The organism is Mycobacterium sp. NGS66 (assembly GCF_059812225.1).
The window spans coordinates 1-56409 of the sequence record NZ_JCALCG010000021.1 but is presented as its reverse complement, the minus strand read 5'-3'; the positions used below and the strand labels follow the sequence as shown (position 1 = coordinate 56409).

Annotated in this window: 58 protein-coding genes; 38 read left to right on the top strand and 20 right to left on the bottom strand. The window is 66.7% G+C overall.

From position 1 onward, the window contains the following. Window positions 1-202: 202 nt before the first annotated feature. Window positions 203-1000, top strand: coding sequence for an IclR family transcriptional regulator (locus AC5Y2L_RS27320; RefSeq protein WP_499939364.1), 798 nt, complete (start codon window positions 203-205; stop codon window positions 998-1000). A 9-nt stretch (window positions 1001-1009) separates the two neighbouring features. On the opposite strand, the gene AC5Y2L_RS27315 is transcribed toward AC5Y2L_RS27320, so the two are convergent. From AC5Y2L_RS27315 to AC5Y2L_RS27290, 6 genes are all read right to left on the bottom strand, one after another. Beyond that, window positions 1010-1846, bottom strand: coding sequence for a polysaccharide deacetylase family protein (locus AC5Y2L_RS27315; RefSeq protein WP_499939454.1), 837 nt, complete (start codon window positions 1844-1846; stop codon window positions 1010-1012). Between the two features lie 135 nt (window positions 1847-1981). Next, window positions 1982-2707, bottom strand: a complete 726-nt coding sequence (gene phtC, locus AC5Y2L_RS27310) for a 3,4-dihydroxyphthalate decarboxylase (RefSeq protein ID WP_499939365.1) — start codon at window positions 2705-2707, stop codon at window positions 1982-1984. Then, window positions 2704-3504, bottom strand: coding sequence for a 3-(cis-5,6-dihydroxycyclohexa-1,3-dien-1-yl)propanoate dehydrogenase (gene hcaB / locus AC5Y2L_RS27305; protein ID WP_499939367.1), 801 nt, complete (start codon window positions 3502-3504; stop codon window positions 2704-2706). Before hcaB ends, phtC begins: the two co-directional genes overlap by 4 nt. Then, the gene (locus AC5Y2L_RS27300) at window positions 3501-3773 is read right to left on the bottom strand and encodes a dihydrodiol dehydrogenase (RefSeq protein WP_499939369.1); all 273 of its coding nucleotides are present in this window, start codon (window positions 3771-3773) and stop codon (window positions 3501-3503) included. Before AC5Y2L_RS27300 ends, hcaB begins: the two co-directional genes overlap by 4 nt. Continuing rightward, a complete protein-coding gene (locus tag AC5Y2L_RS27295) occupies window positions 3770-4303 on the bottom strand; it encodes a 3-phenylpropionate/cinnamic acid dioxygenase subunit beta (RefSeq protein WP_499939371.1) in 534 nt (177 codons plus the stop codon). Before AC5Y2L_RS27295 ends, AC5Y2L_RS27300 begins: the two co-directional genes overlap by 4 nt. Next, window positions 4300-5625 carry a Rieske 2Fe-2S domain-containing protein gene (locus AC5Y2L_RS27290; RefSeq protein WP_499939456.1) on the bottom strand — a complete coding sequence of 442 codons (1326 nt, stop codon included), beginning with the start codon at window positions 5623-5625 and terminating at the stop codon, window positions 4300-4302. Before AC5Y2L_RS27290 ends, AC5Y2L_RS27295 begins: the two co-directional genes overlap by 4 nt. 324 nt (window positions 5626-5949) lie before the next feature. On the opposite strand from AC5Y2L_RS27290, the gene AC5Y2L_RS27285 reads away from it, so the two are divergent. From AC5Y2L_RS27285 to AC5Y2L_RS27265, 5 genes are read left to right on the top strand one after another with little or no spacing between them, the layout of a single operon-like run. Next, window positions 5950-6915 carry a Rieske (2Fe-2S) protein gene (locus AC5Y2L_RS27285; RefSeq protein ID WP_499939372.1) on the top strand — a complete coding sequence of 322 codons (966 nt, stop codon included), beginning with the start codon at window positions 5950-5952 and terminating at the stop codon, window positions 6913-6915. Then, on the top strand, window positions 6912-7397 hold the full coding sequence (locus AC5Y2L_RS27280) for a hemerythrin domain-containing protein (protein ID WP_499939373.1): 486 nt from the start codon (window positions 6912-6914) through the stop codon (window positions 7395-7397). Before AC5Y2L_RS27285 ends, AC5Y2L_RS27280 begins: the two co-directional genes overlap by 4 nt. Before the next feature lie 46 nt (window positions 7398-7443). Further along, window positions 7444-8208, top strand: coding sequence for a protocatechuate 3,4-dioxygenase subunit beta (pcaH, locus tag AC5Y2L_RS27275; protein ID WP_499939375.1), 765 nt, complete (start codon window positions 7444-7446; stop codon window positions 8206-8208). Further along, window positions 8201-8752 (top strand): protocatechuate 3,4-dioxygenase subunit alpha, encoded by a 552-nt coding sequence (pcaG, locus tag AC5Y2L_RS27270; protein WP_499939376.1) that lies wholly within the window; start codon window positions 8201-8203, stop codon window positions 8750-8752. Before pcaH ends, pcaG begins: the two co-directional genes overlap by 8 nt. Next, entirely contained in the window at window positions 8749-9972 is a 1224-nt protein-coding gene (locus AC5Y2L_RS27265) for a lyase family protein (protein WP_499939378.1), read from the top strand. The genes pcaG and AC5Y2L_RS27265 overlap by 4 nt, the downstream gene beginning before the upstream one ends. Here the strand turns inward: AC5Y2L_RS27265 and AC5Y2L_RS27260 are convergent. Next, entirely contained in the window at window positions 9969-11543 is a 1575-nt protein-coding gene (locus AC5Y2L_RS27260) for an adenylate/guanylate cyclase domain-containing protein (RefSeq protein ID WP_499939379.1), read from the bottom strand. The genes AC5Y2L_RS27265 and AC5Y2L_RS27260 overlap by 4 nt on opposite strands. A gap of 136 nt (window positions 11544-11679) precedes the next feature. Beyond that, window positions 11680-11991, bottom strand: coding sequence for a DUF2249 domain-containing protein (locus AC5Y2L_RS27255; RefSeq protein ID WP_499939382.1), 312 nt, complete (start codon window positions 11989-11991; stop codon window positions 11680-11682). A gap of 235 nt (window positions 11992-12226) precedes the next feature. On the opposite strand from AC5Y2L_RS27255, the gene AC5Y2L_RS27250 reads away from it, so the two are divergent. From AC5Y2L_RS27250 to AC5Y2L_RS27235, 4 genes are read left to right on the top strand one after another with little or no spacing between them, the layout of a single operon-like run. Continuing rightward, window positions 12227-12901 carry a helix-turn-helix transcriptional regulator gene (locus AC5Y2L_RS27250; protein WP_499939384.1) on the top strand — a complete coding sequence of 225 codons (675 nt, stop codon included), beginning with the start codon at window positions 12227-12229 and terminating at the stop codon, window positions 12899-12901. A gap of 56 nt (window positions 12902-12957) precedes the next feature. Further along, entirely contained in the window at window positions 12958-13332 is a 375-nt protein-coding gene (locus tag AC5Y2L_RS27245) for a hypothetical protein (protein ID WP_499939458.1), read from the top strand. A 28-nt stretch (window positions 13333-13360) separates the two neighbouring features. After that, a complete protein-coding gene (locus AC5Y2L_RS27240; RefSeq protein ID WP_499939386.1) occupies window positions 13361-13708 on the top strand; it encodes a cupin domain-containing protein in 348 nt (115 codons plus the stop codon). Between the two features lie 59 nt (window positions 13709-13767). Next, a complete protein-coding gene (locus tag AC5Y2L_RS27235) occupies window positions 13768-14712 on the top strand; it encodes an NAD(P)H-dependent flavin oxidoreductase (RefSeq protein WP_499939459.1) in 945 nt (314 codons plus the stop codon). 36 nt (window positions 14713-14748) lie between these two features. Here AC5Y2L_RS27235 and AC5Y2L_RS27230 read toward each other — a convergent pair whose 3' ends face one another. After that, complete coding sequence (locus AC5Y2L_RS27230) at window positions 14749-15435, bottom strand: helix-turn-helix transcriptional regulator (RefSeq protein WP_499939387.1); 687 nt, start codon at window positions 15433-15435, stop codon at window positions 14749-14751. Window positions 15436-15532: 97 nt separating this feature from the next. Here AC5Y2L_RS27230 and AC5Y2L_RS27225 point away from each other — a divergent pair, with 97 nt between their 5' ends. Beyond that, complete coding sequence (locus AC5Y2L_RS27225; RefSeq protein WP_499939389.1) at window positions 15533-16000, top strand: Rv2617c family stress response/phage resistance protein; 468 nt, start codon at window positions 15533-15535, stop codon at window positions 15998-16000. Here AC5Y2L_RS27225 and AC5Y2L_RS27220 read toward each other — a convergent pair. Next, entirely contained in the window at window positions 15969-16472 is a 504-nt protein-coding gene (locus AC5Y2L_RS27220) for a DUF1990 domain-containing protein (RefSeq protein WP_499939391.1), read from the bottom strand. The two genes, AC5Y2L_RS27225 and AC5Y2L_RS27220, sit on opposite strands and share 32 nt — an antisense overlap. On the opposite strand from AC5Y2L_RS27220, the gene AC5Y2L_RS27215 reads away from it, so the two are divergent. Beyond that, the gene (locus AC5Y2L_RS27215) at window positions 16436-17368 is read left to right on the top strand and encodes an aldo/keto reductase (RefSeq protein ID WP_499939393.1); all 933 of its coding nucleotides are present in this window, start codon (window positions 16436-16438) and stop codon (window positions 17366-17368) included. The genes AC5Y2L_RS27220 and AC5Y2L_RS27215 overlap by 37 nt on opposite strands. Window positions 17369-17524: 156 nt before the next feature. Here AC5Y2L_RS27215 and AC5Y2L_RS27210 read toward each other — a convergent pair whose 3' ends face one another. Next, a complete protein-coding gene (locus tag AC5Y2L_RS27210) occupies window positions 17525-18598 on the bottom strand; it encodes a M42 family metallopeptidase (RefSeq protein WP_499939394.1) in 1074 nt (357 codons plus the stop codon). Window positions 18599-18687: 89 nt separating this feature from the next. Here AC5Y2L_RS27210 and AC5Y2L_RS27205 point away from each other — a divergent pair, with 89 nt between their 5' ends. From AC5Y2L_RS27205 to AC5Y2L_RS27150, 12 genes are all read left to right on the top strand, one after another. Next, window positions 18688-19314 carry a PaaI family thioesterase gene (locus AC5Y2L_RS27205; protein ID WP_499939461.1) on the top strand — a complete coding sequence of 209 codons (627 nt, stop codon included), beginning with the start codon at window positions 18688-18690 and terminating at the stop codon, window positions 19312-19314. 137 nt (window positions 19315-19451) lie between these two features. Further along, the gene (gene thrS, locus AC5Y2L_RS27200; RefSeq protein WP_499939396.1) at window positions 19452-21566 is read left to right on the top strand and encodes a threonine--tRNA ligase; all 2115 of its coding nucleotides are present in this window, start codon (window positions 19452-19454) and stop codon (window positions 21564-21566) included. Beyond that, window positions 21563-22144 carry an ATP adenylyltransferase gene (locus AC5Y2L_RS27195; RefSeq protein ID WP_499939398.1) on the top strand — a complete coding sequence of 194 codons (582 nt, stop codon included), beginning with the start codon at window positions 21563-21565 and terminating at the stop codon, window positions 22142-22144. The genes thrS and AC5Y2L_RS27195 overlap by 4 nt, the downstream gene beginning before the upstream one ends. Then, window positions 22141-22806 carry a phosphatidylinositol phosphate synthase gene (gene pgsA / locus AC5Y2L_RS27190; protein WP_499939400.1) on the top strand — a complete coding sequence of 222 codons (666 nt, stop codon included), beginning with the start codon at window positions 22141-22143 and terminating at the stop codon, window positions 22804-22806. The genes AC5Y2L_RS27195 and pgsA overlap by 4 nt, the downstream gene beginning before the upstream one ends. Then, window positions 22803-23801 carry a phosphatidylinositol mannoside acyltransferase gene (locus tag AC5Y2L_RS27185; RefSeq protein WP_499939402.1) on the top strand — a complete coding sequence of 333 codons (999 nt, stop codon included), beginning with the start codon at window positions 22803-22805 and terminating at the stop codon, window positions 23799-23801. Before pgsA ends, AC5Y2L_RS27185 begins: the two co-directional genes overlap by 4 nt. Then, on the top strand, window positions 23801-24925 hold the full coding sequence (locus tag AC5Y2L_RS27180; RefSeq protein WP_499939404.1) for a glycosyltransferase family 4 protein: 1125 nt from the start codon (window positions 23801-23803) through the stop codon (window positions 24923-24925). The genes AC5Y2L_RS27185 and AC5Y2L_RS27180 overlap by 1 nt, the downstream gene beginning before the upstream one ends. Before the next feature lie 8 nt (window positions 24926-24933). Further along, window positions 24934-25986: an NUDIX hydrolase gene (locus AC5Y2L_RS27175; RefSeq protein ID WP_499939463.1), complete on the top strand. Its 1053-nt coding sequence runs from the start codon at window positions 24934-24936 to the stop codon at window positions 25984-25986. A gap of 145 nt (window positions 25987-26131) precedes the next feature. Further along, on the top strand, window positions 26132-27040 hold the full coding sequence (pdxS, locus tag AC5Y2L_RS27170; protein WP_499939406.1) for a pyridoxal 5'-phosphate synthase lyase subunit PdxS: 909 nt from the start codon (window positions 26132-26134) through the stop codon (window positions 27038-27040). A gap of 9 nt (window positions 27041-27049) precedes the next feature. Further along, window positions 27050-27886 carry an acyl-CoA thioesterase II gene (gene tesB, locus AC5Y2L_RS27165; RefSeq protein WP_499939408.1) on the top strand — a complete coding sequence of 279 codons (837 nt, stop codon included), beginning with the start codon at window positions 27050-27052 and terminating at the stop codon, window positions 27884-27886. Further along, window positions 27883-28479, top strand: a complete 597-nt coding sequence (gene pdxT / locus AC5Y2L_RS27160) for a pyridoxal 5'-phosphate synthase glutaminase subunit PdxT (RefSeq protein WP_499939409.1) — start codon at window positions 27883-27885, stop codon at window positions 28477-28479. The genes tesB and pdxT overlap by 4 nt, the downstream gene beginning before the upstream one ends. A 184-nt stretch (window positions 28480-28663) precedes the next feature. Continuing rightward, window positions 28664-30022: an ABC1 kinase family protein gene (locus AC5Y2L_RS27155; RefSeq protein WP_499939411.1), complete on the top strand. Its 1359-nt coding sequence runs from the start codon at window positions 28664-28666 to the stop codon at window positions 30020-30022. A gap of 55 nt (window positions 30023-30077) precedes the next feature. After that, window positions 30078-30833, top strand: coding sequence for a YebC/PmpR family DNA-binding transcriptional regulator (locus tag AC5Y2L_RS27150; protein WP_499939413.1), 756 nt, complete (start codon window positions 30078-30080; stop codon window positions 30831-30833). Window positions 30834-30845: 12 nt separating this feature from the next. On the opposite strand, the gene AC5Y2L_RS27145 is transcribed toward AC5Y2L_RS27150, so the two are convergent. Genes AC5Y2L_RS27145 through AC5Y2L_RS27135 form a run of 3 tightly spaced genes read right to left on the bottom strand, consistent with a single transcriptional unit; the run spans window position 30846 to window position 32043 of the window. Continuing rightward, complete coding sequence (locus AC5Y2L_RS27145; RefSeq protein WP_499939415.1) at window positions 30846-31352, bottom strand: DUF2617 family protein; 507 nt, start codon at window positions 31350-31352, stop codon at window positions 30846-30848. Window positions 31353-31396: 44 nt separating this feature from the next. Continuing rightward, window positions 31397-31801: a type II toxin-antitoxin system VapC family toxin gene (locus AC5Y2L_RS27140; protein ID WP_499939417.1), complete on the bottom strand. Its 405-nt coding sequence runs from the start codon at window positions 31799-31801 to the stop codon at window positions 31397-31399. Next, window positions 31798-32043 (bottom strand): AbrB/MazE/SpoVT family DNA-binding domain-containing protein, encoded by a 246-nt coding sequence (locus tag AC5Y2L_RS27135; RefSeq protein ID WP_499939419.1) that lies wholly within the window; start codon window positions 32041-32043, stop codon window positions 31798-31800. Before AC5Y2L_RS27135 ends, AC5Y2L_RS27140 begins: the two co-directional genes overlap by 4 nt. 129 nt (window positions 32044-32172) lie before the next feature. Between AC5Y2L_RS27135 and ruvC the strand changes: the two genes are divergently transcribed. The 5 genes from ruvC to AC5Y2L_RS27110 all read left to right on the top strand — a co-directional run bounded on the left by ruvC (window position 32173) and on the right by AC5Y2L_RS27110 (window position 35579). Then, complete coding sequence (gene ruvC / locus AC5Y2L_RS27130) at window positions 32173-32727, top strand: crossover junction endodeoxyribonuclease RuvC (protein ID WP_499939464.1); 555 nt, start codon at window positions 32173-32175, stop codon at window positions 32725-32727. Further along, window positions 32724-33311: a Holliday junction branch migration protein RuvA gene (gene ruvA, locus AC5Y2L_RS27125; protein WP_499939421.1), complete on the top strand. Its 588-nt coding sequence runs from the start codon at window positions 32724-32726 to the stop codon at window positions 33309-33311. The genes ruvC and ruvA overlap by 4 nt, the downstream gene beginning before the upstream one ends. Then, window positions 33308-34378, top strand: coding sequence for a Holliday junction branch migration DNA helicase RuvB (ruvB, locus tag AC5Y2L_RS27120; RefSeq protein WP_499939423.1), 1071 nt, complete (start codon window positions 33308-33310; stop codon window positions 34376-34378). The genes ruvA and ruvB overlap by 4 nt, the downstream gene beginning before the upstream one ends. A gap of 9 nt (window positions 34379-34387) precedes the next feature. After that, the gene (locus AC5Y2L_RS27115; protein WP_499939424.1) at window positions 34388-34774 is read left to right on the top strand and encodes a DUF1304 domain-containing protein; all 387 of its coding nucleotides are present in this window, start codon (window positions 34388-34390) and stop codon (window positions 34772-34774) included. Window positions 34775-34898: 124 nt separating this feature from the next. After that, entirely contained in the window at window positions 34899-35579 is a 681-nt protein-coding gene (locus tag AC5Y2L_RS27110; protein WP_499939426.1) for a hypothetical protein, read from the top strand. Window positions 35580-35643: 64 nt separating this feature from the next. On the opposite strand, the gene car is transcribed toward AC5Y2L_RS27110, so the two are convergent. Then, on the bottom strand, window positions 35644-39153 hold the full coding sequence (gene car, locus AC5Y2L_RS27105; RefSeq protein WP_499939428.1) for a carboxylic acid reductase: 3510 nt from the start codon (window positions 39151-39153) through the stop codon (window positions 35644-35646). A gap of 160 nt (window positions 39154-39313) precedes the next feature. Continuing rightward, window positions 39314-40654: a 4-aminobutyrate--2-oxoglutarate transaminase gene (gene gabT / locus AC5Y2L_RS27100; protein WP_499939430.1), complete on the bottom strand. Its 1341-nt coding sequence runs from the start codon at window positions 40652-40654 to the stop codon at window positions 39314-39316. Between the two features lie 176 nt (window positions 40655-40830). Here gabT and yajC point away from each other — a divergent pair, with 176 nt between their 5' ends. From yajC to AC5Y2L_RS27070, 6 genes are all read left to right on the top strand, one after another. Further along, complete coding sequence (yajC, locus tag AC5Y2L_RS27095) at window positions 40831-41214, top strand: preprotein translocase subunit YajC (protein ID WP_499939431.1); 384 nt, start codon at window positions 40831-40833, stop codon at window positions 41212-41214. 111 nt (window positions 41215-41325) lie between these two features. After that, on the top strand, window positions 41326-43137 hold the full coding sequence (gene secD / locus AC5Y2L_RS27090; RefSeq protein ID WP_499939432.1) for a protein translocase subunit SecD: 1812 nt from the start codon (window positions 41326-41328) through the stop codon (window positions 43135-43137). Between the two features lie 4 nt (window positions 43138-43141). Beyond that, window positions 43142-44605, top strand: a complete 1464-nt coding sequence (gene secF / locus AC5Y2L_RS27085) for a protein translocase subunit SecF (protein ID WP_499939434.1) — start codon at window positions 43142-43144, stop codon at window positions 44603-44605. Between the two features lie 4 nt (window positions 44606-44609). Further along, the gene (locus AC5Y2L_RS27080) at window positions 44610-46250 is read left to right on the top strand and encodes an ABC transporter substrate-binding protein (protein ID WP_499939436.1); all 1641 of its coding nucleotides are present in this window, start codon (window positions 44610-44612) and stop codon (window positions 46248-46250) included. Then, window positions 46232-46777 carry an adenine phosphoribosyltransferase gene (locus AC5Y2L_RS27075; protein ID WP_499939437.1) on the top strand — a complete coding sequence of 182 codons (546 nt, stop codon included), beginning with the start codon at window positions 46232-46234 and terminating at the stop codon, window positions 46775-46777. The genes AC5Y2L_RS27080 and AC5Y2L_RS27075 overlap by 19 nt, the downstream gene beginning before the upstream one ends. Window positions 46778-46858: 81 nt before the next feature. Beyond that, the gene (locus AC5Y2L_RS27070; RefSeq protein ID WP_499939438.1) at window positions 46859-49249 is read left to right on the top strand and encodes a RelA/SpoT family protein; all 2391 of its coding nucleotides are present in this window, start codon (window positions 46859-46861) and stop codon (window positions 49247-49249) included. A 131-nt stretch (window positions 49250-49380) separates the two neighbouring features. Here AC5Y2L_RS27070 and AC5Y2L_RS27065 read toward each other — a convergent pair whose 3' ends face one another. Next, window positions 49381-51069 (bottom strand): protein kinase domain-containing protein, encoded by a 1689-nt coding sequence (locus tag AC5Y2L_RS27065; protein ID WP_499939440.1) that lies wholly within the window; start codon window positions 51067-51069, stop codon window positions 49381-49383. Window positions 51070-51115: 46 nt separating this feature from the next. Next, complete coding sequence (locus AC5Y2L_RS27060; RefSeq protein ID WP_499939441.1) at window positions 51116-51994, bottom strand: peptidylprolyl isomerase; 879 nt, start codon at window positions 51992-51994, stop codon at window positions 51116-51118. 74 nt (window positions 51995-52068) lie between these two features. Between AC5Y2L_RS27060 and AC5Y2L_RS27055 the strand changes: the two genes are divergently transcribed. Together AC5Y2L_RS27055 and hisS are read left to right on the top strand one after the other, a co-directional pair. Further along, complete coding sequence (locus tag AC5Y2L_RS27055; RefSeq protein WP_499939443.1) at window positions 52069-52737, top strand: MBL fold metallo-hydrolase; 669 nt, start codon at window positions 52069-52071, stop codon at window positions 52735-52737. A 3-nt stretch (window positions 52738-52740) separates the two neighbouring features. Then, window positions 52741-54003 carry a histidine--tRNA ligase gene (gene hisS, locus AC5Y2L_RS27050; RefSeq protein WP_499939444.1) on the top strand — a complete coding sequence of 421 codons (1263 nt, stop codon included), beginning with the start codon at window positions 52741-52743 and terminating at the stop codon, window positions 54001-54003. 43 nt (window positions 54004-54046) lie between these two features. Here hisS and AC5Y2L_RS27045 read toward each other — a convergent pair whose 3' ends face one another. Further along, on the bottom strand, window positions 54047-54484 hold the full coding sequence (locus tag AC5Y2L_RS27045; RefSeq protein WP_499939446.1) for a VOC family protein: 438 nt from the start codon (window positions 54482-54484) through the stop codon (window positions 54047-54049). A 205-nt stretch (window positions 54485-54689) separates the two neighbouring features. Between AC5Y2L_RS27045 and AC5Y2L_RS27040 the strand changes: the two genes are divergently transcribed. Further along, on the top strand, window positions 54690-56060 hold the full coding sequence (locus AC5Y2L_RS27040; protein WP_499939448.1) for an HNH endonuclease signature motif containing protein: 1371 nt from the start codon (window positions 54690-54692) through the stop codon (window positions 56058-56060). Window positions 56061-56078: 18 nt separating this feature from the next. Here the strand turns inward: AC5Y2L_RS27040 and AC5Y2L_RS27035 are convergent. Next, on the bottom strand, window positions 56079-56409 hold a 331-nt coding region (locus tag AC5Y2L_RS27035), incomplete at its 5' end, for an alpha/beta fold hydrolase family protein (protein ID WP_499939450.1).

Here is a 56409-nt window from a genome sequence, read left to right as displayed (position 1 = left end):
ATTCGACTGTGAATCGAGGGCGGGATTTCTGCGCCGATCCCGCCCTACGCTCACACGCAAAGCCATGTATTCACTTCCGTCGCCGTGAGTTCACACCCAATGTCGCAAGCGATGCGCTCAGCGCATTCCCGATGATGCGTACGACGAGGTCGGGTCGGCCGAATACAACCGGTGACGGCCCCATCGCAGGTAGCCTCACGTCATGGCGAAGAAGGGGCCGCGGGCTGCACACGCAGCGGCTTCCTCTGCGCCGCAGTATCCGATCGAGTCCGTCGACAATGCCCTGAAGTTGCTGTTGCTGTTGGGCGAGCAGCCGCAGATCCGGTTGAGCGAGGCGACCGCCTACCTGGGTGTGGCGTCGTCCACTGCGCACCGACTGCTGGCGATGCTGACCTATCGCGGTTTCGTCCGGCAAGACCCGGTGTCCAAGGCGTACCTCCCCGGGCCGGCGCTGACCAGTGTGGCGTTTGCGATCTTCGGTCGCATCGATGTTCCGGCCACCGCCGCGCCGATCTTGCGCAATCTCAGCGAGCGGCTACGCGAAACGGTTCACCTGGGCATGCTCGACGGCGCCGGCGTCCGTTTCGTCGCCGCCGTCGAAGGCCCGACGGCGGTTCGGGTTGCCTCCCGGCTCGGCCGCACGATGCCGGCGCACTGCACGTCGACAGGCAAGGTGATGCTGGCCCAGTTGTCCAAATCCGAACTGCGACAATTACTTCCACATGAAGAACTGGAGCGGATCACTACGCGCTCGATCGGTAGCCGCAGTGAGTTGGAGGCCGAGCTTGCGCGGGTCCGCGAATGTGGCTACGCGGTCAACCGCGAGGAGAGCGAGGAAGGTGTTGCCTCGGTCGCGGTTGCGGTGCCGACTCGGGCTCCGGGGTTACGTTTTGCGCTCAACGCGGCTGCCCCGCAGAACCGGTTGGCGCCCAAGCAGTATGCCGCGGTTGCCGCCGAGCTTGGCAAGGCAGCCCAGGAGATTGGCGATCAGCTGGGCTGAGGCCGCGTATCAGCCGCTGAATCCCGTTGTCCGATACGGGATTTCCGGTCGCAGGAAAACGTCGTTGAGTGTCACCGTGCGTAGCCTGCGGGCCCGGATGATGTCCACCAGTTGCCGGTAGACATGTGTGATGGGGGCATGGTTGAGGTGGCCGATCACGATGGTCTGCGGGTTGAACGACTGGTGCGCCAGCTTGACGATTTGGTCTTCGGCCATCACCGCCGAGTCCCGGAGGTCGCCACTCCACAGCGTGGGAACGTGGTATCCCAGATCGGCGGCGACCGCGTCGACCGCGGCGTTGTGGTGACCGTATGGCGGGCGGTAATACGGCGCCGCATCCACGCCATACATATTGCGCAGGAACACGTCCGTGCTTTTCAACTCGTTGGCAATTTGACCCGGCGACAGTCGGGTCAGGTCCGGATGTGTCCAGGTGTGGTTAGCCAGCTGAATCTGCCCGGATTCGACGAGCGGTCGGAGCAAGGCGGAATTGTCCGTCCAGGACCGATAGACGCCGGTGACGAAATACGTGAGCCGCACGCCGGTGTCCCTGGCGAATTGGGTGTACAGCCGCACCACGTCGGTGTCAACGCCGTCGTCGACCGTCCACGCCAAGAGATCGCCGTTGCCGGGCAGCTTGCTGAGTACCGCGCCGCCCGGCAACACGACACGCGACCCCCGGCTCGGCGGCGGCAACACCCTGGGGGGCTCCGGAGAGACCGGAGTGGGCGCGGATCCCAGTACATCGCCACGCGCCACGGTCTCCTTGGGCCCGCCCGAGTACCAGGAGAGCCCGGTCACTGCTACCGTCGCGGCCACGGCGACCAAGAACCGCCGCCGGTCCAGTTCGCCCACGTGTGTACTCCTGTGTTCGCCGTCGCAAGGGCAGACAGTCGGAGAGCGTAAGCGCAATACCGCCGGCAACCACGGCGTATCCGGCGAGTGTCGCGCGCCGATATCAATCCGCAACCTGTGCGAGCGCTAGTCGGGCAGCCGTGCCACCTCGTGCCGCCAGGCGGCCCCGGCGTTGAACGCAGCACCCAGATCCGGCAGGTCGTCCCAGTCGGCGTCGTCAATATCGCGCAGGGTGCCGCCGGCCGCGCGCACCCGCAACGACATTCGGGCCAGCTCGTCCACGCTCATCGCCTGCAACACCGCCTGCGGCACAGTGGCTGCGGCACTGGTGATTCCGTGTCCGCGACAGATCACCACCGGCCCGCCACGCATGGCCGCCACCATTTCCCTACCCAGCGGCGAATTTCGGATGAGCACGGCGCGTTGGTAGACCGGCACCCCGCCGCGCGCGAGACGGGCGCCCGGAATGTCGTAGGCGCCGTAGATCGGCCGGATCGTGATGCCGGCCAGATCGGCGGCGACGACGGCGGGTGGATGCAGATGTGCAACGGCCAGATGCGAACTCGCGAGCATGGTCTCGACATGGATGGGCAGCTCATTGGGCACCCGGTAGCCGTCGAGTTCGCCGTCGGCGCCCGGGCTGCCGTCGAATCGGATGAGGCGGATGTCGGCGGGCTGGGTGAAGGCCAGGCCGGTGTCGGTGTCACTTCGGCAGCGGATGAGGAGGTGCTCGTCGTCGACCCGCAGACTGATATGACCGAGGATGCCGTCGACCAGTCCGCGGGCCGCGGCCACCCGGCAGCCCTGGGCGACCAAAGCTCGCTGCTGGTCGAGTGATTCGGCGAGCGTCATGTCGACTTGGCTTGGCCCATGCGAAACCCGCCGTCCGGGTGGATGGTCTCGCCGGTGATCCCGCGGGAGCGATCAGAGGCCAAGAACACAAAGCTCCAGGCGTGGTCCTCCGCCGACATCGCGATGTTCAGGGGAGTCCGCGCGGCCAGGTCGCGGGCGCGGTCGGGGGTGTCGTCGAGGCGAATACCGTTCAGGCCCAAGCTGGTTAGGCCACGCAGGTCGGTGTTCAGCGTGCCGCCCGGGGCCACCCCGTTCACCCGGATTCCGGGTGCCAGCTCGTGGGCGAGCGCAGCCACCAGCCCGCGGACAGCGAACTTCGACGAGACGTACAGCACGCCACCGCGCCCGGGGCAGAACGACGACGTGGATTCGGTGAGCACGATCGAGGGTCCGTCCCCGGCGCGCAGCCACGCCACCGCAGCCTTGACCGACTGCAGATGGCTGAGCACATTGGTGCCAAACATTTCGTCGAAGGCGCCGGACAGGTCGTCGGCGTCGATGTCGCCTATGCCCTTGTAGAAGTCGAACACGCCGACGCAATTCACCAGGGTGTCCAGGCCGCCATAAGTATTCACCGCCATTTCGACGGCGTGCTCGTTGGCCTGCCGGGTCACGGCGTCGCCTTCGATTACCGGCACTTCGGGCAGTTGCTCGCGCAGCGTTTCGCATTTGTCTCGATCTAGTTCCAGCACAGCGATTTTCGCGTCCTCGGCGAGGAATGCGTCGGCGACGGCGCGGCCGATTCCGGATCCGCCGCCCACGATCAGCGCCCGCTTGCCGCGCAGCCAACCGGTCATGGTTGCTCCGGCTCGTCTGGTTCGTCCGGCAGCAGCGGCGCATAGGAATTGCCCACCATCGCGGCCAGGGTGCGGGTGTTCTGCCAGGTCAGCGCCTCGACTTCGAGTGCGTCCAGCGTGATCCACTGTCCGGTCTTGGGCGCGGTGATCAACAGCCGCGACCCGTTGCGGGTATCCACCCGGCGTACCACGACTTCGGTGAATTCGTTTGCGACGGTGAGTGGTTCGCCAACGGCTCGTTCCAGCAGCATCGCCAACTCGGGGTTCATAGGAACACCGCCAGGTTCTGCATTCGCAACACCGATTCGTCGACAAGGATTTTCCGGCGGGCCAGTTTCCAGGCCTGGGTGTCGGCATACCAGCGCAACAGATCCTCCCGCGCGCAGGAGACCAACGCGCTCTCGTTGACATCGCCTCGGCTGCGGAACAGCAGTTCGGCCGACTCGACCCAAAGATGGCCCGGGTCCTCGCATTCGAAACAGCGAACGTTCGTGATGAAGTGGCGCATTCGCGACGGCGGGTCCTCGGTCCACGCATGCTCGGTTTCCAGCCGGGCGACGCGTTGGCTCAGCGAGAACTTGTCCTCGTCGAAATGGGCCATTCCCGGCGAGGTGTCGAAGCCGGAGCCACGTGCGGTCGTGATGCGGACGGGCATCACATAGTGGATGTCGTAGGTCAGCGTGTCCAGCCACAGCCGGTACTGCTGAGTATCGAGTAGGTAGGCTTCGTCGACCAGGAACTGGTGTGCCTGCAGGTGCCGCGGGTCATTGAATGGCAGCGACGCGAACGCTTTTCTCATCCGCGCACCGCCGCCTCCAGTTGCTGGGCCCATAACTTGAGCAGTTCCCGTTGGTTGTACTCGTTATAGCCCACCTGGGCGCGTCCTGGGCCGTGAAACGCCTCGGCGGGCAATGCCTCGATGACCGGGCGGTCGTCGGCAAGCAGGCCCATCCGGCTGTTCAGCAGCAGCCTTCGAGCCATCGAGCCGCCCGCGGTGGTGGTCAGCGACACCCAGTTCTCCACGTCGTCCTGCTCGAACATGCCCGTCGACCCGAAGCACATCAAATAGGCCTTGTACGAGTCCTTTTTGAAGTCGGCGGGCGCCGCGGAATCCACCGCGAACCATGAGCACACCTCGGTTTCGTTCTCGCTGATCGGCTGCCAGAGCCGGATGGAGATGAACGGCAGCACTTCGCTTTTCTGGCCGGCGGGTTCGGATTCGCGTGGCGCGTCTCGCACCTTGGGCCAGTTGTGCACGAAGCTCAGGTTCGGAAAGCAGGTGGCGGCCGAGATCATGAAACCGTCTTCGCCGACCATCCGCTGCTGTGCGGGCGACCAGACCTCCTTGATCCTGCTGATCATCTCGTCGGGGTAGCCGACGTACCGCATCCGCTCGTCGAAGCCGCCAGGCGGCAGTTTGTAGGTCGTCCCGCCGCCGCGCTGAGCCCAGTAGGTGGCACCGTCCTTGCGCTTCTGGGCTTTTGGCTCGCGGAACAGGCCGATATCGACGATCGAGGCGTGCGTGTGCGGCGTGTGGTACATGTCGCCGGAGAAGTTCTCCGCGCCGATCTTCCAGTTCGCCTTGATCCGCCAACGCTGCGGCCCGTGTAGCTCGAGCCCGCCGGTGCTCTGCTTGGTATAGAAATCCAGGTAGAACCTGAAGTCGCCGAGGAACTCCTGCAGCGGCTGCGCGTCGCGGTCCAGATTGATGAACAGCAGGCCGTTGTAGCTGGCGAAATTCGGTGCGGCCAAAAGGCTTTGACCCGTCTTGACGAACCCATCGTCACCTCCGTAGGCCTCTTTGTGGAACGGCAACCCCGTGAGCCGGCCGTCGTTGCGGTAACTCCAGCCGTGATACGGGCAGCGGAAATTGGAGGCGTTTCCCAGCTCCGCGCGGCACACCTGCATGCCGCGGTGCAGGCACATATTGAACATCGCCCGAACATCCCCTTGCGAATCCCGCGTGATGATGAACGAGTCGTCGAGGACCCTGCGCACGACGTAATCGCCCTCGTGCGGAATCTCCGACTCGTGCGCCACGAAGATCCAGGCGCGGCTGAACAGTCGCTCCTTTTCCAACGCGAACAACTCTTTGTCGTTGTAGATGTGAGCGGGGACCATGCCGCGCCGGATGTTCTCGCAAACTGCGTCGACGTTCACCTGCACCAACTCGATTGTCTGCTATCCAGAAATACACTCTGTAATGTAGACAATCTCGCGAACGTGGGCCCGAGTCAACGTTGACGGTTGCGGCGGCTTCTCATTCAGCCTTGGGCAAACTCACAGCTAGCTCACAAGTCACAGCTCCGCTCTGGCATGGAAACCGAAGCTACGGTGGTGACGGCGATTTCGTTGAGTGCGCAAGAGCGAATCAGTATGGCGATATGCTCCGATGTTGCGTACAGCAGCAGCGATCTAATCCGTATCTGAGGAAGGACTGATGTCATGGTCGATCGGTCTCGGGGCGCCGACGGTCGATTGCAGAAATTCGGGTCGCGGGTATTGACAGCTATCGGTCGGCAAGACTGGCTGGATCGGCCCAGCTACCGGTTGGAGCACGCGCTCAGCTTCGCCTACAACGCGCTGGGGGGTGCGCGTGATCGCGTCACCAACGCGCTGCACGGCGTCTGGCTCGGGCATCCGGTCCATCCGCCGCTGGCGTCGCTGACCAGCGGGGCGCTGGGCACCACCGTCGCCCTGGATGCCCTCAGCCTGCTACCGGGCCGGCCCACCACCGAGGTGCTGGACGCGTCCAGGTTCGCCGCCCGTTCCCTGGGCCTGGGGATCCTGGCGAGCATCGGTTCGGCGGTCACCGGCGTCACCGACTGGCAGCACACCCATGAGGCGGACCGTCGGGTTGGGCTGGTCCACGGCCTGGTGAACCTGGCCGCCACCGCGCTGTACGCCATGTCCTGGTGGGACCGGCGCCAAGGCCGACACCACCGCGGCATCGCGCTGACCGCGCTGGGTTATGTCGTCACCGCCGGCGGCAGCTACCTGGGCGGGGCGCTGGTGTTCTCGTCCGGCATCGGAATCGACCAGTCGGGTCAGCGGTTGCGCACCAGAGAATGGACACCCGTGCTGCCCGCGAGCTCGTTGAACGGGAAGCCGGTGCGTGTCGAGGTCGACGGCGTCGGGCTGGTGGTATGCCAGACCAAACCCGGTGAGGTCAGGGCTTTCGGGGAGTTCTGCCCGCACCTGGCGGCGCCGATGGCCGACGGCTGGGTCGACCGGGGCCGCGTCGTATGTCCCTGGCACGGTTCGCGGTTCGAGGCGGACTCGGGCGAGGTGGCGCGTGGCCCGGCGGCGGCTCCGCTGCCGTATTACGAAGCCCGGTTGGTAGACGGAATGATCGAGGTCCGCGGCGGGGAACAGCCCGCTTTGCGCGCAGGGGAGGGAATATCCAAGTGAACGCCTACGACGTCTTGAAAGAACATCACGTCGTGCTAAAAGGGCTGGGCCGCAAGGTAAGTGAGGCGCCGATCGACAGCGAGGAGCGCCACGCGCTTTTCGACGAGATGCTTATCGAGCTCGACATTCACTTCCGCATCGAAGACGACCTGTATTACCCGGCGCTGGCGGCCGCCAGCAAGCTCATCGCAATCGCCCATGCCGAGCATCGCCAGGTGATCGACCAGCTTTCCGTCGTGCTGAGGACGCCGCAGAGCGCGCCCGGCTACCCCGACGAGTGGAACTCCTTCAAGACCGTCTTGGAAGCTCATGCCGACGAGGAGGAGCGCGACATGATTCCCGCTCCGCCTCCGGTGCAGATCAGCGACGAGGAGCTCGAGGAGCTGGGCAACAAGATGGCCGCCGCGATCGAGCGGTACCGCGGCTCCGCACTGCACAAGCTGCGGACGAAAGGCCGGGCCGCGCTGGTACGCGCGTTGTAGGCCGTGCGTCGGATTTCGGCGACGCCGCGAGGTAACCTCAGCTTCCGTGGAGGCCGCGTCGGACCCCGTTGCGTCGCAAGCCGACATCAGCGCGGAGATCGCCCGGATCGCAGCCGCACACCGGCGCACCGGACAAACCCAGTTGCTGGACTACCCGCCGTATCGCAGCAGCACGCTGCGCCACCCGAAAAATCCGCTACTGGCCGTCGATCCCGAGGAGCTCGAACGTTGGGGGCCGTGCTTCGGGCCGGAGGACGTCGACGCGCTGGACGCGGACCTGACGGCCGGTCATGCGGGCGAGCCGATCGGGGAGCGGATCGTCGTCACCGGGCGGGTGCTCGACGGGTCGGGCACGCCGGTGGCGGGCCAGCTCGTCGAGATCTGGCAGGCCAACGCCGCCGGTCGCTACCACCATGAACGCGACCAGCACCCGGCTCCGCTCGACCCCAACTTCACCGGCGCCGGCCGATGTCTGACCGGGCCGGACGGCAGCTACCGGTTTGTGACCGTCAAGCCCGGACCCTATCCATGGCGCAACCATCACAACGCGTGGCGGCCGGCGCACATCCACTTCTCGGTCTTTGGTACCGCTTTCACCCAACGTCTGGTCACCCAGATGTACTTTCCGGGCGACCCGTTGTGCGATTTGGATCCGATCTTTCAATCGATCGTCCATCCTTTTGCGCGCCAACGGCTTATCGCCGCGTACGACCACAGCGTCACCGAGCCCGAGTTCGCGACCGGCTACCGGTGGGACATCGTGCTGTGCGGTAGTCGCCAGACCTGGACCGAAAGCCCGCACGGTGACTGAATTGGCTTGTACCCCAGGGCAAACGGTCGGCCCGTTTTTCGGGCTGGCATTGCCGTATCGCGGCGGCAGTTCCCTGGTCGGCGAGACGCACCCGGACGCCGTCGCATTGCACGGAACGGTTTACGACGGCGCGGGTCAGGCTGTTCCTGACGCGCTGGTCGAACTGTGGCAGCGCGACAGCGCGGGTCACCTTGCGCGACAAGCCGGTTCGCTGCGCCGCGACGGTTGCGGGTTCACCGGCTGGGGCCGCGCCGCCACCGACAGCGACGGCCGCTACGCCTTCACCACGGTGCCCCCAGCTCGCCAGGGAGCATTCTTCGCGATCACCGTATTCGCGCGAGGATTGCTGAACCGATTGTTCACCCGCGCTTACCTGCCCGACGCTGATGTGGACGCCGATCCGCTGTTGTCCAGCGTCGACCCGAGGCGACGGGCCACCCTACTGTGCGTCGCCGAAAGCGGTTACCGTTTCGATATTCATTTGCAGGGGCCACGCGAGACCGTATTTCTGACGTTCCATGACGTTGCAGACGATCCGCGATGACCAACCTGTTGTGGCCCGGCGACGAGCGGGCGGGCGGGCTCATGACGGATCAGTCATTGCTGCACTCCATGGTCGCGGTGGAATCGGCCTGGCTGGGCTCGCTGGCCACCGCCGGTCTGGCGCCCGCCGACTGCGCCGGCGCCGACCTGCGGCACCTGCTGGGCCCACGAGACTGCGAACTGCTCGCGGTCACCGCCGAGGACGGCGGCAACCCGGTCATCGGCCTGGTCTCGCTGCTGCGCGAACGGGCGACCCCCGCGATCGCGTCGTGGATACACCGCGGACTCACCAGTCAGGATGTCATGGACACCAGCCTCATGCTGGGCCTGCGTGACGTCGCCGATCGCTTGGTATCCACTCTGGCAGAGCAGGTTTCGACGCTGTCGGCACTCGTGTCGGCCCACCGGTCCACACCCATGGTGGCCCGCACCCTGACCCAGCATGCGGCTCCCACCACGTTCGGCGCCAAGGCTGCCGGCTGGCTCAACGGTGTCGTCGACGTGTATCGGCAGATCAACACGCTGGCCACCCCTGCGCAGTTCGGCGGAGCTGTGGGAACCTGGGCTGCCACAACCGAATTGGCCACACTCCTGACTGGGGCCGCCGACCCGGCGGCGGTTGCCGAGAACGTAGCCCGAAGCGCCGCGGCAACTCTGGGGTTGGACTTCCGCGCGCCATGGCACACCACCCGGACGCCGATCACCGCGGCCGCCAACGCGCTCGTCGGGTGCACCGACTGCTGGGGCCGCATTGCTTCGGATGTCGTCATCCTGGCCCGTCCGGAGATCGCCGAGTTGAGCGAGCCCGTCGCCGAAAAGCGGGGCGGCTCATCGTCAATGCCGCACAAGCGCAATCCCGTGCTGTCCATTTTGATTCGCCGCGCCGCCATCTCGGCACCCCAATTGGCCGCGACCCTGCACAGCGCGGCCGCGCTGGCCCACGACGAACGCCCGGACGGGTCCTGGCATGCGGAATGGGACACCCTGCGGACATTGGCCCGACGCGCGGTAGTGGCCGGCTCCCAGTGTGTCGAGCTCCTGGCCGGGCTGCAGGTACATGCCCACAAGATGGCCGAGAACCTCAGCGGCACAGATGTTCTCGGTGAGCAACGTGCCATCGCCGACCTGGCCGACAGTGCCCCGTCGCCAACCTATTTCGGTGCCGTCGACCGGCTGATCGACGCGAGTCTCCAGGGCGCCCGACGGGCCCTCGGCGGTTAACGATCGATTCTGCGCAGGACTTCCGTTCTGACAGCAGCGATCTTGTCGCCGAGCACCTCGTATACCTGCAGCGGCTCCGCCTTGCCCTTGACCTGCATCCGTGGCAGCTCGCGCACCGTGAAGACCTTGCCGGTGGCCTCGTAACACTCTCGGGTGATCAGCACGTTGGTGCTCATCTTCTGATTCAGCGACTCGACCCGGTTCGCCACGTTCACGGTGTCCCCGATCACGGTGTACTCCATCTTGCGGTCCGAACCGATGTTGCCGGCGATGAGCGTGCCAGTGTGCAAGCCGACGCCGACGTCCACTTCGACGCCGCCGTGCCTGCGCTGCTGCTCGTTGAAGCGCGAGACCTCCTCGATCATCCGCAACGCGGCACGAACGGCGCGGGCGGCGTCATCGGGCTTGGGCACCGGCGCACCGAAAACGGCCATCACGGAGTCGCCGATGAACTTGTCCACGATGCCGCCCTCGTCGAACACGATGTCGACCATGCGCTGCAGGTAGTCGTTGAGAAAGCCGACCACCTCCTCGGGGAGCAGTCGCTCGCTGATCGAGGTGAAGCCTCGAATGTCGCTGAAAAGCACTGTGGCGGTGAGCTTTGCGCTCAGCCGTCCGCCGTCCCTGATGTTCAGCGCTTCCCGCACCACGTCGGCCGGCACATACTTCTGAAAGATTTGGCGCACCCGCTTCTCGGCCTCACGCGACTCGGCGACCTCGTCGAACAGCCGGGCGTTCTCGATGGCTATGGCCGCCTGATCGGCAAAGGCGTGCAACAGGTTCTGCGACTCTTCGTTGAATTTCGTCTCGGTGAACTTGCTGTCCACGTACAGCGCGCCCAGGATGCGCTCCTTCAGCCGCAGCGGCACACAGATCAGCGAGCGCACTTCCAAAGCCATGATGGACTTCGACCCGCGCAGCGAGGTCTGAGCATCGGTGGTCAACACCGGCTCGCCGGTCTCCGTCACGCTGTCCAGCACCGAACGTGAGATCAGCTTCGAGGGGTCATCGATGTCGGTCCGGTCGCGCTTGCGAGCGACTTTGAAGTCGAGTGCCCCGTCGTGCATCAGGATCAGGAACCCGCGCTCGGCCTTGATCAGCTCGATGCCTTTGTCGACGATCGTTTCCAGCACCTTCGCCATGTCTAGTTCGCTGTTAAGCGCTTTGGTGGTTTCGATGAGAGCGGTGATGTCGCGCAGTTTCTGGCTGGTGATCCGCTGAGATTCCTTGCTCTCGGCCAGCGCGGCTTTGGAAGTGGGGGCCGTGGCCGCCACGCCACCCAAGCCCTCGTCGGGCACAAAGTAGAGCACCGTGGACGCCAGCTGGATGCGGTCTCCGGCACGCAGCGTGTGCTGGGTGACCGCCAGGTTGTTCACGAATGTGCCGTTGAAGCTGCCGAGGTCGCGTAGTACCCAGTGCCGGCCGCTGCGGCGGAACTCACAATGGCGTCGGGACAGGCCCGGGTCGTCCAGCCAGAAGGTGTTGTCCGGCGCGCGACCGACGCTGGTCGTGTGGTCGCTCAGCTCGAAGACGTCATCCTGGTCTCCGCGCAGGACGATCAGCTTGGCCAACCGAGTTCTTCAGATACTGCGGGAGCGTCCGACATAATCCGAGATTAGAGCGTGCCCAACAACCCTGTTGGGTATTCAGCGACCCGCTGCGAGCGTCCGTCGTTTCCGCGTCATCCTCGCTCGTCCAACGTGGGCGCTATGGACGAAAAGTTATCGGGATGCGTACAAATCCCCCACGTTCGACGATCCGCCGCCATGCTGAGGTTGGGCACGGGGTGGATGCGAGCTTGGTGATCCGAATTCGCCAGACCTGGGGACCTCTGTCGAGATACTCCCAGTCGTAGCTGCCGGGGTGATCGGACTCGAACTCGTCCCGCAGGTGCTTGGGGTCGTGGTTGTTCACCAGCACGAACGACTCGCCGACCGGCAGTGCCGTGTAGGTGGCGAAGATCGTGGGGTGCTTGTCCGGCTTGCGCAGCTGCCGGACGTCAAGTTCGTTGTCTGCCATGGAGTCTCCGCTGGGTAGTTTCTACAAATATACTTGTGTAAACTCTAGTCCATGATGCGCGCGATCCGAAAGCGGTGCGTCGATGTGCTGGACCGGGCGGACCAAGGCGGCCGGACCATCCAAGCGAATCTGTGGACTGTCACTCATGTGAGCCCGCGCGCCGGGCTGATGCGATTTACTACGAAGACGACCTGCTTGAGTAGTTGCAACCCAGGCCGGCCGACGCACGAGGAGCGTGAGCGACATTAGGCCAAACGACGAGAATGTGGGTCGCCGCCGCGCGGTGCTGCGGACCTTGCGGGCATCGACCGCTCCGATGAGCATCATCGACATCGCCGACGTGCTCGGTGTGCATCCCAACACCGTGCGCTTCCACCTCGACAGCCTGGTCGGCGACGGCCAAGTGGAGCAGGTGGAGCCTGGCCGCAAAGGCCCGGGGCGCCCGCCGCTGATGTTCCAGGCCGTCCGGCAGATGGATCGCGGCGGCACCCGTCATTACAAGCTGCTTGCCGAGATACTCAGCCTGGGGCTGGCCGCCGACGATGATCCGACCGCCAAGGCGCTGGCCGCCGGCCGAGCCTGGGGACGCAAAGCCGACTCGGGAGCGGGCGCCGAAGAACCCGTCGCGAGCGTCGAGGAATCGATCGAACGCCTGGTCGACGTGCTCGACGAGCTGGGATTCGCTCCCGAGTTGCGCACCTCCGACGGCGAGAAGCAGGTCGGCCTGCGGCACTGCCCGTTCCTGGAGCTGGCCGAAACCGGCAGCAACGTGGTCTGTCCGGTCCACCTCGGACTTATGCAGGGAGCTTTGGAGACCTGGTCGGCGCCGGTCACCGTCGACCGGCTCGAACCCTTCGCCGAACCGGATCTGTGTCTGGCCCACCTGAAGTTGGTGGGTGCCGCCAGGTGACAAGCCACACCGCCGGACCCGCCATTGCTGTCGCGGTGACCTTCGTCTGGCTTGGCATGGTGCTGGCCATCTCCTTCCTCGAAGCGCCGCTGAAGTTCCGGGCGCCCAACGTGACGCTGCAGATCGGACTGGGCATCGGGCGGCTGGTGTTTCGTGCGCTCAACACCGTCGAGGTGGCGTTCGCCCTGGTCATTCTGGCGATCGTGGTGGCCGGACCGACGCCGGTTCGGATCACCGTCGCGTTTGGCGTGGCGTTCGCCGCGCTGGCCGTCCAACTGATCGTCGTGCGTCCGCGGTTGAGCCGTCGTTCCGAGCAGGTGCTGGCCGGCTCGGAAGGGCCTCGCTCCCGCGGTCACTGGGCCTATGTCGGGTTGGAGGCGGTCAAGGTGGTCGCCCTGCTCGCGGCGGGGATACTGCTACTGACCAGCTGAGAGACAACGACTGATAAGGACTATCCCGATGGAATCCATTTCGCTGACCGGTTTGGCGTCCGAAAAGCTGGCCGAGGCGCGAAAGTCGCACAGTGGGCGCGCCGCGCACACCATCCACGGCGGTCACACCCACGAGCTTCGGCAGACGGTGCTCGCGCTGCTCGCCGGTCACGATCTATCCGAACACGAGAGTCCCGGCGAGGCGACGCTGCAGGTGCTGCAGGGCCACGTGCGCCTCACCGCCGGTGATGACTCCTGGGACGGCAAGGCCGGCGACTACGTGGCGATCCCGGCGCAGCGGCATGCCCTGCACGCCGTGGAGGATTCGGTGGTGATCCTGACCGTGCTGAAGTCCCAACCCGGCGCCGCGCACTAACGGTGGCGATCGCGAGCGCGGCGGAGCCGGGCGAGGCGGGTCGTCACTATCAGGGCGCGGTGCTCGCCACCCCCTGGTCGCGCGGCTTCGGCCTGAAAGTGCCGGTCGTCAATGCGCCGATGGGTGGGGTCGCCGGTGGCCGGCTGGCCGCCGCGGTGACCGCCGCCGGCGGGCTGGGCATGGTCGGGATGGGCAGCGTGGCGACGCGCGAGGCGCTGGCCGCCGAGCTGCGGCAGGTGAGCGGCAGGTTCGGCATCGGGCTGGTGGACTGGGTGATGTGCAAGCAGCCGGGCCTGTTCGAGGATGCTCTGGCCGCGCGGCCCGCGCTGCTGTCCGTGAGCTTCGGCACCGACTGGGCCTGGGTCGCCAAGGCGCACGACGCCGGAATCGCCACGGCCACACAGGTTTACGACGCTGATGGAGCGTGTGCGGCGGCTGACGCCGGAGTCGACATCCTGGTTGCGCGCGGCGCCGAGGGCGGTGGTCACGGGGAAGTGCGCCTGTCCACGCTGCCGCTGCTGGACGCCGTGTTGGATGCCGTTTCGGTGCCGGTCCTGGCGGGCGGCGGGATCGCCTCGCCGCGCAGCCTGGCTGCGGTGCTGGCCGCCGGTGCCAGCGGGGCCTGGGTAGGCACCCGGCTGGCGGCCTGTCCGGAAGCGCTCACCGGCGCCGCCAGCCGTCGGGCCCTGATCGCGGCCGGCGGGACCGACACGCGCGTCACTCGGGTCTTCGACGTGGCTTACGGGCTGCCCTGGCCGGCCCGGTTCCCTTCCCGCGTGCTGGCCAACGACTTCGTCGAGCACTGGCTGGGACGGGAGGAGACGCTGGCGTCCGATCGGTCGGCGGGCGCGGAGCTGGCAGCCGCGACCGCTGCCGACGACCGGCGGATCGCGCCCGTCGACGCCGGCCAGGGCGTCGGCATGGTCGATGGCGAGGCGACGGTGGCTGAGGTCATCGAGACCATGTGCGCAGGCGCAGAACGTCTGCTCAGCGCTTGGACCTGACGCCGAGCGTTGCCCTGACGTGACGCTCGGCGGGACTCAGTTGCCGCGCTTCAACACGACGCAACACCGGTTGGCGCCGGGGCACAACCGGGCCTCGGGGCTGTGCGGCGCCTGCGCCTCGGTTACGCCGGTGACCAGCGCGTGGTTCATGTTGCAGGCCAACTCCGTCTGTTCCTGGGCCAACGCATGGAACGGGCAGTTGGCCAGGTGGACTTCGCCGTCGGCCGGCCGGGGTTCGTAGCCGTACCGGCGCAGCACATCGACCACCAGCCGCAAAGCCGTCGCCGCATCAGGCGGGGGTTCGCCCGCCGCCGCACCGATCGTTTTGCCGTGATCGCGGGCGACCCGGTTGAGCACCTCGAGCACCGGCTCGCCGGTGGTAGCCGACCGGGCGATGGCGGTCGCCATCAGCCGTCCGGCCAGCTCGTACTCGCGTTGGGGCAAGCTGACCGCGATGTCGCGGCCGGCCCGGCGATACAGCTTGGCGGTCCGGCCGGCGCCGGGGCCGGACCGTCCGGTCAGCCGCGCATAGTCGGTTTCCAGCAGGCCCTCGGCGGTAAGCCGGTCCAGGTGGAACTTGGCCTGGTGATGCGGGATCCCGACGGCGTCGGCGGCCTGCTCGCGGCTGACCGGCGCGGGTTGTGCGCACACGAACTGGTAGAGCCGGTGGCGCACCGGATCGGCAAGCGCGCCGATGCCGGCAGCGTCACGCTCCAAGGTCATGCAGGCGCCTCATTTCTAACAGACAAAACTCTTGACGTTACAGTCCGGCGGGTTCTAACGTTCACATTATTACCTGTTAGAACCTCGGGAGGAAGTCATGACCACCAAGCAAGCCAACGTGCCAGCCCTGGCGGACCAGGTCAAAGACCCCGCTTACTCGGCGTACCTGCTGCTTCGCATGGTGTTCACGATCGCGCCGATCGTGTTCGGGCTGGACAAGTTCTTCAACCTGCTCACGCACCCGCATCACTGGAGCATGTACCTGGCGAGTTGGATCGACGACATCGTTCCGGGTACCGCCGACCAGTGCATGTATGTGGTCGGGGTGATCGAGATCGTCGCCGGTGTCGTTGTCGCGGTTGCGCCGCGCTTCGGTGCCTGGCTGGTTGCCGCGTGGCTGTGCGGCATCATCATCAACCTGGTCACCGGGCCTGGCTTCTACGACATCGCGTTGCGCGATTTCGGTCTGTTGGTCGGCGTGCTTGCGCTGGGCCGGCTGGCCCAAGGTGTGCACACCGGGAGCATCCGGCCCGTCACACCGCGCGCAGGTAGCGCTGGGCAATGACGCGCTGCGCCAGCGTCACCATTGGCCCGCCGGCCTTGCTCCACCAGGTACCCGGCCGGGAGAATGCCGTCACCTCCGCGAACACCGCGGAGGTGTTCGGGTCCCGGCGGACCGCGAACCGTTCCTCGCCGGACTCCGGATGGCCCGGCAGTGTGCCGTAAGCGAAGCCGCGCACGTCGGGTTCGTCGATGACGTACACCACCCGGCATGGCGCGCGCAGCAAGCCCAGCATCTTCACCACCACCACCGCGGAGACCACGACGACGTCCGAGCTGGCCTGCACCCGCAGGCCGGCGCCGCGCTGCATACCCCAGTGCATGACGGCATCGGCGGCCTGCTCGAAACGCTGGTCGCCGGTGCCAATCTGTGCCGACGCGCGTAGGTGGTGGTATCCGGGGGGGAGCTGGGCCGACACGGTGGCGCCTACTTCCTGGTATGTCAGCGGCTGATCGGCGAGTGCGTCCAAGTCCACCAGGCCAGCTTGCCACGCGTACGGTCGTAGACGTGACCGCTCAAGCATCTGGAACTTTCACCCTCGGCGGCGATTTGACCGTCAACCGACTGGGATTCGGCGCGATGCGCCTGACCGGGAAGGGCGTGTGGGGCCCGCCGGCCGACCGTGACGAATGCGTGCGGGTTTTGCGCCGTGCCGTCGACCTCGGCGTGAACTTCATCGACACGGCGGACTCCTACGGCCCGTACATCTCCGAGGAGATCATCCGCGAGGCGCTGCATCCCTATTCCGGCGTGGTGATCGCGACCAAGGCGGGGCTACTGCGGACCGGCCCGGACGTGTGGATCCCGTTGGGCAATCCGAGTTACCTGCGTCAGGAACTCGAGATGAGCCTGCGCCGCCTCGGCGTGGACACCATCGACCTGTTCCAGCTGCACCGCATCGACACGAACTTCCCGCTGGCCGACCAGGTGGGCGAGCTGGCCACGTTGAAGGAGGAGGGCAAGATCCGCCATATCGGTCTGTCCGAAATAGACGTCGACCAACTCAAGGCGGCCCAGCAGGTCACTGAGATCGTGTCCGTGCAGAACATGTACAACCTGGCGGCCCGTAACGCCGAGCCACTGCTGGATGCCGTGAGCAGTCAGGGCATCGGCTTTATCCCGTGGTTCCCGCTGGCCGCCGGGCCGCTGGCCGCGCCTGACGGCCCGCTGCAGCGCATCGCCGCCGACCACGATGCGACGCCGTCGCAGCTGGCGCTGGCCTGGCTGCTGAAACGCTCGCCGGTGATGCTGCCGATCCCCGGGACGTCGAAGGTTAAACACCTGGAGGAAAACGTCGCCGCTGCGGAGATCACCCTGACCGACGAGGAGTTCGAGACCCTGGCCGCGGCGGGGGCTCAGCAAAGCGACTAGGCGCGCTCACTGGTGTGAAACGTTGGCGCCGGGTGTGAAAGGAGGGCGGGAAAATCGCCCAGATCCCTGTCTATCTTCACTTTGAAAGCCCTGCATTCACGCTCAAGGCCGTGAGTTCACGCTGAAGGCCCTGCATTCACGCTCAAGGCCGTGAGTTCACGCCGAAGATCCGTCGCGCCCAAGGAAGGCGACCAGAACGTCGGCGATCGCCGGAATCGCTCCGCGGGTGATGACCTCATAGCCGTGAGTGCTCAGGGTCGGCAGGCATAGCAGGCCCGCTCGTGGTGCGAAACCGTCAGCCTTGGAGTGTGAAGCGTCGGACTCAAAGGCGCCCAGCACCGCTGCCTGCGGCGACAGTCCCAGCTTCGAGGCCACGTCCATCAAAGCGTCGGCGACCTCCTTGTCGTATACGCACAGCGCGTCGCTGTAGGCCACGATCGGGCCGCCGCCGACCGTCGTGCCGTACTCCGCCTCGGTCGGCCCAACCTCCACCGCGATGGTCAGCTCTCCGGGTAGGTGGCGACTCGCATAAGTACCGCCGACTCCACCGATTTCCTCGTTGGTGGTGAAGACGAAATAGACGTCGGCCGCCGGCGGGCTGCCCGCCTGCGACAACCGTCGCGCCGCCACCAGCAGCGCAGCAATCGCTGCCCGGTCGTCCATGAAGTAGCAGCCAAGGTAATTGCCGAACTCGATCAACGCCCGCTTGCTTCGATGCACGCACACGCGGGTGCCGGGACCGATACCGCTGCGGGCCAGCTCTTCAGGTGTGTGACCGGTGAAGACGTAGACGTGCGTCCAATCCAGCGCCTTGTCGCCATGGTCCGGCTTGGTCTCCCAAATGCGCTGACTCTCTTGAGTGGTGTGCTCCGAACCGAGGGTCAGTACCCCGCACAACGTCTCGTCGCCGAGTATCGCGACCGGGCCGAGCCCGAAATTGCCGGGGTACATCGTCCCCAACTGGGTGACATGCAGGGTGCCGTCGGATTCGACGCGCTTGACCAGCATCGACAGCTCGTCCATGTGCGCCATGACCCGGATCGCCGGGGCGTCGCCGCCGCGGATCAATCCGATGAGGTTCCCGGCGGCATCGACCCAGGTCTCCTCGACGAGTGGCTCGAGCTCGCGGCGGCAGATATCCCGGACGGCGTTCTCCTGTCCGCACGGGCCATACGCGCTGAGGAGTTCTTGCAGCAGGTCGCGGTTGAACTCGTCGTCGTCGTTGCCCACCAGATCCCCTCCGTCTCGACTCCAGCCGGTCGCAATCAGGAGTACCCACGATCGGGTCCGACGCGTAGCAGCCGTTTGACTACGGTGTTCTGGTGTCCGGCAAGCATCAGCATCACCCCGGCGGCGGATTCAATCCGCCCGTTCCCACCACCAAGGGTGGCCCTGACTACGGCCGGTTCATCGACGCGGTGCGCAAGCTGCAGGACCACGCCCGTGCGGTCGACGCACCCGACGAGGTGATCACCGAGGCCGCCGACACCCTGGAAAAGCTGTCCAAGATGCTGGCGCCTTTCGACGCCGACGAATGGGAGTCGCCGTCGCGACGCCGGATGGACCTGCCGGTGCGCGGCAACATCCTGACCATCCCGATGTCTGCCCATAAGACCGACGATGGGCGCATCCGCGGCTGGGCCCGCTTCGCCCGGTTCCACCTGGGACGCAACGGCGCCGTGCACGGCGGGGCGCTGGGGATGCTGTTCGACACCGTGCTCGGGCTGACCACCTCAGTCCTCACCGGCAGCCCCCGCCAGCGCACCGCCTACCTGAAGATCGACTACCGCCACATCGTGCCGATCGAAAAGAAGCTGCAGATCGAGGCCGGAATAGACCAGGTGGACGGACGCAAGATCTTCGTCTCGGGGCGGTTGAGCGACGGGGAGACGTTGCTGACCGAAGCCGAAGCGTTGTTTGTGCGGCTCAAGCCCGGGCAGCCCTAAAAGATTGAGGGCGTTCGTTCGTCGCGTTCGGCCCCGGCGAGCCGTAACAGCCCCCCGATAACATTGCTAGGGCCGGCTAGGGCTGGCGAGGTCCATTAGTGGCCATCAAACACGCACAAACCTGGAGACCAACCGCGATGAGCGCCCCCGCACAACCCGTCTCGGGAGCCGACGGCGGCGACCCGCGGTACCCGCCGGGCGCACCGATACGGGTCCCCGCTGGGACTACCGCCGCGGCGGCGGTCGCCGAGGCGGGCTTGCCGAGGCGGGGCACGCCCGACGCGGTCGTGGTCGTCCGCGACGCCGACGGCAAGCTGCGCGATCTGAGCTGGACGCCGAACGCCGACGCCGAGGTCGTCCCGGTGGCGGCCAACACCGACGAAGGCCGCAGCGTCATCCGGCACTCGACCGCCCACGTGCTGGCCCAGGCCGTTCAGGATCTGTTCCCGCACGCCAAACTGGGCATCGGGCCGCCCATCACCGACGGGTTCTACTACGACTTCGACGTGGCCGAGCCCTTCACCCCGGAGGACCTGGCCGCGCTGGAAAAGCGCATGCGGCAGATCGTCAAGGAAGGACAGCTGTTCGACAGGCGCGTCTACGAGTCCAAGGACCAGGCGCGTGCGGAGCTGGCCGACGAGCCCTACAAGCTCGAACTCGTCGACGACAAGTCGGGCGATCCGGACGTGATGGAGGTCGGCGGTGACGAGCTGACCGCCTATGACAACCTCAATCCCCGTACCCGTCAACGGGTCTGGGGCGACCTGTGCCGCGGCCCGCACATCCCGACCACCAAGCACATCCCGGCGTTCAAGCTGACCAGGAGCTCCGCCGCCTATTGGCGGGGCGATCAGAACAACGCGAGCCTGCAGCGCATCTACGGCACCGCATGGGAGTCGCAGGAAGCCCTGGACCGTCATCTCGAACTCATCGAGGAAGCTCAGCGCCGCGACCACCGCAAGCTCGGCGTGGAGCTTGACCTGTTCAGCTTCCCCGACGAAATCGGCTCCGGCCTGCCCGTTTTCCACCCGAAGGGCGGGATCGTGCGTGCCGAGCTGGAGGACTACTCGCGGCGCAAGCACATCGAGGCGGGCTACCAGTTCGTCAATACCCCGCACATCACTAAGGAGCAGCTGTACATCACGTCGGGCCACTTGGAGTGGTACGCCGACGGCATGTTCCCGCCGATGCACATCGACGCGGAATTCAACGAGGACGGCACGGTACGCAAGCCCGGGCAGGACTACTACCTCAAGCCGATGAACTGCCCGATGCACCATCTGATCTACCGGTCCCGCGGACGGTCGTATCGCGAACTTCCGTTGCGGCTCTTCGAGTTCGGCAGCGTGTACCGCTACGAGATGTCCGGCGTGGTGCATGGCCTGACCCGGGTGCGCGGCATGACCCAGGACGACGCGCATATCTATTGCACGCGCGAGCAGATGCGCGACGAGCTGGCCTCATTGCTGCGCTTCGTGCTCGACCTGCTGGCCGACTACGGCCTCGACGAGTATTACCTGGAGCTCTCCACCAAAGACCCGGACAAATACGTCGGCTCCGCGGAGGTGTGGGACGAGGCCACCGAAGTGCTGCGTGAGGTCGGCGAGGCCTCCGGTCTGCACTTGGCTCCCGATCCCGGCGGCGCGGCGTTCTACGGCCCCAAGATCTCGGTGCAGGTCAAGGATGCGCTGGGACGCAACTGGCAGATGTCGACGATTCAGCTGGACTTCAACATGCCGGAGCGGTTCGACCTCGAGTACACCGCCAGCGATGGCTCGCGGCAGCGGCCGGTGCTGATCCACCGCGCGCTGTTCGGGTCGATCGAGCGGTTCTTCGGCGTCCTCACCGAGCATTACGCCGGCGCCTTCCCGGCCTGGCTGGCGCCCGTCCAGGTGGTGGGCATCCCGGTCGCCGACGAGCACATCGCATATCTGAAAGACGTTGCGGCCCAGTTGAAGTCACTCGGAGTACGGGTCGAGGTGGACGACAGCGACGATCGGATGGCCAAGAAGATCGTGCACCACACCAATCAAAAGGTGCCGTTCATGCTGCTGGCCGGGGACCGCGACGTGCAGGCCGGAGCGGTGAGCTTCCGGTTCGGTGACCGCACCCAACTCAACGGCGTACCCCGGGACGCGGCGGTGGCAGCCATCACGAGTTGGATCGCCGATCGCCAAAATGCCGCTCCCACAGCAGAACTGGTAAAAATGCCGCCCCCGGAGGAGCCCGGAGCGCTCGGAGAAAAACAGTGAGTGACCCGGAGCGTTCAGCGGGCGCGGATCGCGGCGACGACACCATCTTCGACACCGGCGTCGGCGAGCGTGACCAGCTGCAGCGGCTGTGGACGCCGTACCGGATGAACTACCTCGCCGAAGCGCCGATGAAGCGCGACGACGACAGCCATGCCCAACCTTTTAGTGAGATCCCGCTCCTGTCCGACGAAGAAGGTCTGGTGGTCGCCCGCGGCGAACTCGTCTACGCCGTGCTCAACCTCTACCCCTACAACCCCGGGCACCTGATGGTGGTGCCGTATCGACGGGTTTCCGAGCTGGAGGATCTCACCGAGCCGGAGAGCGCGGAGCTGATGGCGTTCACCCAGAAGGCGATTCGCGTCATCAAGAAGGTGTCCCGGCCGCACGGCTTCAACGTCGGCCTCAACCTCGGCACGTCCGCCGGCGGGTCGCTGGCCGAGCACCTGCACGTGCACGTGGTGCCGCGGTGGGGCGGCGACGCGAACTTCATCACCATCATCGGCGGCTCCAAGGTGATCCCGCAGTTGCTGCGCGACACGCGCCGGCTGCTCGCCACGGAATGGGCCAGGCAATCATGAGCAAGCTGCCCTTCCTGTCCCGGGCGGCGTTCGCACGGATCACCAACCCGGTTGCCCGGGCGGCGCTGCGGATCGGCCTCACTCCGGACAGCGTCACCGTCCTGGGCACCGCCGCGTCGGTGGCCGCGTCGCTGACGCTGTTCCCGACGGGCAAGCTGTTCGCCGGCGTGTTCGTGGTCTGGTTCTTCGTGATGTTCGACATGCTCGACGGGGCGATGGCACGAGAGCGCGGCGGAGGCACCCGATTTGGCGCGGTGTTGGACGCGACCTGCGACCGGATCAGCGATGGCGCGGTGTTCTGTGGTCTGTTGTGGTGGATCGCGTTCCACCGGCACGACACCCTGCTGGCGGTGGCGACGCTGATCTGCCTGGTCACCTCGCAGGTCATCTCGTACATCAAGGCCCGGGCCGAAGCCAGCGGGCTGCGCGGCGACGGCGGGTTCATCGAACGTCCCGAGCGGCTGATCATCGTGCTCACCGGCGCCGGGGTGTCCGACCTGCCGACCATCCCGTGGCCGCCGGCCCTGGCCATCGCCATGTGGGGGCTGGCGGTGGCCAGCCTGATCACCTGTGTGCAGCGGTTGCACACCGTGTGGACGTCGCCCGGGGCTACCGATCGCATGACCGGACCCGCCGTCGGGCAGGGGAAGAGCGGGCCATGACGTCCACTCCATTCGGTACCCGTTTCGGCTCTCGACTGGGCCTGGGAGTCATTGGGGCGCAACGGCGTTTGGCCCGCAGCCTGGTCACCGATGCCGCGACCGACTGGGCGTACGCCACCGGCTGGATGGCGGTGCGCGCCATGCCGGAATTCGCCGCGCGCACCGCCTTCGACACCGGGGCGCGCTACGCCGCGCGCCGCGGCGGCCCCGAGCAACTGCGCAAGAACCTGGCCCGGGTCATCGGGGTGCCGCCCCACGACGTCCCCGACGCGCTGATGCGCGCCTCGCTGGCGTCCTACGCCCGCTACTGGCGCGAGGCGTTCCGGCTGCCGACGATGGACCATCGAGCGCTGGCCCAGGAGCTCGACGAATCATTCCGCGGCACCGACAACCTGGACGCCGGGATAGCCGCCGGCCGCGGGGTCGTGCTGGCCTTGCCGCACAGCGGCAACTGGGACATGGCCGGGGTGTGGTTGGTGCAAACGCGCGGGCCCTTCACCACCGTCGCCGAGCGCCTCAAGCCGGAGTCGTTATACCGGCGCTTCATCGACTACCGCCAGAGCCTCGGCTTCGAGGTGTTGCCGCTGTCCGGCGATGACCGGGCGTCGTTTCGGCCCCCCTTCGAGGTGCTCTGCGAGCGACTGGCCGACAACCGGGTGGTGTGCCTGATGGCCGAGCGCGACCTCACCCGCACCGGCGTCGAAGTGAATTTCTTCGGCGAACCCACCCGGATGCCGGCCGGGCCGGCGAAACTGGCGATCGAGACCGGGGCGGCGCTGGTGCCGGTGCATTGCTGGTTCGAAGGTGACGGCTGGGGGTTCTCGGTCCACGAGCCGCTGGACTGCAGCAGCGCAGACGTCGCCGTCGTCACCCAGGCGCTGGCCGACCGGTTCGCCACCAACATCGCGGCCCATCCCGCCGATTGGCACATGATGCAGCCCCAGTGGCTGGCCGATCTGTCGGATGCCAGACAGGCGTGGTTGAAGGAATCCTGATGCGGATCGGGATGGTGTGTCCCTACTCGTTCGATGTCCCGGGCGGGGTGCAGTCGCATGTGCTGCAACTGGCCGAGGTGATGCGCGCCCGCGGCAACGAAGTCAGCGTGCTCGCACCCGCATCGCCCGACGTGTCTCTGCCCGACTACGTCGTCTCCGCCGGCCGCGCGATCCCGATTCCGTACAACGGCTCGGTGGCGCGGTTGCAGTTCAGTCCGGCGGTACACGGCCGGGTCCGGCGCTGGCTGGCCGAGGGTGACTTCGATGTATTGCACCTGCACGAACCGAATGCGCCCAGCTTGTCGATGTGGGCGTTGCGGGTTGCCGAGGGCCCGATCGTAGCGACCTTCCACACGTCGACCACCAAGTCGCTGACGCTGACCGTGTTTCAGGGCGTGCTGCGGCCCTGGCACGAGAAGATCGTCGGCCGGATCGCGGTATCGGACCTGGCGCGCCGCTGGCAGATGGAGGCGCTGGGCTCCGACGCGGTCGAGATCCCCAACGGGGTCGACGTCGCATCGCTGGCGTCGGCGCCGCTGTTGGACGGCTATCCGCGGCCGGGCAAGACGGTGCTGTTCCTGGGCCGTTACGACGAGCCCCGCAAGGGCATCGCGGTGCTGCTCGACGCGCTGCCTAAGGTGGTGGAGCGCTTCAGCGATGTGCAACTGCTGGTGGTCGGCCGCGGCGACGAGGACCAATTGCGTTCTCAGGCAGGCGAATTCGCGAAGCACCTGTATTTTCTCGGTCAGGTGGACGACGACGTGAAGGCCTCGGCGATGCGTAGTGCCGACGTCTACTGCGCGCCCAACCTCGGCGGCGAGAGTTTCGGCATCGTCCTGGTCGAGGCGATGGCCGCCGGCACCCCGGTGGTGGCCAGTGACCTGGACGCGTTCCGGCGTGTCCTGCGCGGCGGCGAGGTGGGCTACCTGGTGCCCGTCGGTGACGGCGGCGCGCTGGCCGATGCGCTGATCGAGGTGCTGGAAAACGACGGGCTGCGGAAACAGTACGTGGCCGCGGGGTCGCAGGCGGTCGCCCGCTACGACTGGTCGGTGGTGGCCAGCCAGATCATGCGGGTATACGAGACGGTCGCCGGGGCGGGCACCAAAGTCCAGGTGGCCAGCTGATGACGTCGCTGACGATCGTGGTCATCGCGCTGGCGGCGCTGCTCTTTGTGCTGCTGGCCGTGTTCGGCGCCTGGGGGTATCAGCGGGCCAACCGGCTGGACCGGTTGAACGTGCGCTACGACCTGTCCTGGCAGGCGCTGGACAGTGCGCTGGCGCGGCGCGCGGTGGTGGCCCGTGCCGTGGCGATCGACGCCTACGGCGACTCGCCCGAAGGCCGGCGGCTGACAGCGCTGGCCGACGCCGCCGAGCGCGCGCCGCGCCAGCAGCGCGAAGCGTGCGAAAACGAGCTGTCGGCCGCACTGGCCATGGTTGATCCGGCGTTGCTGCCTGCTGGCCTGGTCGCCGAGCTCGCCGACGCCGAAGCCCGGGTATTGCTGGCCCGCCGATTCCACAACGACGCGGTCCGCGACACGCTGGTGCTGGCCGAGCGGCGCATGGTCCGGTTATTCCGGCTGGGCGGAAGAGCGCCGCTGCCAACGTATTTCGAGATCGCCGAGCGGCCGCATGCGTTGGCGCACAGCGACGTGGGCGCGTCGGGCGTGGTCAACCACCGCACGTCGGCGCGGGTGGTGCTGCTCGACGAGATCGGCGCGGTGCTATTGCTGTGCGGTTCCGATCCGGCGCGCGACACCCCGGCAGGCGGAGCGCCGCGGTGGTGGTTCACCATCGGCGGCGAAGTGCAGCCCGGTGAGCGCCTGGCCGAAGCCGCCGCGCGGGAGCTCACCGAAGAGACCGGCTTGCAGGTCAAGCCGAGCGACATGATCGGACCCGTCTGGCGACGTGACGAGGTCTTCGAGTTCAACGACGCGCTGATCGACAGCGAGGAATTCTTCTTCGTCTACCGCACTCAGCGGTTCGAGCCGTCGCTTACGGGACGCACCGAGCTGGAACGCCGGTACATCCACGGCCACCGCTGGTGTACCGCCGACGAGATCGCCGAGCTGGCGGCGGCCGGCGAAACCGTGTACCCCCTGCAACTGGCCGAACGGCTCGCCGATGCGGCCGCGATGGCCGACGCTCGCAGCACCGATCGCCCCCGCCAGTTGGAGTCGATCCGATAGTCGTCGCGAGGGTGCGCAAATGTACGCCAAAGCGGCGAAATCCCGTACATATGCGCACGCTCGCGGACAGGAAATGCGTCTGCTCGCGCTGGCTACGGTGACCCCTCATTAGACTGGGCGGACATCCAATTGAAGGAGATCAGCAGTGGGCAGCGCCCCTTCGAACGGTAGCGGCCAAACCGGGACCGCCCGGGTCAAGCGCGGCATGGCCGAGATGCTCAAGGGCGGCGTCATCATGGACGTCGTCACCCCCGAGCAGGCCAAGATCGCCGAAGGCGCCGGCGCCGTCGCGGTGATGGCACTGGAACGGGTGCCCGCCGACATTCGCGCGCAGGGCGGGGTGTCGCGGATGAGCGACCCGGACATGATCGAGGGCATCATCGCCGCGGTCACCATTCCGGTGATGGCCAAGGCGCGCATCGGACATTTTGTCGAGGCACAGATCCTGCAGAGCCTCGGAGTGGACTACATCGACGAGTCCGAGGTGCTGACTCCCGCCGACTACACCCACCACATCGACAAGTGGAAGTTCACCGTCCCCTTCGTGTGCGGGGCCACCAACCTCGGCGAGGCGCTGCGCCGCATCAGCGAGGGCGCGGCGATGATCCGCTCCAAGGGCGAAGCCGGCACCGGCGACGTCTCCAACGCGACCACTCACATGCGCGCCATCGGCGGCGAGATCCGCCGGCTGACGTCGTTGTCCGAGGACGAATTGTACGTCGCGGCAAAGGAATTGCGGGCCCCGTACGAGCTCGTCGTCGAGGTGGCTCGGGCCGGCAAGCTGCCCGTCACGCTATTCACCGCGGGCGGCATCGCCACCCCGGCCGACGCGGCGATGATGATGCAGCTCGGCGCCGAGGGCGTGTTCGTCGGCTCGGGAATTTTCAAGTCGGGCGATCCGGCGCAGCGCGCCGCCGCGATCGTCAAGGCCACCACGTTCTACGACGACCCCGACGTGCTGGCCAAGGTGTCGCGCGGGCTGGGCGAGCCGATGGTGGGTATCAGCGTGGAACAGCTTCCCGCGCCGCATCGTCTGGCCGAACGCGGCTGGTAAAAACGTCCCGTGGCGATCGAGGAGATCCTTGATCTCGAGCAACTCGAGGTCAACATCTATCGCGGCAGCGTGTTCAGCCCGGACTCGGGTTTCCTGCAGCGCACGTTCGGCGGGCATGTGGCGGGCCAGTCGCTGGTGTCGGCGGTGCGTACCGTCGATCCGCGCTACCGGGTCCATTCGCTGCACGGTTACTTCCTGCGCCCTGGGGACGCCAAGGAGCGCACGATTTTCCTGGTGGAACGCACCCGCGACGGCGGATCGTTCGCCACCCGGCGGGTCAACGCCATCCAGCACGGCGAAATCATCTTCAGCATGGGGGCGTCGTTCCAGACCCACCAGGAGGGCATCAGCCACCAGGACGACATGCCGGCCGCGCCGCCGCCCGACGGTCTGCCGGGACTGCAGTCGGTGCGGGTGTTCGACGACGCCGGGTTCAAGCAGTTCGAGGAATGGGACGTGTGCATCGTGCCGCGGGAGAAGCTGCAACGGCTGCCGGGCAAGGCGTCCCAGCAGCAGGTGTGGTTTCGGCACCGCGACCCGCTGCCCGACGACCCGGTGCTGCACATCTGCGCGCTGGCCTACATGAGCGACCTCACGCTCCTGGGATCGGCCCAGGTCACGCATCTGGACGTCCGTGAGCATCTGCAGGTGGCGTCGCTGGATCACGCGATGTGGTTCATGCGGCCCTTCCGCGCCGACGAGTGGCTGCTCTACGACCAGTCCTCGCCCTCGGCCAATGGTGGTCGCGCGCTCACCCAGGGCAAGATCTTCACCCAGCGCGGGGACTTGGTGGCGGCGGTCATGCAGGAAGGGCTGACCCGCTTCAAACGCGGCTATCAACCGTGAACGCCCCTCGGATCGGCGTCCTGGGCCTGCAGGGCGACACCCGCGAACACCTGGCGGCGCTGCGGGAATGCGGAGCCGAACCGATGACGGTGCGCCGCCGCAGCGAGCTGGACGCGGTGGACGCTCTGGTCATTCCGGGCGGGGAATCCACCACCATGAGCCATTTGCTAGTCGATATCGGCTTGCTGGAGCCGTTGCGGGCGCGGCTGGCCGACGGGCTGCCGGCCTACGGCGCATGCGCCGGAATGATCCTGCTGGCCAGCGAGATCTTGGACGCCGGCGCCGACGGCCGCCAGGCGCTGCCGCTGGCCGCTGTCGATATGACGGTGCGCCGCAACGCTTTTGGACGTCAGGTGGACTCGTTTGAAGGCGACGTGGCGTTCGCCGGGCTGGATGACCCGGTGCGGGCGGTGTTCATCCGCGCGCCCTGGGTCGAGCGGGTGGGCGACGGTGTGCAGGTGCTGGCACGCGCCGCCGACCACGTCGTCGCGGTACGCCAGGGGAAGGTAATGGCGACGGCGTTTCATCCGGAGATGACGGGGGACCGTCGCATCCATCAGCTGTTCGTCGACATCGTCACCGGCCGGCGCTAGCCGCGGGCGTAGCCCTCGCGAGCTTTCGGGTGAAGCCTGGCATTTGCGCGTGCAGCCTGGGCGCAGATTGGCGCTTGGTGCCCGCCGTACGCTCACGCCGAAAGCCGTCAGTTCACACCAAAAGCCGTCAATCACACTGAACGCGCGCTCTCGTGATCAGACGCCCGCCATGCATGATGTGTGCATGGCCGACATCGTGCGGGGCCGATTGGGACGCGTGGCAAAGCTGGCGAGCCTTCCGGCGGGCGCGGCCGGACGCGCCGCTCTTGGCGTGGGCAAGCGAATGAGCGGCAAGTCCAAGGAAGAGGTCAACGCGGAACTTCTCGAGAAAGCCGCAGACGAGTTGTTCCAGGTGCTGGGCGAGCTCAAGGGCGGCGCCATGAAGGTCGGCCAGGCGTTGTCGGTGATGGAGGCCGCGATACCACCGCAGTTCGCCGAGCCGTTCCGCGAGGCCTTGGTCAAGCTGCAAACCGAGGCCCCTCCGCTACCGGCAGCAAAGGTGCACCGGGTACTCGACGCCCAGCTGGGCACCAAATGGCGTCAACGCTTCGACTCCTTCGACGACGTCCCCGTCGCCTCCGCAAGCATCGGGCAGGTTCACAAGGGCAGGTGGAACGACGGGCGTGAGGTCGCCGTCAAGGTCCAATACCCCGGCGCCGACGAGGCGCTGCGCGCGGACCTCAAGTTGATACGACGGTTCTCCTGGCTCGCCAAGCAGATTGCGCCGCGCGCAGATGTGGACCGCCTCGTGGCAGAGGTCAGCGAGCGCATCGAAGCGGAGCTGGACTACCGCCAGGAGGCCGACTACCAGCGCGCCTTCGCAAAAGCCTTTGCGGGCGATCAGAAGTTCTGCGTACCAGCAGTCGTCGCCAGCGCGCCAAAGGTCATCATCTCGGAGTGGATGGAGGGCAAGCGTCTTTCCAACATCATTGCCGAGGGCACCCCGGACGAACGAAATACCGTGTGCGCCTTGCTCGTCGAGTTCACGGTGAGCTCACCGGCGCGCGTCGGACTGGTGCACGCCGACCCTCATCCGGGCAATTTCATGATGATGGCCGACGGCCGCCTGGGAGTCATCGATTTCGGTGCCGTCTCCGCGCATCCCGGCGGCGTGCCCGCCGAATTCGGTGAACTCCTGTGCTGGGCGCGGGACGAACAGTGGGATGAAGTAATCCGGTTGTTGAAGAAGCTCGGGTTCATGCCGCGCGACTACGACCTGACTGCCGAGCAGGTGGTGGAGTACATCGGACCGCTGTGGGCCTATATCGACCCGCTGCGGGCCGGCGAATTTCATTTCACCCGTAAGTGGTTCCAGAAGTCGGCATTGGCCACCACTGACCCGCTCCGGGAGGGATTCGGCGAGCGGTTCAAGGTGGCCCGTCAGTTGACCATCCCACCCGGGTACGTGATGTTGCTGCGCACTTTGGGTGGTCTGCTCGGTGTGGCCGTGCAGTTGGACGCGCATGTGGACTACGCAGCGGTGGCCGAGCGGTGGTTACCGGGGTTCTTCCCGCCGGGCGACCGCCCGCAGCCGTCCACGTAGACTCGTCTGGCGAACTTATCGAGCCATAGAACCAGAAAATAAGAGGTAGTAGGGGATGAGCGGCCATTCCAAGTGGGCCACCACCAAGCACAAGAAGGCCGTCATCGATGCCCGCCGCGGCAAGATGTTCGCCCGGCTGATCAAGAACATCGAGGTCGCGGCCCGGGTCGGGGGCGGTGACCCCGCGGGCAACCCGACGCTCTATGACGCCATCCAGAAGGCGAAGAAGAGCTCGGTACCCAACGACAACATCGAAAAGGCCCGTAAACGTGGGGCCGGTGAAGAGGCCGGCGGCGCGGACTGGCAAACCATCACCTACGAGGGTTACGCGCCCAACGGCGTCGCGGTGCTGATCGAGTGTCTGACCGACAACCGCAATCGCGCCGCCAGCGAGGTGCGCGTCGCGATGACGCGCAACGGCGGCACCATGGCCGACCCGGGGTCGGTGGCGTACCTCTTCTCCCGTAAGGGTGTGGTGACGCTGGAGAAGAACGGCCTGACCGAAGACGACGTGCTGATGGCGGTGCTGGACGCCGGGGCCGAGGACGTCAACGACCTCGGCGACAGCTTCGAGATCATCACCGAACCAGGAGATCTGGTGGCGGTGCGTACCGCTTTGCAGGACGCCGGTATCGACTACGAGTCCGCCGAAGCCAGTTTTCAGCCGTCGGTGAGCGTTCCCGTCGACGTCGAGGGCGCCCGCAAGGTGTTCAAACTGGTCGACGCCCTGGAAGACAGCGACGACGTGCAGAACGTCTGGACGAATGTCGACGTGTCCGACGAGGTGCTGGCCGCCCTCGACGAGGAGTAAGCGCGGGCCGGCTCAGGGGTGCCAGCGGCTCGCGGTGTGCACCAACGTGCCGCCGTACCCGCAGCCCTCGGGGTATAAATGCCACGTTTGCCAGCGCCAGCCGGCGCCGTCGGGCTCGGCGGCCAGCGCGGTCAGCGCCGCGTCGTCGCCGGGGAACATGCCGCCTAGCCAACCGGTTTCGGTCGTGCAACGCCTGCGGAGATCGGCGGCGATGCTGCGGAACGTCGTCTCGTCGTGCGTCTCCGTCCGTGATTCCAGCGAGTAGCCCGGCGCGTCGGTGTACTGGGGCAGGCGGCCGTCGCCGCCGGCGGCGCACGAAACCTGCTCGGAGAAACGGCATCCCGGGTGCTCGACGGTGACCACATGCGATGCGCCGAGTACCCCGAGCAGCAGTGCGCCGCGGTCGGGGTGGTCCAGTCGGCAGGTCGCCAACGGCGCGGGCGCTGGCACATTGAGGGCGAGCCCAAGCTTCGTCCCGGATACATCGGCCGGAGCCACGGCGAGTTGATGAAGTGGCACCGGCAGTTCCTTCCTAGCGCGCTTCAACTTAACAGCCTGGCTCGTTATGTCATGAGCTCGAACTCGAGTTGCAACGACTCGTATGTAGTAGCCGCCCGCACATCCCTGGTCAACAGTGTTGCCCCAGCAGCTTTGGCCGTGAATCCAACCAGCGCGTCGTATGCCGCGCCACCAGTGATACCGCGCTTGGCAAGGTGCTCGATCAAGCCACGATGTGAGTTGCTGTCGAGCGTCAGGTAGGCCGTGGAGGTGACATTCGCCAAGTAGGCGTGGACGACAACAGGATTAACGCGATGCGGCGGCGGAAGACGTGTCAAAACAGAATAGGTCTCCAGTACCGTGTGTGCGATCAAATGGACACCACGGTTGAGCGCATGCACCGCCGAGTCATGCGCCTCGTGCCATGTGGCGAATCCGGCAATGAGAACGCTGGTGTCTGGTGCCATCACCGCCGTACGCGATCAAGCGTTTCCCGAACGATTTCGTCGGTCAGCGGAGGCAGGGGACGTTCCGGTCTGGCGACGAGGACGGAACCGTCGCGAACCAGGTCGACGTGGGTGGGTGCCGGCTCAATCTCGATGCGGCCATCGCGCTCGGTGATTTCCACCTGATCATTGCCGCGCAATCCGAGGCGGTCGCGGATCCGCTTGGGGATCACCAAGCGCCCCGCTGCGTCGATGGTCGTGCGCATGGTAGAAAATCTACCATTCACGACGCCGCCCTGACCGCGTGTCCTACCCGGCGCTGTCGGTGACGGCCGTTAGGCTATCGAACAGCTGTTCGTACCCAGAGCAATCTTCCTACGATGCGGGAGCGTGCGATGCGAGTGATGGGCGTCGATCCCGGCCTGACGCGATGCGGGCTGTCCGTCGTGGAAAGCCGAAGCGGCCGGCAGGTGGTGGCCCTGGATGTCGACGTGGTGCGCACACCATCGGACGCACAGCTGTGCCAGCGCCTGCTGAGCATCAGCGACGCCGTCGACCACTGGCTGGACACCCATCATCCCGACGTGCTGGCCATCGAGCGGGTGTTCTCCCAGCACAACGTGTCGACGGTGATGGGTACCGCCCAAGCCGGGGGCGTGATCGCGCTGGCGGCGGCCAAACGGGGCATCGACGTGCACTTCCATACCCCCAGCGAGGTCAAGGCCGCGGTCACCGGCAACGGCGCCGCCGACAAGGCCCAGGTCACCGCGATGGTCACCAAAATCCTTGCCCTGCAAGCCAAACCGACGCCCGCTGACGCAGCGGACGCGCTGGCGCTGGCGATCTGCCACTGCTGGCGGGCGCCGATGCTCGCCCGGATGGCCGCGGCCGAGGCTCTTGCCGCCCAGCACCGAAATGCCTACCTCGCCAAGTTGAAGGCCGCGCGATGATCGCCTCGGTTCGCGGTGAGGTGCTCGAGGTGGCGCTCGATCACGCGGTGATCGAGGCGGCCGGCGTCGGCTACCGGGTGAATGCGACGCCGTCGACGCTGGCGACGCTGCGGCAAGGAACTCAGGCCCGGCTGATCACGGCCATGGTCGTGCGTGAGGATTCCATGACGTTGTACGGGTTCTGCGACGGGGAGACCCGCGACCTGTTCCTGACGTTGCTGTCGGTTTCGGGCGTGGGTCCCCGGCTGGCGATGGCGACGCTGGCCGTGCACGACGCCGCCGCCTTGCGGCAGGCGCTGGCCGAAGGCGACGTCACCGCCCTCACCCGGGTGCCCGGCATCGGCAAACGCGGCGCCGAGCGCATGGTGCTGGAACTGCGCGACAAGGTAGGTTCGGCCGCGGTTAGCGCACCGGCGGTCAATGGACATGCGGTGCGCAGCCCGGTGATCGAGGCTCTCGTGGGCCTCGGATTTGCCGTCAAGCAGGCCGAGGAGGCCACCGACCGGGTGCTGGCCGGTGATCACGACGCGACGACTTCCGGTGCCTTGCGCGCTGCGCTGTCGCTGCTAGGAAAGTCGAAATGAACACCGATTCCCCAGAGTCCTCCGATCCGGAGGCCCGAGAGATTTCCGGGACGCTGTTGTCCGGTGAGGGCGACATCGACGGGAGTCTGCGGCCGCGTTCGCTGCGGGAGTTCATCGGCCAGCCGCGGGTGCGCGAGCAGTTGCAGCTGGTCATCGAGGGGGCCAAGAACCGCGGCGGCACACCGGATCACATCCTGCTGTCCGGCCCGCCGGGGCTGGGCAAGACGTCGCTGGCGATGATCATCGCCGCTGAGCTCGGCTCCTCGCTGCGGGTCACGTCCGGGCCCGCCCTGGAACGCGCCGGTGATCTGGCCGCGATGCTGTCCAACTTGGTGGAGCATGACGTGCTGTTCATCGACGAAATCCACCGCATCGCCCGGCCCGCGGAGGAGATGCTCTATCTGGCGATGGAAGACTTCCGCGTCGACGTGGTCGTCGGCAAAGGCCCTGGGGCGACGTCGATTCCGTTGGAGGTGGCACCGTTCACGCTGGTCGGCGCGACCACCCGGTCCGGTGCGCTGACCGGTCCGCTGCGCGACCGCTTCGGCTTCACCGCCCACATGGATTTCTACGAGCCCGCCGAACTGGAGCGGGTCCTGGCCCGCTCCGCCGGAATCCTGGGCATCGAGCTGGGTGCCGAGGCCGCCGCGGAGATCGCCCGACGGTCCCGCGGCACGCCGCGGATCGCCAACCGGCTGCTGCGCCGGGTCCGCGACTTCGCCGAGGTGCGCGCCGACGGCGTGATCACCCGCGATGTCGCCAAGTCCGCGTTGGCGGTCTACGACGTCGACGAGCTTGGCCTGGACCGCCTGGACCGGGCGGTGTTGTCCGCGCTGACCCGCAATTTCGGCGGCGGACCGGTCGGGGTGTCGACGCTGGCGGTGGCGGTCGGTGAGGAGGCCGCGACCGTCGAGGAGGTGTGCGAGCCGTTTCTGGTCCGGGCCGGTATGGTCGCCCGTACCCCGCGCGGGCGCGTCGCCACCGCCCAGGCATGGACCCATCTGGGCATGATTCCACCGGTCGGCGTCACAGGTTTCGGGCAGCCGGGGCTGTTCGATAGCGATTAGGAGGCAGTCGTGTTGATCGCCGGATTGATATTCGCCGGGCTGGCCGCGCTGCTACACGTCTACATCTTCACCATGGAATCGCTGACCTGGACCTCGCCGCGCACTCGCGCCACGTTCGGCACCACGCCCGAGGAAGCCGAGACCACCAAGCTGCTCGCATTCAACCAGGGCTTTTACAACCTGTTTCTGGCTGTCGTCGCCGGTGTCGGTATTGCCGCGGTCGCGCTGGGGCACAAGGCCGTGGGCGCCGCGCTCATTTTGGCCGGCGTGGGATCGATGGGATTGGCCGCGGCGGTGTTGCTGGTCTCGGCGCGGGACAAGGCGCGGGCCGCGTTGGTTCAGGGCCTTTTCCCGGTGATCGCGACGGTGCTGGTGGCAACAGCGCTCGCCACGTAACGTTTTGCCACATTGATAACACCAGCCTCATCAGCCACGAGAGATGCGGTTTTGGGCGCGGTATAGCCGCTTCGGCGTCCCTGCGCCCGGGTACTCCAACCCGGTATCGAAGCGAGGAGATGTCATGAAAAGTGTCGAAACCAATCCCGGACGGCTGCGGATGCCGCGGTCCCGCGGCGCGGTGACCGGGCTGATCCTGGTCCTCCTGGGCGCCTGGGGTGCGCTGATTCCATTCGTCGGTCCCCAGTTCCACTTCGCCTACACGCCAGACCGGGCCTGGGCGTGGACCGCGGCCCGCGGCTGGCTGGAGGTGCTGCCCGGGGCGGTAGCCGTGGTGGGTGGGCTGCTGCTGATCGTCTCCGGAAACCGCGCGAGCGCGATGGTCGGCGGGTGGCTGGCCACCCTCGCGGGTGCCTGGTTCGTCGTGGGCGGTTCGCTTGCCCCGGTGCTGCACCTCGGGTCCGTCGGCGACCCGGTGGCCAGCACGGATCGCAAGCGGGCGGCGCTGGAGATCGCGTACTTCTCCGGGCTTGGTGCGCTAATCGTCTTCCTGGGCGGGGCCGTGCTGGCCCGCCTGGCCGTGCGGTTGGCCCGCGATGTGCACCCGGTGCAACCCGCCGAACCCGCAGCGGCACCGGCCGGCGAACCGTACTACTCCGGTCTCGAAGAGCCGCCGCGAGAGGTGGCACCGGATGCGGAGACCCGGCCGCGGCTGGAAACGTCGCCGCGACCCGCGCGGGCCCGCCGGAGCTTCCGCCGACAGCGCGAAACGGCGGCAGCCGGGTGGCCGCACCCGCAGGGCTGAGTCACTGACAGCAAAGGCTTGGAGAAAACGGATGTTTTCTCCAAGCCTTTGCGTGCTGTGCCGGTCAGAGCAGGCCGAGTAGTCGTAGGTCGCTGACGTACTTGGCGATGATCGGCGGCGTGATGTGTGGAATGTCTTTGTCCGGGCCGATTTTCGCGTCCTGGACCGCCGCGCGGAACCGGTCGGTGGGTGCGATCGATCCGTTGATCGGCTTTTGCGGCTTCTGGTAGTTGTGCAGCAGCGGCAGCAGCGAGCTGTTGCGCTGCTTTTCGGGCAGGCCGCGCAGGGCCGTCTCGAACCGCTCCAGCCACTGGCCGTAATCAGCGATGCGCTGAATCGCACACCCATCGGAGATCAGCCAGTCGACGAACTCGTCCATGCCGATGCCGTCGTCATAGGGGTTCATCACGTGGTAGGTCTGGAACCCGTCGCCGCTGTGCGCCCCCAGTACGGAGATGGCCTCGGCGATGAATTCCACCGGCAGTCCGTCGTAGTGGGCGCGTTGGCGGTTGCCGTCGGCGTCAAGTTCGTAGAACGAACCCGGCGCGACGCCGCTGGCGACCAGGGACAGCATCATGCGCGTGAACATGTCGGGCAGGTTGAGCTGACCGGCCCAGGTGGTGTCGGCCAGGATCATGTCGCAGCGAAACACCGCCACCGGTAGCGCGCACAGGTCGTGGGCTGCACGCAGCAGTACCTCGCCGGCCCATTTGCTGTTGCCGTAGCCGTTGGCGTAGCCATCGTTGATGGCACGCGTCGCACTGATCACCCGGATGTCGGCGTCCTCGGTGAACTTGCCGGGGGCGATCTGATCGCCCACCCCGATCGTCGACACATACGTGTAGGGCTTTTGCCTGCTGGTGAGCGCCAAGCGGATCAGCTCGGCGGTGCCCAGGGCGTTGGGTCCGAACAGTTCGCTGTACGGCAGGACGTGGTTGACCAGGGCGGCGGGGTCGACGATCACGTCGACGGTGTCGGCCAGCCGTTGCCAGGTCGCGGGGTCCAGGCCCAGGTCGGCCTCGCCCTTGTCCCCGGCGAGTACCTCGAGGTGCTCAGCAAGCTGACGGTAGTGGGCCAGCAGCTTGGGGTCGCCGCTGTCGAAGGTGGCGTCCAGCCGGGCGCGCGCCTCCTGGTCGCTCTTGGCCCGCACCAGCGCGACCACCTTGCCGTCGACCAGCGCCATCCGCTCGAGCCATTCCAGTGCCAGATACCGACCCAAGAAACCCGTCGCACCCGTCAACAGCACGGTGCGCACCTCGGAGCTCGGCGCGGGTAGTCCAGGCGCGGCGGCCAGGGTTTCCGCGTCGATGAACTTGTCCAAGGTGAGGTCGCTGGCGTGTACCTCGACCGCATCGCGGCCGTGTACCGAGGCGAACGACGGCCGCTTGGAACCGGCGCGCTCGGCTTCGATATAGGCGGCGATCGCGGCCAAATCGTTGGCCGGGCTTACGATTACGCCCACCGGCACGTCGACGTCGAAGATCTCGTGCAGCAGGTTGCCGAATGTCAACGCGGACAACGAGTCTCCGCCCAAGTCGGTGAAGTGAGCATCGGGGGACAGGTCGGTGGCCGCGCTGCCCAGCAGCGCACCGGCCGCCCGGCTCACGGTTTGCAGCACTGGCGCGTCGGCGCCGCTGCGGCGCAGCTCGTGGAGCTCGTTGGCCTGGCCTGCGGCCAGCTCGGCGTAGAGCTGCTCCAACCGCTCGCCGTAGTGTTGCTTGAGCTTCGGCCACGCCAGCTTGCGGATGCCGGTCAGCAGTCCGTTCTCCAGCGTGAAGGGCGTTGTCTCGATGATGAAGTCACGCGGCACCTCGTAGGACTGCAGCCCGGCTTCCTTGGCGACCTGCTGCAGCGAATCGGCGATCATCGGCTTGAGCGTCTGAATGTCGTTGCGCGCCAACGCCTCCTCGGTGGGCACCACGACCGCCAACAGGTACGGGTGCGCGCTGTTGCCGTAGACGTAGATCTGCCGGACCAGCGGGCTGTTGCCGAACACCGCCTCCAGCTTTGCGACGGTGACGAACTCGCCCTGGGCGAGCTTCAGCACGTTGTTGCGGCGGTCGACGTACACCAGCCGACCGGGAGCCACCTCGGCGACGACGTCCCCGGTGCGGTAGTAGCCGTCCTCGTCGAACACGCCGGCGGTAATCTCGGGCCGCTTGTAGTAGCCCGGGAACATGTTCTCGGTCTTGAGCAGCAATTCGCCGCGCGGGTGCGGCCGGTCGGTGGCGAAATAGCCCAGGTCCGGAACGTCGGCCAACTTGTAGTCGATCACCGGCGGGCTTTGCACCTCGCCGTCGAAGAGGACCATCCCGGCCTCGGTGGAGCCGTAGCCGTCCAGCAGATGCATGTCGAGCAGCGATTCGACCCAGGCCTTCAGGTCGGGGGACGTGGGCGCCGAGCCCGTCATCGCGAAGATGAACCGGCCACCCAAGAGGTAGTTGCGTTGCTCGTCGAGTACCTCAGCTTCCGCGGCCGCGCGGTCGGCGCCCTCCGCAATCCGGCGCTCGACCTGCCGCTGGTATTCGCCGTACAGCGTCTCCCAAATGCGTGGCACGAAGTTCAGCTCGGTGGGCCGCACCAGTTCGAGGTCCTCCAGCAGCGTCGAGAGGTCGCTCTTGGCCGCGAAGTAGGCCGTGCCGCCGTTGCCGAGCGTGCCGTAGAGGATGCCGCGTCCCATGACGTGGCTCATCGGCATGAAATTCAAGGTGATCGACGCGGCGGTTTCAGTGAACCAGTTCCGGCTCGACCGGCACCACATCTTGCCGACTTTGCTCTGCGGATACATCGCACCCTTGGGTGCGCCGGTGCTGCCGGAGGTGTAGATCAGCAGCGCCAGCGAGTCATCGCCCTCGTCGGGAACCGCGACCGGCGCAGAAACCGTCGGCAGCCGCCTGCCGCGGTCGAGCACCTCGGCCAGGGTTTCGACGCTGACGCCGGTGCCAGCCAGGCGCGCCCGCGCCGCGTCGACGGCTTCGCGCTGGTCGTCGACCTCGGCGTGGTAGTCGAACACCACCAGCTTGGCCGGCGCAGGACCGGTCAGGATCAGCTCGACAGCGTCGGACAGCTGGTTCACGCTGGCGGCAATGACGCAGGGCTCGGTCTCGGCGACGATCGGCTGCAGCTGGGCGATCGCCGCACTGGTCTGCAGCGGAACGGAGACAGCACCGACTTGGGCCAGCGCCACGTCGATGGTGGTGAAGTCCACGCTGTTGAAGCCCAACACGGCGACGCGGTCGCCGGGCCGCACAACGTCGTCGGTCAGCGCACGCCCCAAGGCGCCGGCCCGCTTGTCCAGCTCGCGGTAGCTGATGGTCTCGAAGCGGGGGCGCAACTCCATGACCGTGCGTCCGGTCTTCGGGTCTTTGACGAATTCCACCACGCGCTGGCCCAGGGCCGGCCGGTCGGCGTAGCCCTCCAGCACGGTCTGGATGATCTGCGGCAGTGTCAAACCGGGCTGCTGCAAAGCCGCGGCGACCGCTGGATCTGGTCTGGCTGCGGCGAACTGCGGGTCGTTGGCGATCAGGTTCTCAATGCGGCGGTCGAGCCGCTGGTCAGAAGTGGTAATCGACATAAACAGTTCCTTGCAATCAGAGAAGTTCGGATGCTTGCGCCGCGATGCGCTGACCTATAGAACGTTAGCCAAACTAACGGTATTCCTCAATGAGCAAGCCCTGCCAATCGGCTGTGAGTTGCGCCACCGTCGTGCGCATCAGGGCACGCTCGACGTTGCCTCAGAGGTCGGCGAGCAGCCCCGCCATGATGTCGAGACCTTCGGTCAATAGCTCGTCGCTGATGGTCAGCGGCGGCAGCAGCCGGATGATGTTGCCGAACATGCCGCAGGTCAGGACGATGACGCCGGCGGAGTGGGTCGCGGTAGCCAGGTTGAAGGTCAATTCGGGGTCGGGGTCGGCCGTTCCCGATTTCACGATCTCGATGGCGATCATCGCGCCGCGACCTCGCACGTCGCCAATGCGGTCGTCGGCGGCCTGCAAGCGCGTCAGCCGGTCCATCATCAACCGTTCGATCTGCTGAGCCCGTTCGATCAGGCCGTCGCGTTCGATGGTCTCGATGGTGGCCAGGGCGGCGGCGCAGCAGACCGGGTTGCCGCCGAAGGTGCCGCCCAGGCCGCTGGTGTGCGGGGCGTCCATGATCTCGGCCCGGCCGGTCACCGCCGACAGCGGCAACCCGTCGGCAATGCCTTTGGCGGTGACGATCAGGTCGGGTTCGATGCCTTCGTGCTCGCAGGCGAACATCGCGCCGCTGCGCGCAAACCCGGTTTGCACCTCGTCGGCGATGAACACCACACCGTTATTGCGGCACCAATCCAGCAGGGACGGTAGGAAGCCCTCTGCGGGAACAATGAAGCCGCCCTCGCCCTGGATCGGCTCGATGATGACGGCGGCCAGATTGTCTGCGCCGACCTGGTTTTCGATGCTGCTGATGGTTCGGGCGGCGGCCAGTTCACCGTCGGTGGCCAGCTCCTTGTCGATCAGGCCGTCCCGGTACGGATAAGACAGCGGGGCCCGGTAGATCTCCGGCGCGAACGGGCCGAAGCCGCTCTTGTACGGCATGGATTTGGCGGTGAGCGCCATCGCCAGGTTGGTGCGGCCGTGGTAGGCGTGGTCGAACGCCACCACCGCGGTCTTGTGGGTGTATGCGCGGGCGGCCTTGATGGCGTTCTCGACCGCCTCGGCGCCCGAGTTGAACAGCACCGAACGCTTCTCGCCGCTGCCTGGGGTGATCCGGTTTAGCTCCTCGGCGACGGCGACGTACTCCTCGTAGGGCGTCACCATGAAACAGGTGTGGGTGAAGTCGGCGACCTGTTGCCGGACCGCGTCCACCACCCGCGGCGACGAACTGCCGATCGTGGTGACGGCGATGCCGGACCCCAGATCGATCAGCCGGTTGCCGTCGACGTCCTCCAGGATTCCGCCGGCCGCGCGGGTCGCGAACACCGGCATGGTGATGCCCACGCCATGCGATACCGCGGCCACCCGACGTTTGGTCAGCTCCAGCGATGCGGGACCGGGGATTTCGGTGACCAGATGGCGAGTCTGCTCAAGGCTGGCCACTAAATCCTCCTCACCGCGGGCATGCCCGCCACCGCCGAAGAAAGCGCAAATAGAGCCTAGCCGCTAGGCGGGTCTGGGCGGGCGACAGCGGGCGATCAATGGCTCGCCGCCGCGCCTGCCAGACTGGACGGGCACACTGGACGGTTGACGAGGTAACTAGGAAGATAGGCGCGTCGATGAATAGCTTGGTTTTATTCCTGCCGTTCCTGCTCATCATGGGTGGGTTCATGTGGTTCGCGGCGCGCCGCCAGCGGCGTGCGATGCAGGCCACGATCGACTTACACGACTCGTTGCGTCCTGGAGACCGGGTGCACACCACGTCGGGCCTGGAAGCCACCGTCACCGCCATCACCGACGACACCGTTGACCTCGAAATCGCACCCGGAGTGGTGACCACCTGGATGAAGCTGGCGATCCGCGACCGGATCCTGCCGGACGAGCCCGACCTTGACGAGACAGACCAGCTGCACGACGTGCCAGACCCCGGCGAGGACTTGGCCGAGAATCCCGGTGAGGCCGAAGCGGCGACCACCGAGAGCCGCGCGAGCAAGGATTCCTGACTCAGGACTCGCCGATTAGGCGCTTGCCCGAAGGACGGGTGAAACCGCCACGTAGTCTTTCCGGAGGCTCTGTCGTGGGCAACAACCGATTCGCAAGGAGATCTAAGGAACGTGGCATCGTCTTCGGCGCCGGTGCACCCCTTCCGCTACCTGTCGGTGTTCCTGGGCATACTCATCGTGGTTTACCTGCTGGTGTTCCTCACCGGCGATCAGAAGGCCGCTCCCAAGCTGGGCATCGACTTGCAGGGTGGCACCCGGGTCACACTGACCGCGAGAACGCCGGACGGCTCCCGCCCCACCCGTGAGGCGCTGGCCCAGGCGCAGCAGATCATCAGTGCGCGGGTAAACGGGCTCGGCGTCTCCGGGTCCGAGGTCGTGGTCGACGGCGACAACCTGATCATCACGGTCCCCGGCACCAACGGCAACGAGGCCCGCAACCTGGGACAAACCGCACGGCTGTACATCCGGCCGGTGACCCAGGCGCTTCCCGTGCAGCAGCCCAAGGAGCCGCCGAAGCCCAAGCAGCCGGCCAGCCCGGCCCCCGGTGGGCAGCCGCCCGGTGGCCAGCCGCCGCCTGCTCAGCCTGCCCCGACGGGCGCCCCGCCACCCGCGCCGGCGCCGGCGCCGCAACCGCGTCCCTACCCCCAAGACCCAACGCCGCCACCCAGCCCGCCCCCGGCACCTGGCGCTTCAACTCCGGCCCCCACCAGTGGGGCTCCGTCGACGGCGCAGCCGCCACCAGGTCAGGCCCCGCCGGCTCAGGCGCCCCCAGCTGAGGCGCCAGCGCCCCCCGATCCGCGCAAGGAGCTCGCCGAGCGCATCCAAGAGATGAAGGAATTCAGGCAGAGCAGCAACCCGTACATTCAGATGGTCGCGCTGCGATACATGGCCGCCCACTGCGGCAACGACGACATCCTGGCCGGCAACGACGATCCGAAGCTGCCGTTGGTGACGTGCGGGACGGACCACAAGCAGGTGTATCTACTGGCGCCTTCGATCATCAGCGGCGACCAGATCCAGGATGCGACGTCGGGCATGAACCAACAGGGCCTGGGCTACGTCGTCAACCTGCAATTCAAGCCCGGCGCTGCGGATACCTGGGCTAAGTTCACCGAAAAGAACGTCGGCACGGCTACCGCCTTCACTCTGGACTCTCAGGTCGTCAGCGCTCCGGTGATCAAGGAAGCGATCCCCGGCGGACGGACCCAGATCAATGGTGGCGATCCGCCGTTCACCGCCGCGACCGCCAAACAGCTGGCCAACGTGCTCAAATACGGGTCACTGCCGCTGTCCTTCGAATCCTCGGAAGCCCAAACTGTCTCGGCCACACTGGGATTGACGTCGTTGCGGGCCGGTCTGATCGCGGGTGGGATCGGCTTGCTGCTGGTGCTGCTGTACTCGTTGGTGTATTACCGGGTGCTGGGACTGCTGACTGCTTTGTCGCTGATCGCTTCGGGCGCAATGGTTTTCGCGATCCTGGTATTGCTGGGCCGAGCTATTAACTACACCCTGGACCTGGCCGGCATCGCGGGTCTGATCATCGGTATCGGCACCACGGCGGACTCGTTCGTCGTCTTCTTTGAACGCATCAAAGACGAGATCCGCGAAGGCCGTTCGTTCCGGTCGGCGGTTCCCCGCGGATGGGTGCGGGCCCGCAAGACGATCGTGTCGGGCAACGCCGTCACCTTCCTCGCCGCCGCGGTGCTGTACTTCCTGGCGATCGGCGAGGTGAAGGGATTCGCCTTCACCCTGGGTCTGACCACAATCCTCGACCTGGTGGTGGTGTTCTTGGTGACCTGGCCGCTGGTATACCTGGCCTCCAAGTCCCCGACGCTGTCCAAGCCGGCGTACAACGGCCTGGGCGCAGTTCAGCAGGTCGCCCGAGAGCGCCGTGCTGCCAGTCGATCGACGGAACGGGTGTAACGCAATGGCAGCTGACCCGAGCAAGAAATCGGCCGGCGCGACGTCGGACGAGGCCACCCAGGAGACGACGAAACCGTCCGCCAAGCCCGTCGCCAAGAAGCCGGCCGGCAAACCGGCCGCCAAGAAGGCGACATCGAAGTCCGCATCGAAGACCACCGACCTGGAGAAGACCGTCGCTGCGGCCGAGATCACCGAATCCGCCGCCGTGGTCCCCGAATCGAAGGCCGCCCAACCAGGCGCCCAGCCGCCGCACCACAGCCTGCTGGCCCGGCTGTACACCGGAACCGGCGCGTTCGAGGTGGTGGGACGGCGCCGGCTGTGGTACGGCATCAGCGGTGCGATCGTCGCGATCGCCGTCGTCAGCATCATCCTGCGCGGCTTCACGTTCGGGATCGATTTCAAGGGCGGCACCACGGTGTCGATGCCCGCCAACGGCGCCAAGGGCACGGTTCAGACCAGCCAGGTGCAGGACGTCTTCCGGAAGTCCATCGGCCGTGACGCCGAAGCGGTCGTCCTCGTCGGCAACGGCGCGTCGGCGACGGTGCAGATCCGTTCCGAAACCTTATCCAACGACCAGACGGCGAAGCTGAAAACCGCGCTGTTCGACGCGTTCCAGCCCAAAGGCGCCGACGGAAAGCCCAGCAAGCAGGCGATCAGCGACTCGGCGGTGTCGGAGACCTGGGGCGGTCAGATCACCAAGAAGGCGCTGATCGCCCTGGTGGTGTTCCTGGCGCTGGTCAGCATCTACATCACCGTGCGCTACGAGCGCTACATGGCGATCTCGGCGCTGACGACCATGGTCTTCGACCTGACCGTCACCGCCGGCGTGTACTCGTTGGTGGGATTCGAGGTCAGCCCGGCCACGGTCATCGGCCTGCTGACCATCCTGGGCTTCTCGCTCTATGACACCGTCATCGTGTTCGACAAGGTCGAGGAGAACACGCACGGCTTCCAGCACACCACCCGGCGCACCTTCGCCGAACAGGCCAACCTGGCGATCAACCAGACGTTCATGCGCTCTATCAACACCAGCCTGATCTCAGTGTTGCCGGTGCTGGCGCTGATGGTGGTCGCGGTGTGGCTGCTCGGCGTGGGCACCCTGAAGGACCTGGCGCTGGTGCAGCTGGTCGGCATCCTGGTCGGCACTTACTCGTCTATCTTCTTCGCCACTCCGTTGCTGGTCACCCTGCGGGAACGCACCGAACTGGTGCGCACCCACAGCCGCCGGGTCGCCAGGCGGCGAGGCCCCAGCTCCTCGACGGCAAGCGTCAACGAGGACACCGAGAAATCCGACCAGCAGACCAAACCCGCTGCGGATGACGACGCGGCCGAGGAGACCGTCGAGGCCGTCACGCAGTCGGCGGCGACCAAGGCCGTAGCGTCGAACAAGCCGGCGCCGGGCGCCCGGCCGGTGCGGCCCACCGCTGCCAAACGTCCGACCGGCAAGCGAAACGCTGGCCGGCGTTAGACACATGGTCGGCTACCGGTGGACGCTCGTTGGTCTGACGGCGACGCTGACGGCGGCTCTCACGATGACCGCATGCTCGAGCGGCGCTGCCGGCCACATCGACTACGTCGTCGACGGCTCGCTGATCACGTACAACACCAACACCGTCGTCGGAGCCGCTTCGGCCGGAGCGCAGGCATTTGCTCGCACGCTGACGGGTTTCGGGTACCACGGCCCCGACGGGCAGGTCGTCGCCGACCACGACTTCGGCACCGTCTCGGTGGTCGGCGGCGCGCCGCTGGTGCTCGACTATCAGATTGCCGACAACGCCATCTACTCCGACGGCAAGCCGGTGACCTGCGACGACCTGGTGCTCACCTGGGCGGCCCAATCCGGGAAGTTTCCCGCCTTCGAAGCCGCCACCCAGGCCGGCTATGTCGACATCGCCAATATCGAGTGCATCCCCGGGCAGAAGAAGGCCCGGGTTTCGTTCATCCCCGACCGCAGCGTGGTCGACTACGCCCAGCTCTTCACCGCGACCTCGATGATGCCGTCACACGTCATCGCCGACCAGCTGAAAGTCGACGTGACTGCGGCGTTGCTGGGCAACAAAATTCAGGTGGTCAACGAGATCGCCAAGCTGTGGAACACCATCTGGGACCTCAAGCCGGGTATCGATCTCAAGCGGTTCCCCTCGTCGGGACCGTACAAGATCGAGTCCGTGCTCGACGGCGGCACCGTGGTGCTCACCGCCAACGATCGATGGTGGGGTCCGAAGGCGGTCACCAAGCGAATCACCGTGCGGTCGCAGGGACCCGACATCCAGGATCGGGTCAACCGACGCAACGTAGACGTGGTCGACGTCGCCGCCGGTTCCTCGGGATCGTTGGCCACCCCGGACAACTACGAGCGCATCGATTCGCCCTCGGCCGGCATCGAGCAGCTGATCTTCGCGTTGCAGGGGCCTCTCGCGTTGGCTCGTGAGCGCCGCGCGCTGGCGCTGTGTACTCCGCGTGACGTTATCGCCAGGGACGCGGGCGTGCCGATCGCCAACTCGCGACTGTCCCCGGTGTCCGACGACGCCGTCGCCCAAGCCGACGGCGCCGCGCAGGCCGGCCAGTTCAGCAAGGGGGATCCGGTCGCGGCCCGCAATGCGCTCAATGGCGCTCCGCTGTCGGTGCGAATCGGCTACCAGCGGCCCAACGCAAGGTTGGAGACCGCCGTCGGCGCGATCGTCAAGTCGTGTGCCGCCGCGGGAATCACCGTCACTGGGGTGACCGTCGACTCCCCGGGGCCGCAGGCCTTGCGGGAGGGAAAGATCGACGTGTTGCTGGCCAGCACCGGCGGCGCCACCGGCAGCGGATCCAGCGGATCGTCGGCCATGGACGCCTACACCCTGCACAGCGGCAACGGCAACAACCTCTCGGGCTATGCCAACCCGCAGATCGACGGCAACATCAGCGCGTTGGCGGTGTCGGCCGACCCCGCCGAGCGGGTCAGGCTGCTGACCGAGAGCGCGCCGATCCTCTGGGGCGACATGCCGACCTTGCCGCTGTACCGGCAGCAGCGCACGCTGTTGATGTCGAAGAAGATGTACGCGGTAAGCAAAAACCCGACCCGCTGGGGCGCCGGCTGGAACATGGACCGATGGGCCCTGATGCAGTGACGGGCGTTCAGGTGGCCCGAGTCATCGCCTCGCTGACCCGCGACGTGGCGGATTTCCCGCAGCCCGGCGTGCAGTTCAAGGACCTCACCCCGCTGTTCGTCGACCGGGACGGCATGGCGGCGGTAACCGACGCGCTGGCCGGCATCGCATCCGATGCCGACCTGGTGGCGGGCATCGAATCCCGCGGGTCACTGGTGGCGGCGGCCACCGCGGCCCGGCTCGGCACCGGCGTACTTTCCATTCGCAAGAGCGGCAAGCTACCGCCGCCGGTGCTCAGCGAGCACTACACCAGGGAATACGGCGACGCCGCCATGGAGATCCCCGCCGATGGCCTCGACCTGCGGGGTCGCAGCGTCATGATCATCGACGACGTGCTGGCCACGGGTGGCACCCTGGGTGCGGCGCAGCGGTTGCTCGAGCGCGTGGGGATGAATGTGCTCGGGGCCGCGGTGCTCGTCGAGCTTCAAGCGCTGGGCGGTCGCGAGGCGCTTTCGCCGTTGCGCGTGCACAGCTTGAGCGTCGCCTGACTCCGCGCTGGCGTCGATCTCGGTGCGACGCCGGGGTTCAGCGATATCCTCGAATAACGAAGCGACTTTCGGAGGTTTGACGTGGCGGACGAGCAGAGCACAGCGCAAGCCGTTGCTGCGCCGCCCGCCGAACCTGCCGACGAAGCGGTTGCGCAGCCCGTCACCGAACCACCCGAAACTCCCGAGCCGCCGGTAGAGACCCTCAAGAGCACCAGCAGCGCCTCTCGTCGGGTGCGGGCCCGGCTGGCCCGCCGGATGACGGCCCGCACCGGCGCCATCAATCCCGTCCTCGAGCCGCTGGTGGCGGTGCACCGGGAGATCTACCCGAAGGCCAACCTGTCGCTGTTGCAGCGGGCCTTCGAGGTTGCCGACCAGCGGCACGCCACGCAATTACGCCATTCCGGCGATCCCTACATCACCCATCCGCTTGCCGTCGCCAACATCCTGGCCGAGTTGGGCATGGACACCACCACGCTGGTGGCCGCGCTGCTGCACGACACCGTCGAGGACACCGGGTACACGCTCGAGGCACTGAGCGAGGAATTCGGCGAAGAGGTCGGCCATCTTGTCGACGGGGTGACCAAACTGGACCGCGTCGTGCTGGGCAGCGCCGCCGAGGGCGAGACCATCCGCAAGATGATCACCGCGATGGCCCGCGATCCGCGGGTGCTGGTGATCAAGGTGGCCGACCGGCTGCACAACATGCGCACGATGCGGTTCCTGCCGCCGGAAAAGCAGGCGCGCAAGGCCCGCGAGACGCTGGAAGTCATTGCGCCCCTGGCACATCGGCTTGGTATGGCCAGCGTCAAGTGGGAGCTGGAGGATTTGTCCTTCGCGATCCTGCACCCGAAGAAGTACGAGGAGATCGTCCGGCTGGTCGCCGGCCGCGCCCCGTCCCGCGACACCTACCTGGCGAAGGTGCGAACCGAGATCGTGAACACCCTCAACGCGTCGAAGATCAAGGCGACGGTGGAGGGGCGTCCCAAGCACTACTGGTCGATCTACCAGAAGATGATCGTCAAGGGTCGCGACTTCGACGACATCCACGACCTGGTCGGCATCCGGATTCTGTGCGACGAGATCCGGGACTGTTATGCCGCTGTGGGCGTGGTGCATTCGCTGTGGCAGCCGATGGCGGGGCGGTTCAAGGACTACATCGCCCAGCCCAGATACGGTGTCTACCAGTCGCTGCACACTACCGTCGTCGGGCCGGAAGGCAAACCGCTGGAGGTGCAGATCCGCACCCGCGACATGCACCGCACGGCGGAATACGGTATCGCCGCACACTGGCGCTACAAGGAAGCCAAGGGCCGCAACGGCGTTCCGCACCCGCATGCCGCCGCCGAGATCGACGACATGGCGTGGATGCGTCAGCTGCTCGACTGGCAGCGAGAGGCCGCCGACCCGGGCGAGTTCCTGGAGTCGTTGCGTTACGACCTTGCGGTACAAGAGATCTTCGTGTTTACCCCCAAGGGTGATGTCATTACGCTGCCCAACGGGTCTACGCCGGTGGACTTCGCCTACGCGGTGCACACCGAGGTCGGCCACCGCTGCATCGGCGCCCGGGTCAACGGTCGGCTGGTCGCGCTGGAACGCAAACTCGAAAACGGGGAAGTCGTCGAGGTTTTCACGTCGAAGGCGCCCAATGCCGGGCCGTCGCGGGACTGGCAGCAGTTCGTGGTGTCGCCGCGGGCCAAGACGAAGATCAGGCAGTGGTTCGCCAAGGAACGTCGCGAAGAGGCACTCGAGGCCGGCAAGGAGGTCATGGCCCGCGAGGTCCGCCGGGGTGGACTTCCGTTGCAGCGCTTGGTCAATGGCGAGTCGATGGCGTCCGTCGCCCGCGAGCTGCACTACACCGACGTGTCGGCGCTCTACACCGCGATAGGCGAAGGACATGTGTCGGCGCGGCATGTCGCGCAGCGGCTGCTGGCCGAGCTCGGCGGCATCGACCAGGCCGAAGAGGAACTGGCCGAGCGGTCCACGCCGGCCACCATGCCGCGCCGCCCCCGGACCAACGAAGACGTCGGCGTTTCGGTACCCGGCGCACCCGGCGTGCTGACCAAGCTCGCCAAGTGCTGCACCCCCGTGCCCGGCGACCAGATCATGGGTTTCGTCACCCGTGGTGGTGGCGTCAGCGTGCACCGCACCGACTGCACTAACGCTGCGTCCTTGCAGCAGCAGTCCGAGCGCATCATCGAGGTGCTCTGGGCACCGTCGGCATCGTCGGTGTTCCTGGTGGCCATCCAGGTCGAAGCGCTCGACCGACACCGGCTGCTGTCGGACATCACGCGGGTGCTGGCCGACGAGAAGGTGAACATCCTGTCCGCCTCCGTGACCACGTCGGGTGACCGGGTGGCGATCAGCCGGTTCACCTTCGAGATGGGCGACCCCAAGCATCTGGGGCATCTGCTCAACGTCGTCCGCAACGTCGAAGGTGTCTACGACGTCTACCGGGTGACGTCGGCCGCCTAGCTGGCGCGTTTGCCGCGTTTGCCGCGCCGAGTCTGCGCTGACGGCGCCCAAACTGCGCCCACGGCGTCGGATCAGCGGTTGTCCTGGCCCTCAGCGCAGGATCACCACGGGCCGCATTCCATGCTCAGCCTTCATTCCAAGCGCACCGACTTGATCGTCACCGGGGTGACCGCAATTCCGTCCTGACGGCCTCCGACCACGCCGGCCCTGGCCACCTTGTCGAGGGTCTCCAGGCCGCTAGGGTCGATGTGGCCGAAAACGGTGTACTGCGGCGGTAGCTGGGAGTCGCGAAAGACCAGGAAGAACTGACTGCCGTTGGTGTTTGGTTCGGTGTTCCACATCGCCACTGTCCCGCGGGGGTAGATAACTGGCTGGTGTAGCGCCGGATCACCGGGTGGGTACTGGTTGGCGGGGTATTCGTCGGCGAAGCGGTAGCCCGGGCCGCCAGTGCCGTCGCTGTTGGGACCGCCGCATTGCAACGTGCCGACCGTCGCCGAGGTGGTCAGTCGGAGGCACTGCGTGCCGTCGAAGAATCCTTGCTGCGCCAAGCTGATGAAGCTGTTGACGGTGCACGGCGACTTTCCGTTGTCCAGGATCAAGTCGATGTCGCCTTGATCGGTCGCCATGTTGACATTGACCTCGACCGGGGTGGTCGGCACTTTGCCCGATCGCGGCGGTTTCGCCGGTTTGCTGTCCGGCGCAGGCGCCGACGGGTACTGGCAGTCGGCACCCAGATCACTCGGCGGGTTGAACGGCGGCAACCGCGGCACGTTCGAAGCCGGTGCCGTCGAACCGGCTGCCGTCGTCGTCGATCCCGTGTCAGGCGCTGCATTGTCGTGATGCGTCGTGAGTCCGGCGACCAGCGCGACCACCGCAATCACCACCAGGCTCGGCCCGGCGATCAGGCCCGTGATCAGGATCGCGGATCTACGCTTCGATGCGGCCGGCGTAGGCGTGGGGTGCTGTGGCCGTGTTCCCGGTGGCGCGCCGGGCGTCAGTGCGCCTTCCAGTGCCGCTCTGGCCGCGCGGGCGAGCTCAGGTGCCGTCTGATACCGCTGGGCGGGGTCCTTGGCCATGCCCCGGGCGATCACCTGGTCGAACGCCGGCGGTATCCCGGGTGCCATGGTCGACGGTCGAGGCGGTGGGTAGTCCAGGTGGCCCCTGAGCTGTTCTTCGATGGTGCTGCCCGGGTAGGGACGCTGTCCGGTCAGGCATTCGTACAGCACGCAGGTCAGCGAATACACGTCGGCACGCAGATCGGTTGTGCCCCAAAAGCGTTCGGGGGCCATATAATCCAGGGTCCCCATGGTCTGGCCGCTGTGCGTGAGTGCGGTGTCGGTCGCGGTGCGCGCGATCCCGAAGTCGATCAGATACACGAAATTCCGCGCATTGGCGACCAGGATGTTCGACGGCTTGACATCGCGGTGTACCAATCCGGCGCGGTGCGCGCTATCCAGTGCGGCGGCGACTTGTTCGACCACCGCGACCGATTGCGCAGGGCTTAGCCGTCCGCCGTTTTCGGCGATATAGGTGGCCAGATCCCGGCCCTCGATCAACCGCATGTCGACGTACAGCTGGCCGTCGATCTCGCCGTAGCCATGGATGGGCACGATGTTCGGGTCGTTGAGGCTTGCGGCCGTCCGGGCCTCGCGTCGGAAGCGTTCCTGGAACTCGCGGTCCTCCGCCAGGAGCCGGGGGAGCACCTTGAGGGCCACTACCCGGCCGGTGGTGGTGTCGTAGGCGCGGAAGACCTGGCCCATACCGCCGTGGCCCAGCACTCCCTGTAATCGGTATCGCCCGAATTCGTCTGGCGTGGCCACGCAACGACCTTAAGCTGTCCGGCACCGCGGGCCGGTGTGGCCCGCCTTAGTCGAGCTTCACTGACGTGATGGTCACTTCGGTGGCCGGGGCGCCGTCTTCAAGGCCGTCGGCGACGCCGGCCTTGGCGATCTTGTCCAGGGTGGCCAGCCCGTCATCCTGAATCTTTCCGAAGATGGTGTAGTCGGGTGGCAGCACCGAATCCCGGTACACCAAGAAGAACTGGCTGCCGTTGTCATGCTGATTGCCGCTATGAGCCATGGCCAGCGTGCCACGCGGATAAAGCATCGGCTGCTGGAGCTTGGGGTCGTCGGGCGGGAACTGGTTGGTCGGATACTCGTTTTCGAACTGGTAACCGGGGCCTCCGGTGCCGTCGCCTTTCGGATCGCCGCATTGCAGGACAGCTAGCGCGGGGGAGGTGGTCAGCCGGTGGCATTTGGTGCCGTCATAGAAGCCCTGCCCGACCAGACTGGCGAAACTGTTGACGGTGCACGGTGATTCGGCACTGAACAGCAGTAGACCGATCTTGCCCTGGTTGGTCACCATGCTCACGCTCGTAGGCGTGGCCTCGGTTGGCAGTTTGCCGGTCTTCGGGAGCTTGACCGGCTTGGGTGACTTGTCCCGCGACGGCGGGTACTGACAGTTGGCGCCCAGGTCGGCCGGCGGCTTGTTCGACGGCAATGGTGGAGCCAGCGGCTTGCTGGGCGCCGCGCTGCTGCTGGTGGTGCCGGCCGCCGAAGGCTTGCTCTTGTGGTCGTTCTTGTTGATCACCACGACGACGACTACCGCCGCTATCACGGCAATCGCTGCGACAGCGGCACCGATGATCAACAACTGCCGGCGCCTCTTGGCCTGCTTGGCGCGGCGCTCCAGCTGCCGTTCGAGTTTGCGTTTGGCTGTCGCACGTCGCTGTCGGTTCGTCGGCACGGCCGATATCTTTCCATAGCGTTTCCGGACGGCCCGCATCGTCGCCGGTGGCCGGGAATGGGAAACTGGGAAACGTGTTGATCACCGGATTTCCCGCCGGGTTGCTGGCCTGCAACTGCTACGTGCTGGCCGAACGGCCGGGAACGGACGCCGTCATCGTCGACCCCGGCCAACGGGCGATGGGCCAGCTGCGCCGCATCCTCGACGAGAATCGGCTGACGCCGGCCGCGGTCCTCCTGACGCATGGGCATATCGACCACATGTGGTCGGCACAGAAGGTGTCCGACACGTTCGGCTGCCCCACCTACATCCATCCCGAGGACCGATTCATGCTCAGCGACCCCATCTATGGCTTTGGCCCCCGGGTGGCCCAGCTGGTCGCCGGCGCGTTCTTCCGCGAGCCCAAGCAGGTGGTTGAGCTGGACCGCGACGGCGACAAGATCGACCTGGGAACGGTGTCCGTCAACGTCGACCACACCCCGGGACACACCCGCGGATCGGTGTGCTTCCGGATCCTGCAGGCGGCCAAGACCGGAGCCGACGTCGTCTTCTCCGGCGACACGCTGTTCGAGGGTTCGATCGGGCGCACCGACCTGTTCGGCGGCAGCGGCCGCGACCTCTACAACTCGATCGTCGAAAAACTGTTGGTGCTCGACGACCAGACCGTGGTGCTACCCGGGCATGGCAACGCCACCACCATCGGCGCCGAGCGGCGACACAACCCGTTCCTCGAAGGCCTGTAGCCGGTGACCGACGCTTTCTCGGCACCCAAGGGGATACCGGACTACGTCCCGCCGGACTCGGCGCAGTTCGTCGCGGTGCGCGACGGCCTTCTGGATGCCGCCCGACGGGCCGGTTACGGCTACATCGAGCTTCCCGTGTTCGAGGACACGGCGCTGTTCGCGCGCGGCGTAGGGGAGTCCACGGACGTGGTGTCCAAGGAGATGTACACCTTCACCGACCGCGGCCACCGCTCGGTGACGCTGCGGCCGGAAGGCACCGCGGGTGTGGTGCGCGCGGTCATCGAGCACGGCCTGGACCGCGGCACGCTGCCCGTGAAGCTGCGGTATTCGGGCCCGTTCTTCCGCTACGAGCGACCGCAGGCCGGGCGTTACCGTCAGCTGCAGCAGGTCGGGGTCGAGGCGATCGGCGTCGACGATCCGGCACTCGACGCCGAGGTGATTGCCGTCGCCGACGCTGGGTTCCGGTCTTTGGGGCTCGATGGCTTCCGGCTGGAAATCACCTCGCTGGGCGACGACACCTGCCGACCGGCGTACCGAGAGTTGTTGCAGGAGTTCCTGTTTGGCCTTGAACTCGACGCGGACACGCGGCGACGGGCGGAGGTCAACCCGCTGCGGGTGCTCGACGACAAGCGACCCGAGGTGCGCGCCATGACGGCTGACGCGCCGGTGCTGTTGGACCACCTTTCCGACGAGGCCAAGCAGCACTTCGACACGGTGCTTGCCCACTTGGACGCTTTCGGGATCCCGTACGTGATCAACCCGCGCATGGTGCGCGGCCTGGACTACTACACCAAGACCACGTTCGAGTTCGTGCACGACGGCCTCGGTGCGCAGTCGGGCATCGGTGGCGGTGGCCGCTACGACGGGCTGATGCGTCAACTCGGCGGACAGGACCTGTCCGGCATCGGGTTTGGGATCGGCGTCGATCGGACACTGTTGGCGCTGCGCGCCGAAGGCAAGAGCGTGGGGGAGGTGTCCCGGTGCGACGTGTTCGGGGTGCCGTTGAGCGACGCGGCGAAATTGCGGCTGGCGGTGCTGGCTGCGGAGTTGCGCGGTGTTGGCGTCCGTGTCGACCTGGCCTACGGTGACCGCGGGCTCAAGGGTGCGATGCGCGCCGCCGACCGTTCGGGAGCGCGTTTCGCGCTGGTTGCCGGCGACCGTGACCTCGAAGCCGGCACGATCGGGGTGAAGGATCTCGCGACGGGGGATCAGGTGTCAGTGCCGTTGGATTCGGTTGTGGCCGAGGTGCTTTCGCGGCTGGATTAGGCGGCCTGGTTGCAGGTAGGTCGGCGCCTGGCCGCAACGCCGGTCAGGTCTTCGTCAGCTCCTCGGCGAGCATCACGATGATGCCGCTCGGGCCGCGGACGTAGGTGAGTTTGTAAACGTCCTCATAAGTCGCTACACCCCGCAGCGGGCGGCAGCCGTGCCTTGCGGCGATCTCCAGCGCCTTGTCGATGTCGTCGACCGAGAAGGCGACGCGATGCATGCCAATCTCGTTGGGCCGCGTGGGCTTCGACTCGATGGCTTCAGGGTGGATGTACTCGAAGAGCTCGATGCGACCGTGACCGTCCGGCGTCTGGAGCATCGCAATCTTGGCGTGATTGCCGTCAAGACCAACGGCAGTGTCGGTCCATTCGCCGCTGACCGTGTCACGGCCGATGACCGTGAGCCCCAGGTCGGTGAAGAAGGCGATCGTTGCTTCGAGGTCGCGCACCGCGATGCCCACATTCTCAAGTTTGATGCCCATGGGTGGCATGCTATCGAGCCGCACGATCAGACATTCGGGCCGTCCCTGGAGGGACAAAGCTAGGATTTCCGCGCCGTTGCCGCTGAAATCGCTTGTGTCACTTCGGTTCTGCGGTCGCCTTCTGGTTTGTCCACAGTTGGCTGTTTATCCACAGCGGCGCTCGTTGGCGGCTGGTCGTGTCACCGGGCGGGCATATTATTCGAACATGCGTTCGGGTAGTGGTGAGGAGATCGCCGAGGCGTTCGCCGCCCTGCACGCCGCCCGCGAACGGGTCAACGGCTTGTCCTTCGATGCGCTGAGCACCCCCGAGCGGCTGGTCTACCTCGAGCACCTCGAACGCGACGCGCGCCGGGCGCCGGTGGCCGGCCACGCGCTGATCAACCAGCTCGCCGCGCAGGCCGATGAGAAAACCCTGGGCGGGCGGCTGCCCGCCGTGCTGGCCGCCCGGCTGCGGATCAGCCGCGCCGACGCCCGTCGGCGGGTGGCCGAAGCCGCCGACCTGGGTCCCCGCCAGGCCTTGACCGGTGAGGTGTTGCCCCCGCTGTTGACCGCCACCGCCACCGCGCAGCGCCACGGGCGCATCGGCGCCGAGCACATCAAGGTCATCCGCGGGTTTCTGCACCGCCTGCCCGGCTTCGTGGATGTCGCCACGCGCGAGCACGTGCACGCCGATCTGGCCGCCAAGGCCGCCCAATTCGGGCCCGAAGACCTCGCGCAACTGGCCACCCACGTCATGGACTGCATCCACCCCGACGGTGACTTCACCGACACCGACCGCGCCCGGCGGCGCGGGCTGTGGCTCGGGCGCCAAAGCGCCGACGGCATGTCCCGGCTCACCGGCTATCTGACCCCCGAAGCCCGCGCCACCCTCGAGGCGGTGTGGGCCAAACTGGCCGCCCCGGGCCTGTGCAACCCCGACGACGAAACCCCCGTCGTGGACGGTCCCGCCCCCGACGACACCGCGCGGCGCGATCTGCGCTCGGCGGCCCAACGCCAGCACGACGCCCTCAACGCCGCCCTGCGCGCCCTGTTAGCCAGCGGCAGTCTGGGCCAACACAACGGCTTACCCGCCTGCATCATCGTCACCACCACGCTCAAAGACCTCGAAGCCGCCGCCGGCACCGGACTCACCGGCGGCGGCACCTTGCTGCCCATGTCCGATGTGATCCGCCTGGCCCGCCACGCCCACCACTACCTGGCCATTTTCGACCACGGCAAGGCGCTGGCGCTGTATCACACCAAGCGGCTGGCCTCCCCCGGACAACGCATCGTGCTCTACGCGAAGGATCGTGGCTGCACCCGGCCCGGCTGCCCGATGCCCGGCTACCAATGCGAAGTCCACCACACCGAAGACTGGGCCACCACGCATTACACCGACGTCAACAAACTCGCCTTCGCCTGCGGCGCCGACCACCCCCTCATCGAAGACGGCGGCTACACCACCCACACCCGCGCCGACGGCCACACCGAATGGATCCCACCCCCACACCTCGACCACGGCCAACCCCGCACCAACCCCTACCACCACCCCGAACGCATGCTCCGCAAAGAAGACGACGCAGATGACGACCCTTAGCGTCCAGCTTGCGGCTGCTTAACGCGATGCCAGGCGGCAACGCTCGACGAGGATCTCGGCAAGCCGTTCCGGCTCGCTGACCATCAGGCAATGACAGGTGTCCATAGGGATGAGCGTTTGCACACCGCCGAGCGCGTCGATGTATTGGCGCTGCATTTTCGCCGAAAGGGCACGATCTCGCAGGGTCATGATCCAGGTACGCGGAATGTCGTCGGGCATACCTTGCCGTGTCACCTTTTCGGCGAGCATTCGCGCGGATTCCGCATATACCTTGCCGGCCATGAACCTGCGTCGGGCCCGGGGAACTCCGTTGAGATAGGTCAAGCGCATTCCCACGGCGGGTGTTCGG

Coding starts and splice junctions, on each gene's coding strand:
- AC5Y2L_RS27320 (WP_499939364.1), top strand. CDS start 203: ATGGCGAAGAAGGGGCCGCGGGCTGCACACGCAGCGGCTTCCTCTGCG.
- phtC (WP_499939365.1), bottom strand. CDS start 2,707: ATGACGCTCGCCGAATCACTCGACCAGCAGCGAGCTTTGGTCGCCCAG.
- hcaB (WP_499939367.1), bottom strand. CDS start 3,504: ATGACCGGTTGGCTGCGCGGCAAGCGGGCGCTGATCGTGGGCGGCGGA.
- AC5Y2L_RS27300 (WP_499939369.1), bottom strand. CDS start 3,773: ATGAACCCCGAGTTGGCGATGCTGCTGGAACGAGCCGTTGGCGAACCA.
- AC5Y2L_RS27295 (WP_499939371.1), bottom strand. CDS start 4,303: ATGAGAAAAGCGTTCGCGTCGCTGCCATTCAATGACCCGCGGCACCTG.
- AC5Y2L_RS27290 (WP_499939456.1), bottom strand. CDS start 5,625: ATGGTCCCCGCTCACATCTACAACGACAAAGAGTTGTTCGCGTTGGAA.
- AC5Y2L_RS27285 (WP_499939372.1), top strand. CDS start 5,950: ATGGTCGATCGGTCTCGGGGCGCCGACGGTCGATTGCAGAAATTCGGG.
- AC5Y2L_RS27265 (WP_499939378.1), top strand. CDS start 8,749: ATGACCAACCTGTTGTGGCCCGGCGACGAGCGGGCGGGCGGGCTCATG.
- AC5Y2L_RS27255 (WP_499939382.1), bottom strand. CDS start 11,991: ATGGCAGACAACGAACTTGACGTCCGGCAGCTGCGCAAGCCGGACAAG.
- AC5Y2L_RS27245 (WP_499939458.1), top strand. CDS start 12,958: ATGGTGCTGGCCATCTCCTTCCTCGAAGCGCCGCTGAAGTTCCGGGCG.
- AC5Y2L_RS27240 (WP_499939386.1), top strand. CDS start 13,361: ATGGAATCCATTTCGCTGACCGGTTTGGCGTCCGAAAAGCTGGCCGAG.
- AC5Y2L_RS27230 (WP_499939387.1), bottom strand. CDS start 15,435: ATGACCTTGGAGCGTGACGCTGCCGGCATCGGCGCGCTTGCCGATCCG.
- AC5Y2L_RS27225 (WP_499939389.1), top strand. CDS start 15,533: ATGACCACCAAGCAAGCCAACGTGCCAGCCCTGGCGGACCAGGTCAAA.
- AC5Y2L_RS27215 (WP_499939393.1), top strand. CDS start 16,436: ATGTCAGCGGCTGATCGGCGAGTGCGTCCAAGTCCACCAGGCCAGCTT.
- thrS (WP_499939396.1), top strand. CDS start 19,452: ATGAGCGCCCCCGCACAACCCGTCTCGGGAGCCGACGGCGGCGACCCG.
- pgsA (WP_499939400.1), top strand. CDS start 22,141: ATGAGCAAGCTGCCCTTCCTGTCCCGGGCGGCGTTCGCACGGATCACC.
- AC5Y2L_RS27185 (WP_499939402.1), top strand. CDS start 22,803: ATGACGTCCACTCCATTCGGTACCCGTTTCGGCTCTCGACTGGGCCTG.
- AC5Y2L_RS27180 (WP_499939404.1), top strand. CDS start 23,801: ATGCGGATCGGGATGGTGTGTCCCTACTCGTTCGATGTCCCGGGCGGG.
- AC5Y2L_RS27155 (WP_499939411.1), top strand. CDS start 28,664: ATGGCCGACATCGTGCGGGGCCGATTGGGACGCGTGGCAAAGCTGGCG.
- AC5Y2L_RS27150 (WP_499939413.1), top strand. CDS start 30,078: ATGAGCGGCCATTCCAAGTGGGCCACCACCAAGCACAAGAAGGCCGTC.
- AC5Y2L_RS27135 (WP_499939419.1), bottom strand. CDS start 32,043: ATGCGCACGACCATCGACGCAGCGGGGCGCTTGGTGATCCCCAAGCGG.
- ruvC (WP_499939464.1), top strand. CDS start 32,173: ATGCGAGTGATGGGCGTCGATCCCGGCCTGACGCGATGCGGGCTGTCC.
- ruvA (WP_499939421.1), top strand. CDS start 32,724: ATGATCGCCTCGGTTCGCGGTGAGGTGCTCGAGGTGGCGCTCGATCAC.
- ruvB (WP_499939423.1), top strand. CDS start 33,308: ATGAACACCGATTCCCCAGAGTCCTCCGATCCGGAGGCCCGAGAGATT.
- AC5Y2L_RS27110 (WP_499939426.1), top strand. CDS start 34,899: ATGAAAAGTGTCGAAACCAATCCCGGACGGCTGCGGATGCCGCGGTCC.
- car (WP_499939428.1), bottom strand. CDS start 39,153: ATGTCGATTACCACTTCTGACCAGCGGCTCGACCGCCGCATTGAGAAC.
- yajC (WP_499939431.1), top strand. CDS start 40,831: ATGAATAGCTTGGTTTTATTCCTGCCGTTCCTGCTCATCATGGGTGGG.
- secF (WP_499939434.1), top strand. CDS start 43,142: ATGGCAGCTGACCCGAGCAAGAAATCGGCCGGCGCGACGTCGGACGAG.
- AC5Y2L_RS27080 (WP_499939436.1), top strand. CDS start 44,610: ATGGTCGGCTACCGGTGGACGCTCGTTGGTCTGACGGCGACGCTGACG.
- AC5Y2L_RS27075 (WP_499939437.1), top strand. CDS start 46,232: ATGGGCCCTGATGCAGTGACGGGCGTTCAGGTGGCCCGAGTCATCGCC.
- AC5Y2L_RS27045 (WP_499939446.1), bottom strand. CDS start 54,484: ATGGGCATCAAACTTGAGAATGTGGGCATCGCGGTGCGCGACCTCGAA.
- AC5Y2L_RS27040 (WP_499939448.1), top strand. CDS start 54,690: ATGCGTTCGGGTAGTGGTGAGGAGATCGCCGAGGCGTTCGCCGCCCTG.